This window comes from Ralstonia flatus, from assembly GCF_958439105.1.
GTDB lineage: Bacteria > Pseudomonadota > Gammaproteobacteria > Burkholderiales > Burkholderiaceae > Ralstonia > Ralstonia flatus.
The window spans coordinates 1-57092 of record NZ_CAUDLI010000006.1 but is presented as its reverse complement, the minus strand read 5'-3'; the positions used below and the strand labels follow the sequence as shown (position 1 = coordinate 57092).

45 protein-coding genes and 2 riboswitches (1 of these 47 running past the window's edge) are annotated in these 57092 nt (G+C 65.4%); of the genes, 28 read left to right on the top strand and 17 right to left on the bottom strand.

The window, feature by feature from the left end:
- Positions 1 to 841: the 5' portion of a LysR family transcriptional regulator CrgA gene (gene crgA, locus R2676_RS14920; protein ID WP_206273354.1), read on the bottom strand. Its footprint begins 68 nt before the window's first position; only the first 841 of its 909 coding nucleotides appear in the window; the start codon lies at positions 839 to 841; the stop codon falls past the left edge of the window.
- 107 nt (positions 842 to 948) lie between these two features.
- Here crgA and R2676_RS14915 point away from each other — a divergent pair, with 107 nt between their 5' ends.
- Together R2676_RS14915 and R2676_RS14910 are read left to right on the top strand one after the other, a co-directional pair.
- The gene (locus R2676_RS14915; protein WP_206273353.1) at positions 949 to 1554 is read left to right on the top strand and encodes a short chain dehydrogenase; all 606 of its coding nucleotides are present in this window, start codon (positions 949 to 951) and stop codon (positions 1552 to 1554) included.
- Between the two features lie 155 nt (positions 1555 to 1709).
- Positions 1710 to 2858, top strand: coding sequence for an ABC transporter substrate-binding protein (locus tag R2676_RS14910; RefSeq protein ID WP_206273352.1), 1149 nt, complete (start codon positions 1710 to 1712; stop codon positions 2856 to 2858).
- Positions 2859 to 2933: 75 nt separating this feature from the next.
- Here R2676_RS14910 and R2676_RS14905 read toward each other — a convergent pair whose 3' ends face one another.
- The gene (locus R2676_RS14905) at positions 2934 to 3947 is read right to left on the bottom strand and encodes an aldo/keto reductase (protein WP_206273351.1); all 1014 of its coding nucleotides are present in this window, start codon (positions 3945 to 3947) and stop codon (positions 2934 to 2936) included.
- 86 nt (positions 3948 to 4033) lie between these two features.
- Between R2676_RS14905 and R2676_RS14900 the strand changes: the two genes are divergently transcribed.
- The 14 genes from R2676_RS14900 (at position 4034) to R2676_RS14835 (ending at position 17502) form a co-directional block, all read left to right on the top strand.
- A complete protein-coding gene (locus R2676_RS14900) occupies positions 4034 to 4963 on the top strand; it encodes a LysR family transcriptional regulator (protein WP_206273350.1) in 930 nt (309 codons plus the stop codon).
- Between the two features lie 183 nt (positions 4964 to 5146).
- Positions 5147 to 7096, top strand: coding sequence for a tRNA uridine-5-carboxymethylaminomethyl(34) synthesis enzyme MnmG (gene mnmG / locus R2676_RS14895; protein ID WP_316887264.1), 1950 nt, complete (start codon positions 5147 to 5149; stop codon positions 7094 to 7096).
- The gene (rsmG, locus tag R2676_RS14890) at positions 7096 to 7764 is read left to right on the top strand and encodes a 16S rRNA (guanine(527)-N(7))-methyltransferase RsmG (RefSeq protein ID WP_206273482.1); all 669 of its coding nucleotides are present in this window, start codon (positions 7096 to 7098) and stop codon (positions 7762 to 7764) included. Before mnmG ends, rsmG begins: the two co-directional genes overlap by 1 nt.
- A gap of 37 nt (positions 7765 to 7801) precedes the next feature.
- Entirely contained in the window at positions 7802 to 8587 is a 786-nt protein-coding gene (locus R2676_RS14885; protein ID WP_015855941.1) for a ParA family protein, read from the top strand.
- A 17-nt stretch (positions 8588 to 8604) separates the two neighbouring features.
- Positions 8605 to 9516 (top strand): ParB/RepB/Spo0J family partition protein, encoded by a 912-nt coding sequence (locus tag R2676_RS14880; protein ID WP_027678844.1) that lies wholly within the window; start codon positions 8605 to 8607, stop codon positions 9514 to 9516.
- Between the two features lie 350 nt (positions 9517 to 9866).
- Positions 9867 to 10415, top strand: a complete 549-nt coding sequence (locus R2676_RS14875; protein WP_102064005.1) for an ATP synthase subunit I — start codon at positions 9867 to 9869, stop codon at positions 10413 to 10415.
- A gap of 230 nt (positions 10416 to 10645) precedes the next feature.
- The gene (atpB, locus tag R2676_RS14870) at positions 10646 to 11527 is read left to right on the top strand and encodes a F0F1 ATP synthase subunit A (RefSeq protein WP_027678846.1); all 882 of its coding nucleotides are present in this window, start codon (positions 10646 to 10648) and stop codon (positions 11525 to 11527) included.
- An 83-nt stretch (positions 11528 to 11610) separates the two neighbouring features.
- Positions 11611 to 11877: a F0F1 ATP synthase subunit C gene (gene atpE, locus R2676_RS14865; protein WP_003262709.1), complete on the top strand. Its 267-nt coding sequence runs from the start codon at positions 11611 to 11613 to the stop codon at positions 11875 to 11877.
- 106 nt (positions 11878 to 11983) lie between these two features.
- The gene (locus tag R2676_RS14860) at positions 11984 to 12454 is read left to right on the top strand and encodes a F0F1 ATP synthase subunit B (protein ID WP_009239554.1); all 471 of its coding nucleotides are present in this window, start codon (positions 11984 to 11986) and stop codon (positions 12452 to 12454) included.
- Between the two features lie 2 nt (positions 12455 to 12456).
- A complete protein-coding gene (locus R2676_RS14855) occupies positions 12457 to 12993 on the top strand; it encodes a F0F1 ATP synthase subunit delta (protein ID WP_027678847.1) in 537 nt (178 codons plus the stop codon).
- Positions 12994 to 13066: 73 nt separating this feature from the next.
- A complete protein-coding gene (gene atpA, locus R2676_RS14850) occupies positions 13067 to 14608 on the top strand; it encodes a F0F1 ATP synthase subunit alpha (protein ID WP_009239556.1) in 1542 nt (513 codons plus the stop codon).
- 64 nt (positions 14609 to 14672) lie between these two features.
- Entirely contained in the window at positions 14673 to 15548 is an 876-nt protein-coding gene (gene atpG / locus R2676_RS14845; protein WP_027678848.1) for a F0F1 ATP synthase subunit gamma, read from the top strand.
- 42 nt (positions 15549 to 15590) lie between these two features.
- Positions 15591 to 16994, top strand: a complete 1404-nt coding sequence (gene atpD, locus R2676_RS14840) for a F0F1 ATP synthase subunit beta (RefSeq protein WP_037028786.1) — start codon at positions 15591 to 15593, stop codon at positions 16992 to 16994.
- Between the two features lie 91 nt (positions 16995 to 17085).
- A complete protein-coding gene (locus tag R2676_RS14835; RefSeq protein ID WP_027678849.1) occupies positions 17086 to 17502 on the top strand; it encodes a F0F1 ATP synthase subunit epsilon in 417 nt (138 codons plus the stop codon).
- 99 nt (positions 17503 to 17601) lie between these two features.
- Here the strand turns inward: R2676_RS14835 and R2676_RS14830 are convergent, their stop codons facing one another.
- The gene (locus tag R2676_RS14830; protein WP_206273347.1) at positions 17602 to 19989 is read right to left on the bottom strand and encodes a DUF6600 domain-containing protein; all 2388 of its coding nucleotides are present in this window, start codon (positions 19987 to 19989) and stop codon (positions 17602 to 17604) included.
- A 569-nt stretch (positions 19990 to 20558) separates the two neighbouring features.
- On the opposite strand from R2676_RS14830, the gene R2676_RS14825 reads away from it, so the two are divergent.
- The 3 genes from R2676_RS14825 to R2676_RS14815 all read left to right on the top strand — a co-directional run bounded on the left by R2676_RS14825 (position 20559) and on the right by R2676_RS14815 (position 23247).
- Complete coding sequence (locus R2676_RS14825; RefSeq protein ID WP_206273346.1) at positions 20559 to 21701, top strand: RsiV family protein; 1143 nt, start codon at positions 20559 to 20561, stop codon at positions 21699 to 21701.
- A gap of 20 nt (positions 21702 to 21721) precedes the next feature.
- Positions 21722 to 22183: a CoA-binding protein gene (locus tag R2676_RS14820; protein WP_027678852.1), complete on the top strand. Its 462-nt coding sequence runs from the start codon at positions 21722 to 21724 to the stop codon at positions 22181 to 22183.
- Between the two features lie 116 nt (positions 22184 to 22299).
- On the top strand, positions 22300 to 23247 hold the full coding sequence (locus tag R2676_RS14815; RefSeq protein ID WP_206273345.1) for an alpha/beta hydrolase: 948 nt from the start codon (positions 22300 to 22302) through the stop codon (positions 23245 to 23247).
- Positions 23248 to 23260: 13 nt separating this feature from the next.
- Here R2676_RS14815 and R2676_RS14810 read toward each other — a convergent pair whose 3' ends face one another.
- The 3 genes from R2676_RS14810 to gstA all read right to left on the bottom strand — a co-directional run bounded on the left by R2676_RS14810 (position 23261) and on the right by gstA (position 25518).
- A complete protein-coding gene (locus R2676_RS14810; protein ID WP_027678854.1) occupies positions 23261 to 23464 on the bottom strand; it encodes a DUF3562 domain-containing protein in 204 nt (67 codons plus the stop codon).
- Positions 23465 to 23636: 172 nt separating this feature from the next.
- Positions 23637 to 24698 (bottom strand): phosphate ABC transporter substrate-binding protein PstS, encoded by a 1062-nt coding sequence (pstS, locus tag R2676_RS14805; protein ID WP_206273344.1) that lies wholly within the window; start codon positions 24696 to 24698, stop codon positions 23637 to 23639.
- 190 nt (positions 24699 to 24888) lie between these two features.
- Positions 24889 to 25518 (bottom strand): glutathione transferase GstA, encoded by a 630-nt coding sequence (gene gstA, locus R2676_RS14800; RefSeq protein ID WP_206273343.1) that lies wholly within the window; start codon positions 25516 to 25518, stop codon positions 24889 to 24891.
- Between the two features lie 99 nt (positions 25519 to 25617).
- Here gstA and R2676_RS14795 point away from each other — a divergent pair, with 99 nt between their 5' ends.
- On the top strand, positions 25618 to 26499 hold the full coding sequence (locus R2676_RS14795) for a LysR family transcriptional regulator (protein ID WP_206273342.1): 882 nt from the start codon (positions 25618 to 25620) through the stop codon (positions 26497 to 26499).
- Position 26500: 1 nt separating this feature from the next.
- On the opposite strand, the gene R2676_RS14790 is transcribed toward R2676_RS14795, so the two are convergent.
- Both R2676_RS14790 and R2676_RS14785 read right to left on the bottom strand, forming a co-directional pair.
- The gene (locus tag R2676_RS14790) at positions 26501 to 27430 is read right to left on the bottom strand and encodes a sterol desaturase family protein (protein ID WP_206273341.1); all 930 of its coding nucleotides are present in this window, start codon (positions 27428 to 27430) and stop codon (positions 26501 to 26503) included.
- A 108-nt stretch (positions 27431 to 27538) separates the two neighbouring features.
- Entirely contained in the window at positions 27539 to 27976 is a 438-nt protein-coding gene (locus tag R2676_RS14785) for a hypothetical protein (protein ID WP_206273340.1), read from the bottom strand.
- Between the two features lie 224 nt (positions 27977 to 28200).
- Between R2676_RS14785 and R2676_RS14780 the strand changes: the two genes are divergently transcribed.
- Positions 28201 to 30003, top strand: coding sequence for a methyl-accepting chemotaxis protein (locus tag R2676_RS14780; RefSeq protein ID WP_206273339.1), 1803 nt, complete (start codon positions 28201 to 28203; stop codon positions 30001 to 30003).
- Positions 30004 to 30038: 35 nt separating this feature from the next.
- Here the strand turns inward: R2676_RS14780 and R2676_RS14775 are convergent, their stop codons facing one another.
- Entirely contained in the window at positions 30039 to 30872 is an 834-nt protein-coding gene (locus R2676_RS14775; RefSeq protein ID WP_206273338.1) for a bestrophin-like domain, read from the bottom strand.
- Between the two features lie 313 nt (positions 30873 to 31185).
- On the opposite strand from R2676_RS14775, the gene hemE reads away from it, so the two are divergent.
- From hemE to R2676_RS14745, 6 genes are all read left to right on the top strand, one after another.
- A complete protein-coding gene (gene hemE / locus R2676_RS14770; RefSeq protein ID WP_206273337.1) occupies positions 31186 to 32289 on the top strand; it encodes a uroporphyrinogen decarboxylase in 1104 nt (367 codons plus the stop codon).
- A 581-nt stretch (positions 32290 to 32870) separates the two neighbouring features.
- Positions 32871 to 35168 carry a primosomal protein N' gene (locus R2676_RS14765; RefSeq protein ID WP_206273336.1) on the top strand — a complete coding sequence of 766 codons (2298 nt, stop codon included), beginning with the start codon at positions 32871 to 32873 and terminating at the stop codon, positions 35166 to 35168.
- A 276-nt stretch (positions 35169 to 35444) separates the two neighbouring features.
- Positions 35445 to 39425: a trifunctional transcriptional regulator/proline dehydrogenase/L-glutamate gamma-semialdehyde dehydrogenase gene (gene putA, locus R2676_RS14760; protein ID WP_206273335.1), complete on the top strand. Its 3981-nt coding sequence runs from the start codon at positions 35445 to 35447 to the stop codon at positions 39423 to 39425.
- 130 nt (positions 39426 to 39555) lie between these two features.
- The gene (locus R2676_RS14755; RefSeq protein ID WP_206273334.1) at positions 39556 to 40689 is read left to right on the top strand and encodes a branched-chain amino acid ABC transporter substrate-binding protein; all 1134 of its coding nucleotides are present in this window, start codon (positions 39556 to 39558) and stop codon (positions 40687 to 40689) included.
- Between the two features lie 198 nt (positions 40690 to 40887).
- On the top strand, positions 40888 to 42111 hold the full coding sequence (locus R2676_RS14750; RefSeq protein ID WP_206273333.1) for a cation:proton antiporter: 1224 nt from the start codon (positions 40888 to 40890) through the stop codon (positions 42109 to 42111).
- Positions 42112 to 42120: 9 nt separating this feature from the next.
- Positions 42121 to 43254 carry a YbdK family carboxylate-amine ligase gene (locus R2676_RS14745; RefSeq protein ID WP_206273332.1) on the top strand — a complete coding sequence of 378 codons (1134 nt, stop codon included), beginning with the start codon at positions 42121 to 42123 and terminating at the stop codon, positions 43252 to 43254.
- 21 nt (positions 43255 to 43275) lie between these two features.
- On the opposite strand, the gene R2676_RS14740 is transcribed toward R2676_RS14745, so the two are convergent.
- From R2676_RS14740 to R2676_RS14705, 8 genes are all read right to left on the bottom strand, one after another.
- A complete protein-coding gene (locus R2676_RS14740) occupies positions 43276 to 43791 on the bottom strand; it encodes a GNAT family N-acetyltransferase (RefSeq protein WP_206273331.1) in 516 nt (171 codons plus the stop codon).
- A 14-nt stretch (positions 43792 to 43805) separates the two neighbouring features.
- Positions 43806 to 45860, bottom strand: coding sequence for an OPT family oligopeptide transporter (locus tag R2676_RS14735; protein WP_206273330.1), 2055 nt, complete (start codon positions 45858 to 45860; stop codon positions 43806 to 43808).
- Between the two features lie 181 nt (positions 45861 to 46041).
- Complete coding sequence (locus R2676_RS14730; protein ID WP_206273329.1) at positions 46042 to 47418, bottom strand: L-serine ammonia-lyase; 1377 nt, start codon at positions 47416 to 47418, stop codon at positions 46042 to 46044.
- A 96-nt stretch (positions 47419 to 47514) separates the two neighbouring features.
- Positions 47515 to 48633, bottom strand: coding sequence for an alginate lyase family protein (locus R2676_RS14725; protein WP_206273328.1), 1119 nt, complete (start codon positions 48631 to 48633; stop codon positions 47515 to 47517).
- A gap of 162 nt (positions 48634 to 48795) precedes the next feature.
- Complete coding sequence (gcvP, locus tag R2676_RS14720) at positions 48796 to 51735, bottom strand: aminomethyl-transferring glycine dehydrogenase (RefSeq protein ID WP_206273327.1); 2940 nt, start codon at positions 51733 to 51735, stop codon at positions 48796 to 48798.
- A gap of 84 nt (positions 51736 to 51819) precedes the next feature.
- Complete coding sequence (gcvH, locus tag R2676_RS14715) at positions 51820 to 52200, bottom strand: glycine cleavage system protein GcvH (RefSeq protein ID WP_009239583.1); 381 nt, start codon at positions 52198 to 52200, stop codon at positions 51820 to 51822.
- Positions 52201 to 52247: 47 nt separating this feature from the next.
- Positions 52248 to 53375 (bottom strand): glycine cleavage system aminomethyltransferase GcvT, encoded by a 1128-nt coding sequence (gene gcvT / locus R2676_RS14710; protein WP_206273326.1) that lies wholly within the window; start codon positions 53373 to 53375, stop codon positions 52248 to 52250.
- Positions 53376 to 53504: 129 nt separating this feature from the next.
- A riboswitch (glycine riboswitch) is annotated at positions 53505 to 53632 on the bottom strand.
- Between the two features lie 12 nt (positions 53633 to 53644).
- A riboswitch (glycine riboswitch) is annotated at positions 53645 to 53742 on the bottom strand.
- A gap of 407 nt (positions 53743 to 54149) precedes the next feature.
- A complete protein-coding gene (locus R2676_RS14705) occupies positions 54150 to 54476 on the bottom strand; it encodes a hypothetical protein (protein WP_027678500.1) in 327 nt (108 codons plus the stop codon).
- Between the two features lie 273 nt (positions 54477 to 54749).
- Between R2676_RS14705 and R2676_RS14700 the strand changes: the two genes are divergently transcribed.
- Positions 54750 to 56882, top strand: a complete 2133-nt coding sequence (locus R2676_RS14700; protein WP_316857297.1) for a UvrD-helicase domain-containing protein — start codon at positions 54750 to 54752, stop codon at positions 56880 to 56882.
- Positions 56883 to 57092: the final 210 nt, after the last annotated feature.

The window sequence follows — 57092 nt, the reverse complement described above, 5'->3', positions numbered from 1 at the left end:
GCTTCGGCAGCGGCCGCCGATCCTGCCGATACACGAGATGAATCGGCCGCGGTTCGGGCGCATACGCCTGCAGCACGCGCACGAGTCGGCCGCTTGCCAGGTCTTCTGCGACGAGCACTTCGGGCTGCAGCAGCAGGCCGGCACCGGCAACCGCGGCCGCGCGCAAGCCATGGCCGTCGTTGCAGGTGAAGGCCGGGTCGTCGCGCCAGGGCGTGGCGCCGCTCCAGCCGGCAAGCTGCCACGCATTGCGGTTGTTCCAAACCATGTGCGAAAGGCAGCGATGCTGCGGCAGGTCGGCCGGCGTTTCCGGCCGGCCGTACCGCGCCAGGTACTCCGGCGACGCGCAGATGACCATGCGATACACGCACAGCGGCTTGGCAACCAGATCGGCATCGCCCAGCGGGCCGATGCGGATGGCGAGATCGAACCCTTCGTCGACGAGATCGACCATGCTGTTGCTGAGGTTCAACTCCACGCGCACCTGCGGATGTGCCTGCTGAAACGTCGCGGCCAGTGGCGCGATCACGCACGCGCCGAACGTGGTCGGCGCGCTCACGCGGAGCGTGCCCGAAGGCGACGCGCGTAGCCGTTCGACGGACGTTTCCGCCCAGCGCACCTGTTCCAGCACACGCTTGGCATCTTCGTAGAACACGCGCCCGGCGTCGGTCAGGCTTTGGCGGCGCGTGCTGCGCTGGAGCAGGCGCGCGCCCAGCTGCGTCTCCAGAGCGCTCACATATTTGCCGACCATCACCGCGGACATTTCAAGCCGCGCCGCGGCCTCGGTGAAGTTGCCGCCTTCGACCACGGCGACGAAGGTCTCCATGCTGCGCAGCTTGTCCATATTCCGAACCATTGATTTGGAATGCCCGAAGGTATCACGGCTTTATCGCATGAGGGGTTCGGCCAAGAATAGGCGCCATTCCAACCGGATTGACGAAGGAGCACAGCATGAAAATCGTCGTGATTGGCGCCAGCGGCACACTGGGCCGCGCCGTGGTGGCAGCACTGGAGCAGGGCGGGGCGCACGAAATCATCCGCGTCGGCCGCACGCAGGGCGAGCATCAAGTCGACATCACCAACGCAGACAGCGTGGCGGCGCTGTTCGACAGGCTCGGTCGCGTCGACGCCATCGTCTCCACTGCGGGCAATCTGTTCTTCGGGCCGCTGATCAAGATGACGGCCGCGGATTTCAACGTTGGCCTGCAGGACAAGCTGCTTGGCCAGGTGCGCCTGGCGCTGGTCGGTCAGCATTATCTGAACGACGGCGGCTCGATCACGCTGACGACCGGCATCGTGGGGCAGGAGCCGATCGCACAAGGCGCCAACGCCACTGCGGTGAACGCGGGGGTGGAGGGCTTTGTGCGCGCCGCCGCGTGCGAGCTGCCGCGCGGCATCCGCATCAACGCGGTGAGCCCGACGGTGCTGACCGAATCGATGGAAGCATATGGCCCGTTCTTCCCGGGCTTCGAGCCGGTCTCGGCAGCGCGCGCGGCGTTGGCGTATCGGCGCAGCGTGGAGGGCGTGCAGAGCGGCCGGGTGTACCGCGTGGGCTGAGTCCGCCCAGGTCGTGAACACGTTAAGTTTCGGGGTATCTCCCCCTTGCCCGCGTGGCGTGACTCCTTCTAGACTCGTTCATCCCCGACCCATCGGTCGGTCAATCGCAGATTCAGGGCGGGCGCAGACCCGCTCGACCTATCTCAGGAGACGGCATGAAGGTATCGCTCGCATCCCGCATTGCACTCGCCGCGACGGCGCTGTTGGCCGGTACGGCATTCGCCCAGGTGAAGGTCGGCATTACGGTGTCGGCCACCGGGCCGGCGGCGTCGCTGGGGATTCCCGAGAAGAACACCGTGGCGCTGCTGCCCAAGGAAATCGCCGGCAAGAAGGTCGAGTACATCGTGCTCGACGATGCGTCTGACACGACCACCGCCGTCAAGAACACACGCAAGCTCATCACCGAAGACAAGGTCGACCTGGTGATCGGTTCGACCGTCACGCCCAACTCCCTGGCGATGGTCGACGTGGTGGCCGAGAACGAAACGCCGATGATCACGCTGGCCGCCTCCGCGCGGATCGTCGAGCCGATGGACGCCAAGCGCGCGTGGGTCTTCAAGACGCCGCAGAACGATTCCCACATGGCGACGGCCATTGCCGAGCACATGGCAAACCATGGCGTAAAGACCGTCGCGCTGATCGGCTTTGCCGATGCCTATGGCGATTCGTGGGCGCAGGAGTTCGACAAGGTGGCGGGGCTGCGCAAGCTGAAGGTTGTCGCCAACGAGCGGTTTGCGCGCACCGATACGTCGGTGACGGGCCAGGTGCTGAAGATCATGGCGGCCAATCCGGATGCGGTGCTGATCGCAGGCTCGGGTACGCCGGCCGCGCTGCCCGAACGCGCGCTCAAGGAGCGTGGCTACAAGGGCAAGCTGTATCAGACGCACGGTGTGGCGAACGCCGACTTCCTGCGTGTGTGCGGCAAGGACTGCGAAGGCACGTTCCTGCCGGCGGGTCCGATCCTGGTGGCCGAGCAGCTGCCGGACAGCAACCCGGTGAAGAAGCCGGCGCTGGCGTACAAGACGGCATATGAGAAGACGTACGGCGGACAAGTCTCCACCTTCGGCGGCCACATGTGGGATGCCGGTTTGTTGCTCACCAATGCGATGCCGGAAGCGCTGAAAAAGGGCCAACCCGGCACGCCGGCGTTCCGCAAGGGATTGCGCGACGCGATGGAGACGACGACCAATCTGGCGATCTCGCACGGCGTGATGAATATGAACGCGAAGGACCACCTTGGTCTGGACCAGCGCTCGCGCGTCATGGTCGAAATCAAGGACGGCAAGTGGAAGCTGCAGAATTGACGACGTAGCCAACGTCATCGGCCCACGCAAAACGCACGGTTCGCGCCGTGCGTTTTGCTTTGTCTGGCGGAGGGCTCAAGCGTTGACGACGCTTTGCGGCACCGGCGAGGCCGTGGTTTCCGGCAGCGCAGCGTCGATTTCCGCGAGATCCGCATCCGTCAGTTTCAGGCTGGCCGCGCCGAGCAGGCCGTCAAGCTGATCCGGCCGTCGCACGCCGACGATCGCGCCCGTCACCACCGGGTTGCGCAGCGTCCACGCGATGGCGACTTCGGCAGGCGTGCGTCCATGCCGGGCGCCGACGCCACCCAGCACCTCCACCAGGGCCAGGTTGCGCGTCAGATTCGGCTCTTGAAATTCGGGGCTGCGCTGCGCGCGCCAGTCATCGGCCGGCAGCGCGGCGATGCGCTCGCGCGTCATGCGCCCCGACAGCAGTCCCGATTGCAGCGGCGAATAGACGATGTTGCCGATGCCATGCGCCGCCGTGTACGGCAGGATGGATTCCTCGATGCCGCGCATCAGCAGCGAGTAGGGCGGTTGCAGCGAGGCGATCGGCGCGACCGAGCGGGCGCGTTCCATTTGCGCCGCATCGAAATTCGACACGCCGATATGGCGGATCTTGCCGGCGCGGCGTGCCTCCGCCAGCGCGCCAATGGCGGCTTCGATCGATTGTTCCGGCGCCCCGGGCGGGAAGGCCGGCCAGTGGATCTGGTACAGGTCGATCGCCTCCACGTTCAGGCGGCGCAGGCTCTCGTCGATTTCACGTGAGAGCGATGCGGGGTCGAGCGAATGCGAAATCCGCCCCAGCGCGTCCCACACCAGCGAACCCTTGGTGAACACGTACGGGCGGCGGTCTGCGGGCAACGTGCGCAGCGCGCGGCCGACCACCGTTTCCGCGTGGCCCAGCCCATAGGCGGCAGCGGTGTCGATCCAGTTGATGCCGGCGTCTGCAGCGGCGGCGATGGCGGCAATGGAATCGCGATCGTCCTGCGCGCCCCAGCCATATTCCCAGTTGCCGCCGCCCGTGGCCCACGTGCCGAAGCCGAGTGGAGAGATGTGCAGGTCGGATTGACCGAGTTGTCGTGTCTGCATGGCGAAGTCCTTGTCAGGTCAGGGAGAGGAGTCGCCAGTCTAGGCAGCGCGGTCGCGCCGATTAAGTGGATAGAATCGGATGCACTATGAAGACAGAATTCACAATCGATCCGGACCTGCTGCCCGCGCTCGATGCGCTGCGCCGCGTGGCGGAGGCGGGGAGCTTCACGCAGGCGGCCGCAGCGCTGGATGTTTCGACGTCTGCGCTGTCGCAGACCATCCGGCGGTTGGAGTCCGCGCTCGGCGCGCAATTGTTGGCGCGGACCACGCGGCAGGTCAGTGCCACGGAAGCGGGCGAAGCCTTGCTCGCGGTCGTGCGGCCGAGCCTCGATGCGCTGTACGGCGCGATGGCCGAAGTGGGGGAGCGCGCCACAGAGCCGCGCGGCGCCTTGCGTGTGACGGCTTCACGTGTCGCGTATCAGGCGGTGCTGCAGCCGGTGCTGGGCGATTTCCTCGCGCGCTATCCGCGCATCGAACTGGAGGTTTCGGTGGACGACGGCTTGTCCGCCATCGTCGCCGACCGCTTTGATGTCGGCATTCGCTTCGGCGAGCGTGTCGAGCGCGACATGGTGGGCGTGCCGATCGGACCGGCGCGCCGCATCGCGGTGGTCGGCAGTCCAGCGTATCTGCAGGCACGTGGCACGCCCGAATCGCCGGACGCCCTGCGCGGCCATCGCTGCATCCGATACCGCTTTCCCAGCAGCGGCGCCTTGTACGACTGGGAGTTTGCCGCGCCCGGCGGTGGCACCAACCAGTCGGCGGATGTGGCCGGCAGCTTCATCGCCAATGACGTGCTGGCGATGGTCGAGGCGGCGAAGCAGGGCGTGGGCTTGGCGCACGTGCTGGAAGACCTCGTCGCCGACGATGTGGGGGCTGGCCGCTTGGTTCGGGTGCTTGATGACTGGTGCCCGCCGATGTATCGCTTCCATCTCTATTTCCCCCGCATGCCGCTAATGCCAGGCAAGCTGCGCGTCTTCATCGATTTTCTGCAGGCGCGCTCGGCCAGAGGTGAGTAACCGTCGGCGGAATGTGTTTCACGTGAAACACAAACGTCGCGACCAAGCGGTGCATGTCTCACGTGAAACACGGAAAGCAGGGGAATTTCGTCCCGATTGCCGCACGGCCGAACTGCGGTGTAGCCGCCCGACTTATAATTCCGCTTCTCCAAATTTTTGATGCCTCCATGCGAGGAGGAAGCCATGCTGTATCCAATTGAATTCGATGTGATCGTGGTGGGCGGCGGACACGCCGGCACCGAGGCCGCGCTGGCGGCAGCGCGCATGGGGTGTCAGACCCTGCTGCTGACGCACAACATCGAGACGCTGGGGCAGATGAGCTGCAATCCGTCCATCGGGGGCATCGGCAAAGGCCATCTGGTCAAGGAAGTGGACGCCTTGGGCGGGGCCATGGCCATCGCGACGGACGAGGGCGGCATCCAGTTCCGTATCCTCAATTCCAGCAAGGGCCCGGCCGTGCGGGCGACGCGTGCTCAGGCAGACCGCGTGCTGTATAAGGCAGCGATCCGCCATCGCCTCGAAAACCAGCCGAACTTGATGTTGTTCCAGCAGGCCGTGGAAGACCTGCTTGTTGAAGGGGATCGTGTCGTTGGGGCGGTGACGCAGGTCGGCGTGCGGTTCCGCGCACGCGCTGTCGTGCTGACGGCCGGGACGTTCCTGGATGGCAAGATCCACGTCGGGCTGAATAACTACACCGGCGGGCGCGCGGGCGACCCCGCCGCGGTATCGCTGTCGGCGCGTTTGAAGGAATTGAAGCTGTCGCAAGGGCGCCTCAAGACCGGTACGCCGCCGCGCATCGATGGCCGGTCCATCAATTTTTCGGTGCTCGAAGAGCAACCGGGCGATCTCGATCCGGTGCCGGTGTTCTCGTTCATGGGCCGCGCGGACATGCATCCGCGCCAAGTGCCATGCTGGGTGACGCACACCAACGAGCGCACGCACGACATCATCCGCGCCGGGCTGGACCGCTCCCCGATGTACACGGGCGTGATCGAAGGGGTGGGACCGCGCTACTGCCCCAGCATCGAAGACAAGATCCACCGCTTTGCCAGCAAGGACAGCCACCAGATCTTCCTGGAGCCGGAAGGCCTGACGACGAACGAGTTTTACCCGAACGGCGTGTCGACCAGCCTGCCGTTTGATGTGCAGCTGGACCTGATCCACTCGATGCGCGGGCTCGAAAACGCCCACATCCTGCGGCCCGGTTACGCCATCGAATATGACTATTTCGATCCGCGCGGCCTCAAGTCTTCGCTGGAATCGAAGGCGATTTCCGGTTTGTTCTTCGCCGGCCAGATCAACGGGACGACCGGTTATGAAGAGGCCGCGGCGCAAGGCCTGCTCGCAGGCATCAACGCCGGCCTGCAAGTGCAGGGCAAGGATGCCTGGACGCCTCGGCGCGACCAGGCTTATCTGGGCGTGCTGGTTGACGATCTCATCACCCGCGGCGTGACCGAGCCGTATCGTATGTTCACCAGCCGGGCTGAGTTCCGCCTCAGCCTGCGTGAAGACAACGCCGACATGCGCCTGACCGAAGTCGGCCGCGCGTTGGGCGTCGTCGACGATGCGCGCTGGGATGCGTTCAACCGGAAGCGCGACGCTGTTTCACGTGAAACAGAGCGTCTCAAGTCGACCTGGGTGAATCCGGCCACGCTTCCGTTGGAAGATGCCGAGCCGGTGCTGGGCAAGGGCATTGAGCGGGAGTACGCCTTGGCCGACTTGCTGCGCCGCCCGAACGTGACGTACGAAACGCTCATGGGTATGCAGGGCGGCAAGTACGCGCTCGAATCGCCCTTGGCTGAAGACCCGTTGCTGGCCGAGCAGATCCGCGAGCAGGTCGAGATCGGCATCAAATACCACGGATACATCGCCCGGCAAGCCGATGAAGTCGAGCGCCTCGGCGCCAACGAAAACACGCGCCTGCCGGCCGATTTTGACTATTCGCAGGTGCGTGGCCTGTCGATCGAGGTCCAGCAGAAGCTCGCCAAGCACAAGCCGGAAACCATTGGGCAGGCTTCGCGTATCTCCGGCATCACGCCCGCCGCCGTGTCACTGCTGCTTGTGCATTTGAAGAAGGGCGTGCTGCGTGGCCAAGTCGGCCCGCGCGCCAGTGCAGAAGGCGAGGCCGCTTGATGGCGAATGCACTGACAGACGCCCGGGCAGAGCTGGAGGCCGGCGCGCGTGCGCTTGGGTTGTCGCTGGATGAAGCGCAAGTCGACCGTTTACTGGCGTACCAAGGGCTGCTGGCCAAATGGAACCGCGTCTATAACCTGACCGCCATTCGTGATGCCGGCGACATGCTGACGCATCACCTGCTGGATTCGCTGTCGGCCGTATCGTGCATCGCCGAGCTGGCCCGCCGTGCGCAACCCGACGCACCGCGCGTGCTGGACGTCGGTTCGGGCGGCGGCCTGCCGGGCATTCCGCTGGCCATCGCCTATCCGGATGTCAGCGTCACGATGGTCGACATCGTGCAGAAAAAGACCGCCTTCCTGACGCAGTGCCGCGCCGAGCTTGGCCTGACCAACGCTCAGTCGCATTGGGGCCACGTGGAAAAGCTGACCGATGCCACCGGCTATGGCGTCATCACCTCGCGCGCCTTTGCCGAACTGGTCGATTTCGTAAATCTGGCTGGGCATCTGCTCGCCCCGGGCGGTCGCATGGTCGCCATGAAGGGCGTGCGCCCGGATGCCGAAATCGATCGTCTGCCCGCCGGCTGGGCCGTCGAAGCCATCGAGCGCCTGACCGTGCCGGGGCTGCCGGCCGAGCGTCACCTGGTCATCCTCGCGCCGTCGGCGTGAGCGAACGTTGTAGCGAGCCATTCACCGCAGAGGAGTCATGTCGAATATTTTCGTGATCGCCAACCAGAAGGGTGGGGTCGGCAAGACCACCACCACGGTGAATCTCGCGGCCGGGCTGGCCGCGCAAGGGCAGCGCGTGCTGCTGGTCGACCTCGACCCGCAGGGCAATGCCTCGATGGGCTCGGGCATCGATAAGCACACGCTGGAATTCAGCGTCTACCAGGTCCTTGTTGGGCTCGCGACGATTCCGCAGGCACGCCAGCGTTCGGAGGCAGGGCGCTACGACGTCCTGCCCGCCAACCGCGACCTGGCCGGCGCCGAAGTCGAACTCGTCGATCTGGAACATCGCGAAAACCGCCTCAAGCTTGCGCTCGCCGAGGTGGAAGCCGACTACGACTTCGTCCTCATCGACTGCCCGCCGTCGCTGTCGCTGCTGACGCTCAACGGCCTGTGCGCCGCGCATGGCGTGGTCGTGCCGATGCAGTGCGAGTACTTCGCGCTCGAAGGCCTCTCGGATCTCGTCAACACCATCAAGCAGGTGCACGCCAACCTGAACCGCGATCTCAAGGTGATCGGGCTGTTGCGCGTGATGTTCGACCCGCGCGTGACGCTGCAGCAGCAGGTGTCGGCGCAGCTCGAATCGCACTTCGGCGACAAGGTATTCAAGACGGTCATCCCGCGCAACGTGCGTCTGGCCGAGGCGCCGTCGTACGGCATGCCGGGCGTGGCGTTTGACGTGGCATCGAAGGGGGCGAAGGCCTATCTGGATTTCGGCGCCGAGATGATCGCGCGCGTGCGGCAGATGGCCGACATGCCGGCCTGAGCAGCAAGAGGAACAACATGAGCACGATGAAGAAAAAGGGACTGGGCCGCGGCCTCGAAGCGCTGCTCGGCAGCCCGGCCGAGATTGTCGAAGCCGCCAAGCAGGAGGGCGCGCCGACGGTCCTGAAGCTGGAGCAGATGCAGCCCGGCAAATATCAGCCGCGCACGCGCATGGACGAAGGCGCGCTGCAGGAGCTTGCCGCGAGCATCCGCGCCCAAGGCCTGATGCAGCCGATTCTGGTGCGCAAGGTCGAGTCCGACGGCGCGAAGCCGAAGTACGAAATCATCGCGGGTGAACGCCGCTTCCGCGCATCGCGCCTCGCCGGTCTGACCGAAGTGCCCGTCCTCGTGAAGGACGTGCCGGATGAATCGGCCGCCGCCATGGCGCTGATCGAAAACATCCAGCGCGAAGACCTCAACCCGCTGGAAGAAGCGCAGGGCATCGCGCGCCTGGTGCGGGAATTCCAGTTCACACACGAGCAGGCGGCGGAATCGGTCGGGCGTTCACGCAGCGCGGTCTCGAACCTGCTGCGCCTGTTGAATCTCGCCCAGCCCGTGCAGACCATGCTGATGGCCGGCGACCTCGACATGGGCCACGCCCGCGCGCTGCTCGCCGTCGACGGTGCGACGCAGATCACATTGGCGAACCAGATCGTCAACAAGCGCCTGTCGGTGCGCGAAACGGAAAAGCTGGTGGCGTCGACGCTCAAGCCGTTCGAGCTGAAATCCCTGAAGCAGAAGGGCGGGCACCAAGGCGGCCGCGACGTGGCGCGTCTCGAAGAAGAACTGGCCGACCAGCTCGGCTTGGGTGTGCAGATCAAGCTGGCGGCCAAGGGACGCGGTCAGCTGACCGTGCAGTTCAGCAGCCTTGATGAGTTTGACGGGCTGCTGGCGCGCCTGCGCCCCGACGCCGGCGAAGAGGCCGCCTGAGCTCGATCTGCGACAGTTTGACGCAGGCGCCGGAATCCCTGCCGCTGCGCCATTTGCGGGCGCCGACTCGCACGGAATTGGTGCGATTACCTCACACGTCATCGACGCTAGGCGCTACCGACACCATCATGGAATCAACCGGGCGCCGCTCCATCAGGCGGATTCGGTGCCCCGGCAGCAGCACCGCATTGCGCGCGCCGAACGGAACACGGCCGCGCGAAGTGCTGTCGAAGGCGCCCGCACGAGCGTTCGCTTGTGCGTTGACTGGCGAACGCCATGTCCCGTAAAATCGTGCGGTTTTAAATCCGCCTGACCCAAAGCGGTGCGGCATGATGAAAGCACATTCTTCCATGCAGCCAGCTGACCGGCAACGGCCCGATTCTTACGCTTCGTTGAAAGCCGCCCGGCCTCAGTCGGTGCAGGATCCGAAGCACGACAGTTGGGACGATGAGGAGCAGGCGGAGCCGCCGGTGCATGTGCTCTCGCATGACGAAGCGGTCGCCCTGTTTGGCGAGCAGGCTGTGCAGGCCTCGCGTATCACGCCCTTTTCCATCGTGCTCGGCCAGGTGGCCATCACACTGTTGTGTGCGCTCGGTTGGTATGTCGGCAGTTGGTTCGCGGGCACGGGCGCTGCGTCAGCTGCCGAGGCCGGATTGTCGGCGCTGCTGGGCGGCGGCGTATGCGTGGTGCCTTCGGCATGGTTCGCGATGCGGCTGTCGACGGCCAAGGGGTTCGAATCCATCGCCCGCCTCGTGGTGGGCGAAGCGATCAAGGTGCTTGGCACGGTCGCGCTGCTGGTGATCGTGGTGGTGGTGTTCAAGGGCCTGCATTGGCCGCCCTTGCTGATCACCCTGATCCTGGCGCTCAAGATGTATTGGGTCGGTCTCGCGCTGCGATAGCGCGTTGAGGCGGCTCCAGCCCACCGCGACATGGCGGGCACACTGGTGTGTTGGCATACGGCAAGGACCTGAGGCAGGAGAAGCCCGGTTCATTGCGCTGACACCCCGCAAGAATAAGGTGGCGCGTTTCAGCCGCGTGCAGTCCGCGATCTCCAGGAGACACCTGGCTGAATCGGGCGCGGGTCGGAACGGATCACGAAGAATGTTTCGCAATATTGGACTGAATCATCATGGCAACTGAAGTCGCAGAAGCCGCCGGCCACGCCGCCGAGCACGCTCTCACGCCTTCCGCGTATATCGCGGAGCATTTGCAGAATTTCAATAGCATCGGCGGCAAACAGGCCTCCGTCGTCGACTTCTCCGTCATCAACTGGGACACGATGTTCTGGTCCGTGTTGATGGGCCTGATCGGCATCATCTTCCTGGGCATCGCTGCACGTCGCGTTACCGCCGGCGTTCCGGGGCGCTTCCAGGCTTTCGTTGAACTCGTCGTCGAGATGGTCGATGACCAAGCCAAGGGCATCATCCACGGCGATCGTTCGTGGATCGCTCCGCTGGCGCTGATGGTCTTCGTGTGGGTCACGCTGATGAACGCGGTCGACTTGATCCCGGTGGACTGGGTCACGGGCGTCAACCACCTCCTCGGTACCTTCGGTGTGCACGTGCCGCACCACCGCGCGGTGGCCACGGCCGATCTGAACGGTACGTTCGGCATGTCGTTCGCCGTGCTGATCCTGATGATTTACTACAGCTTCAAGATCAAGGGCACGGGCGGCTTCGCGCACGAGCTGCTGTCGGCCCCGTTCGGCGCCAAGTGGTATCTCGCGCCGTTCAACCTGATCCTCAACATCATTGAATTCCTCGCCAAGGCTGTGTCGCTGGGCATGCGGTTGTTCGGCAACATGTACGCGGGCGAACTGGTGTTCCTGCTGATCGCGCTGCTTGGCTCGGTCTGGACGTTCGGTGCTGACACGTCGGCGCTGGGTTTCGTGGGTCACGTGGTGGCTGGCGCAGTGTGGGCGATCTTCCACATCCTGATCGTGCTGCTGCAAGCCTTCATCTTCATGATGCTGACGCTGGTGTATATCGGCCAGGCACATGAGCACCACTAAGTAGTTGCGGTTCAGGTTCTCCGGTTCCGTTTGATTTTTCCAAGTTCTCAAGTTCTTAGTCTTTCACGTAAAAGGGAGTCATCATGCAAGCATTTCTCGCCAACATCCAAGGTCTGACCGCCATCGGTATCGGCATCATCATCGGCCTGGGTGCTATCGGCGCCTGCCTCGGCATCGCACTGATGGGCGGCAAGTACATCGAAGCCTGCGCACGTCAGCCTGAACTGATGAACCCGCTGCAAACGAAGATGTTCCTGCTGGCTGGCCTGATCGACGCGGCATTCCTGATCGGTGTTGGTGTGGCCATGCTGTTCGCGTTCGCCAACCCGCTGCTGTCGGTCATCAAGTAATTCTTTTCGGTCTGCATGATGCCGGAGGCGGCCTGGGTGAACGCTCCGCGTGACCCTCGCCGCTTCGTGCATTGATCCGTAGTCTCAATACCGAAAGGAACACACCATGAACCTGAACGCCACACTCGTCGCGCAGATGGTCGTGTTCTTCATCCTGTGGTGGGTTGTTGCCAAATTCATTTGGCCGCCCCTGGTGAAGGCGCTCGACGAACGCGCGAAGAAAATCGCCGATGGCCTGGCCGCTGCCGATAAGGGCAAGGCTGAGCTGGAGCTGGCCAACAAGCGGGTCGAGCAGGCACTGACCGAAGCGCGCAATGAAGGCGCGCAACGCATCGCGGACGCTGAAAAGCGTGCCCAGATGAGCGCCGAAGAGATCAAGCAAAACGCCCAAGCCGAAGCCGCGCGCATCATCGCGCAAGCCAAGGCCGAAGCCGAGCAGCAAACCGTGCGCGCGCGTGAATCGCTGCGTGACCAGGTTGCCACGCTGGCCGTCAAGGGTGCCGAGCAGATCCTCAAGCGTGAAGTCAATGCGCAGGTCCACGCCGATCTGCTCAATCAACTCAAGGCTGAGCTGTAATCATGGCAGAACTCGCAACCGTTGCCCGTCCGTACGCAGAGGCGCTGTTCCGCGTGGCGAAGGCCGGCAATCTGGGTGCATGGTCTGAGCTTGTGTCGGAAATGGGGCAAATTGCCGCCGTGCCTGACATGAAGGCAATCGCCGATGATCCGAAGCTCTCCAAAGCCGATGTGGCGGGGATCTTCCTGTCGGCGCTGAAATCTCCGGTTTCGCATGAGGCGAAGGAACTGGTTGGCCTGCTGGTGGCCAACAAGCGCCTGTCGCTGCTGCCGGAAATTGCCGCGCAATTCCATGTGCTGCGGAACGCCAGCGAAGGCGCCGCCGACGTCGAGATCACCAGTGCGTTCCCGCTTGAGGGCGCGCCCCTGACCGAACTGGTCGCCACGCTTGAACGCAAGTTCGGCAAGAAGCTGCAGGCTCACGTGAGCGTCGATCCTTCGTTGATCGGCGGCGTGCGTGTGCAGATTGGCGACGAAGTGCTCGACACCTCGGTGCGCGCGCGCCTGACGCAGATGCAGTCTGCGCTGACCGCCGCGTAATGCTGTTTCGCGAGGCGCCGATGCAATCGACGATATCGCGCCCGCAGACAGATTGAAGAATTAGGAGCATTCGATGCAACTGAACCCCTCCGAGATCAGCGACCTGATCAAGACCCGTATCGAGGGCTTGAAGGCTGGCGCTGACGCAAAGAACACCGGCACGGTCATCTCCGTGACGGACGGTATCTGCCGCATTCATGGCCTGTCGGGCGTGATGCAAGGCGAAATGCTGGAATTCCCGGGCAACACGTTCGGCCTCGCGCTGAACCTCGAGCGCGACTCCGTCGGCGCTGTGGTGCTGGGTGAATACGAGCACATTTCCGAAGGCGACGAAGTCAAGTGCACGGGCCGCATTCTGGAAGTGCCGGTTGGCCCGGAACTGCTGGGCCGCGTGGTCAACGCACTGGGCCAGCCGATCGACGGCAAGGGCCCGATCAACGCCAAGAAGACGGACGTGATCGAAAAGGTCGCTCCGGGCGTGATCGCACGTCAATCGGTGAGCCAGCCGGTGCAGACCGGCCTGAAGTCGATCGACGCAATGGTGCCGATCGGCCGTGGCCAGCGTGAGCTGATCATCGGCGACCGCCAGACCGGCAAGACCGCTGTTGCAGTCGACGCCATCATCAACCAGAAGGGCAAGGGCATCTTCTGCGTGTACGTGGCAATCGGCCAGAAGGCTTCGACGATCGCCAACGTGGTGCGCAAGCTCGAAGAGCACGGCGCGCTGGAATACACGATCGTGGTGGCCGCTGCCGCTTCGGACTCCGCTGCCATGCAGTACCTGTCGGCCTACGCCGGCTGCACGATGGGCGAATACTTCCGCGACCGCGGCGAAGACGCCCTGATCGTGTATGACGATCTGACCAAGCAAGCTTGGGCGTACCGTCAGGTTTCGCTGCTGCTGCGCCGCCCGCCTGGCCGCGAAGCTTACCCGGGTGACGTGTTCTACCTGCACTCGCGTCTGCTGGAGCGCGCTGCACGTGTGAACGCCGATCACATCGAGAAGATCACCAACGGTGAAGTCAAGGGCAAGACCGGTTCGCTGACCGCACTGCCCGTGATCGAAACGCAGGCCGGCGACGTGTCCGCGTTCGTTCCGACCAACGTGATCTCGATTACCGACGGCCAGATCTTCCTGGAAACCGATCTGTTCAACGCCGGTGTGCGCCCCGCAATCAACGCCGGTATTTCGGTGTCGCGTGTGGGTGGTGCTGCTCAGACCAAGGTCATCAAGAAGCTGTCGGGCGGTATCCGTACCGACTTGGCTCAGTATCGTGAACTGGCTGCGTTCGCGCAGTTTGCTTCCGACCTGGACGAAGCGACCCGCAAGCAGCTCGAGCGCGGCCGCCGCGTGACCGAACTGCTCAAGCAGCCGCAATACCAGCCGCTGCAAGTGTGGCAGCTGGCCGCGTCGCTGTACGCAGCCAACAACGGCTTCCTCGACAACGTGGACGTGAAGGACATCCTGGCTTTCGAAAAGGGCCTGCACGACACGCTGAAGACGAAGTACGCCGATCTCATCAACCGCATCGAAGATACGAAGGATCTGTCGAAGGAAGATGAGGCCGCCCTGCGTGCCGCGATCGAGGATTTCAAGAAGTCCGCCGCGTTCTAACCGCGTCATTCCCGAAACTGGTCACGCGTAGCCTGCGTGACCAGGTTTGAACGGAGAGGAAGAAATGGCCGGAACAAAAGAAATCCGCACCAAGATCAAGAGCGTGCAAAACACGCGCAAGATCACCAAGGCGATGGAAATGGTCGCCGCATCGAAGATGCGCAAGGCGCAGGAACGGATGCGTGCTGCCCGCCCGTACGCCGAGAAGATCCGCAACGTGGCTGCGCACATGGCACTGGCCAATCCGGAGTACAAGCACCCGTTCATGGTGGCACGCGACATCAAGCGTGCCGGCCTGATCGTGGTGACGACGGACAAGGGCCTGTGCGGTGGCTTGAACACCAACGTGCTGCGTGCCGTCACTACCCAACTGCGCGATCTGCAGAACAAGGGCGTTGAGACGCAAACCACCGCCATCGGTACCAAGGGCATGCAGTTCCTGGGCCGCGTCGGTGCCAAGGTCGTCTCGAACGTCGTGCATCTGGGCGACACGCCGCATCTGGAAAAGCTGATCGGTGCGATCAAGGTGCAGCTGGACGCGTTCAACGCAGGCCAGATCGATGCCGTGTACCTAGCGTACACCCGCTTCATCAACACGATGAAGCAGGAGCCGGTGGTCGAGCAGCTGCTGCCGCTGACCGCCGACAAGCTCGCGCAGACCGACGCCGAGAAGCAGGCCTACTCGTGGGACTACATCTACGAGCCGGATGCGCAAACGGTGGTCGACGAGCTGCTGATCCGCTACGTCGAGGCGCTGGTGTACCAGGCGGTGGCCGAGAACATGGCGTCCGAGCAATCGGCCCGGATGGTGGCGATGAAGGCGGCTTCGGACAACGCGAAGAACGTGATCGGCGAACTGCAACTGGTCTACAACAAGACCCGTCAGGCAGCGATCACGAAGGAACTGTCCGAGATCGTCAGCGGCGCAGCTGCAGTCTGATAGCCACGGCAAAGAATCAAGTTATTGGAGATACAAATGAGTATCGCAAACGGAAATATCGTGCAGTGCATCGGCGCCGTGGTGGACATTCAGTTCCCGCGCGACGCGATGCCGAAGGTCTACGACGCGCTGGTGCTGGACGACAGCAACGACGCTTCGTTCGCCGAGAAGGGCCTGACCTTCGAAGTGCAACAACAGCTGGGCGACGGCGTGGTGCGTACCATTGCGCTGGGCTCGTCCGACGGTCTGCGTCGCGGCATGCGCGTGGCGACCACCGGTGCGCCGATCTCGGTGCCGGTTGGTCACGGCACGCTGGGCCGCATCATGGACGTGCTGGGTCGCCCGATCGACGAAGCTGGTCCGATCGCGTCCGACGAGAAGCGCGCCATTCACCAGAAGGCCCCGAAGTTCGACGAACTGTCGCCGTCGGTGGACCTGCTGGAAACCGGCATCAAGGTGATCGACCTGGTCTGCCCGTTCGCCAAGGGCGGTAAGGTGGGTCTGTTCGGTGGCGCCGGCGTCGGCAAGACCGTGAACATGATGGAGCTGATCAACAACATCGCCAAGCAGCACTCGGGCTTGTCGGTGTTTGCTGGCGTGGGCGAGCGTACCCGTGAGGGCAACGACTTCTACCACGAAATGAAGGACTCCAACGTGCTCGACAAGGTGGCCATGGTGTTCGGCCAGATGAACGAGCCGCCGGGCAACCGTCTGCGCGTGGCGCTGACCGGCCTGACGATGGCCGAGCGCTTCCGCGACGAAGGCCGTGACATCCTGTTCTTCGTCGACAACATCTACCGCTACACCCTGGCCGGTACCGAAGTGTCGGCACTGCTGGGCCGTATGCCTTCCGCCGTGGGCTATCAGCCGACGCTGGCTGAAGAAATGGGCAAGCTGCAGGAACGTATTACGTCGACCAAGACCGGCTCGATCACGTCGATCCAGGCCGTGTACGTGCCTGCCGATGACTTGACCGACCCGTCGCCGGCAACGACCTTCCTGCACCTGGACTCGACCGTTGTGCTGTCGCGTGACATCGCTGCACTGGGTATCTACCCCGCAGTGGATCCGCTCGACTCGACGTCGCGCCAGCTCGACCCGCAAGTGGTCGGCCAAGAGCACTACGAAGTCGCCGACCGCGTGAAGAAGACGCTGCAGCGCTACAAGGAACTGCGCGACATCATCGCGATTCTGGGCATGGACGAACTGTCGCCGGAAGACAAGCTGGCTGTGGGCCGCGCCCGTAAGATCCAGCGTTTCCTGTCGCAGCCGTTCCACGTTGCAGAAGTGTTCACGGGCTCGCCGGGCAAGTACGTGCCGCTGAAGGAAACCATCCGCGGCTTCAAGATGCTGGTGGACGGCGAGTGCGATCACCTGCCGGAACAGGCGTTCTACATGGTCGGCTCGATCGACGAAGCCTTCGAGAAGGCCAAGAAGCTCCAGTAAGAGCAACGTCTGGCACCGTGCGTAAGCCGGCGCCAGTACTGGCTTCCTGAAGCCCCTTCAGGGAGCCGCTTTTCTGAGCAAAGGAATCGAGATGGCAACCATTCATGTAGACGTCGTCAGCGCTGAGCACGAGATCTTCTCCGGCAATGCCAAGTTCGTGGCGCTGCCTGGTGAAGCCGGCGAGCTGGGCATTCTGCCCGGCCACACGCCGCTGATCACGCGCATCAAGCCGGGCGCCGTGCGCATCGAGAAGGAAGATGGCGGCGAAGAGTTCGTGTTCGTTGCCGGTGGCATTCTCGAAGTGCAGCCGAAGAAGGTGACCGTGCTGGCCGATACCGCAATCCGCGGTCACGACCTGGACGAAGCCAAGGCGAACGAAGCCAAGCGTGCGGCAGAAGAGGCGCTGCAGAACCAAAGCAGCGACCTGGATCTGGCCCGTGCGCAAAGTGAACTGGCCGTGGCCGCTGCGCAGTTGGCGGCGATCGCGCGCCTGCGTCGCAAGCGCTAAGGCAAGTATGTGCCGGCGGGTGTCATTGGCCGGCGCAGACGAAAAAAGCAGCCCCGAAGGGCTGCTTTTTTTTTGCCTATGAACGGGCGAGGCGCCTGCTCAGCGGTGCTCGCCTTCGCGCTTCTCTTCACCGCGATTGCCTTGCGGATGCGGTTGGCTTTCGTGGTGCTCCTGGCGAGGCGGCTGCGCCTGAGGTTGAGGCGGGCGCGCTTCAGGCGGACGCGGTTGGGGCTGCGGTTGAGGCGGGCGCATCTCAACGTGCGGTTGCGGCTGCGGTGCAGGACGCGGTGCTTCCATGTGCGGTTCCGGCCGGTGCTGCTCCGGCTCGCGGGGCACGCGCATCTGCGGCGGCTCGTTGTGCGGGCGCTCTTGCGGGGTCGCTGTCGGGTTGCCGTTGAAGCGATTCGGCTCCTGGCCACCGCGCTGTGGTTGAAGCTGAGGCTGAGGTTGCGGCGCTTGGGGCAGTTGGGGGCGCGGCTCAAAGGCGTGGCGTTCGTCACGCGGCGTACCGGGTGCGCCCTCACGCTGCGGTGGGCGTGTCGTCAGGCCGGCCGGGCCTTGCGGTGCCTGCGCGGTCTGCGGTTGGGCAGGGCGCTCCTGCGGTGCAGCGGCGCCTGGCTGCGGACGTGGGCGATTGATCGAGCCCGGTGCCATCAGCGCCTGCGGAGCCGGCCCCGGCTGGCCGCCGCGCTGTGGCTGCGCACCTTGCGGGTTCGGGGAGCCGATCAAACCTTGTGGCCCGTTCGCACCGTGCTGCTCCGGCGGTCGGCCAAGCTCGCCGCCGGCGCGTGCAGGTCCGCTCTGCACATTCTGCGCGGCGCGACTCAAACGGAGCCCTGCTGCCTGCGCAGCTACGGGAGCGGGCGGCATTCCGGCACTGGCTTGGCCTCGCACGGGCGCGATGCGGGGGCTCACGTTGCCGCCCGTCCAGGCCGGGCCAGCGCCCGGCAGCGCGCCGCCCTGTGAGCGGAACCGCTCTGCCAAGGCATCGTGCCCGGCCGCCGACACGGCGGGTGCGCGTACCGCGATCGCCTGACGCGCAAACACCTGCTGCGGCGGCAACTGATGCGGCCCGCCGTTGGCTGCAGCACCCACGAGGCTGGCGCGCACCGGGGCCAGCGCTGGTGTCGAAACAAACTGCGCATGCGCCATCTGCGCGCGCAATTGCTCCGGCCGCAGACGCGTCATCGCGGGGCCGACCGGCTGGCCGTTGACGAACGTCTTGGCAGGCACGGCCGTCAGCGCGGCGGGGTTGTTGGCGTTGACGTACGTCACCCGATTCACGTTTCGGGTGTTGGTCACGTTGGTGTTGTTGATGATCGTCTTGTTGACCGTGACGTTGTTCACCACCACCGTGCGGTTGATGTTCGTTACGTAGGTCGGGCTGGCCGCATACACAGGGCGATACGCTTCGCCCGGAGCGAGCGGGAACCACGCCACACCCGGCGAGCCGATCGAGATGTTGATCCCCCAGCTCACTCCGCCGCCGCCTCCACCGCCCACGAAACCGACCAGCGCCGGCGCATACACCGGCCGCGGTACCACCGGCCCCGGCACCCAGCACCACGTCGTGCCGACGTACGCCCAGCGGCCGTAGTGGAAGGGGGCGAACCCCCACGGTGCGTCATCGACCCACGTCCAGCCCCACGGCGCCACCCAGGCCCAATGGCCCGTGCGATACGGTGCCCAGCCGGCGGGCACGGCGCGCGGTACCCACACGGCGCCGTAGCCGTCCTCTTCACGCCACGTGCCGTTGTCGTCGAGGGCTTCGTAGCCGGTCATTTCGCGGCCGACGTAGCGGGCGGACACGGAAGCGTCTTCGCGGGCGTCGCGCGATTCGGCCCAGCGGTCGAAGGCGTCGCGGCCCGGGTTGTCGGTGCCGCCCACTTCGGCGAGGTCCGTGCCGCCAAAACGGATTTGCTGCCCGGCGCCCAGCGGCGTGGAGCGGTCATCGCCGTAGGCTGTGCCCTGACCACGCCAGACGGTCACGGTCGTGCTTGAGCCGTCGGGGGCGACGTCGATGCGGTATTCGCCCGGTGCCTGCGGCGTAAACGCCAGGTTCGGCGTATCGATCTCGATGGTCTGGTCGGGCGGCAGCGAGCGTACGCGAACCGACAGCGCGCCTTGTGTGAGCTTCACTTGCGTATTGCGGTCGTCCAGGTCGACGAGCGTGGCGCCGGTGTTTTGGCCCAGGCGCAGCGCCGTGGAGCCGACATGGAGTTCGCTGTGGCTGCCCTGGTCGGACCACAGGCGGTCGCCCGTGGTGAGCGGGCGGTTGAGCGAGGCGCCCGCCCAGTCGTCGGACCCCGCGGGCGCGAAGCTCACCGTGCCCGAAAAGTCCGACAGCCGCGCCACCCGCGAAGCCGGGTCGGCGGCCATTGCGGCTTGCGCACCGCAGACGAGCAATACGGCGGCAACGCCTACCGCGCGCAACACATGCGGCAGCCGCACACCGGAGACAGCGGAACGACGGGAAGCCTTGGACATGATGAGCCCTCGTTTTTATGGCGGCCTGCGCCGCGTGGATGTCTCCATTTAACGCGGCAGGGGCCGAGGGGTCGACTTGCCTTTGTAAGAGCGTGTTTCTCCGGGTGGGCAGTCGAGGGGAAGCCAGGCAGGCGCGCGAATTGCGCAGGCAAAAAAAAGCGCGCGGGCCGGGGAGCACCGCGCGGACGGGAAATCCCTTCGAGGGGTCAATTCGAAAGGAGGGGGTAACTTTGCACCGGGAGCGGTGTCGTCACGAGCGCGCTGGGCGGATGGGTCTTCCGGGGCCGGATCTGGCGCACAACATTTGGACACAAACGTTGAGGTGCGAAGGCATTGTGGGTGACGGGGTGGCCCTGAGGCGTAACAAAGTGTGTCGGATTGCAATCGAATGCAAGCGCTGTAAAGGCCGCTCTGTGTGAGCCCGAAATCGCTTCACAGACGTTTTCAGGGAACGCCTGCTGCACCTGCACAGTCCCACCGGTTTGCCGCTCAGGCAGACTGGGCTTGGAAAACGGCGAACCAACGGTGTGTGTCCTAGTCTGGGGTGTCGCGTTGATAAGGAGGGAGGCATGCACAGGCATGCGATGCACCATGTGTTGCAGAAGTCGGTGAGCGCGGGCGTTTTTGTTACCTTGATGGGGGCACTTGGCGGGGTCGGAGCCGCACAGGGCGGCACTGAAGCGGCCGCTGCTGCGCCTGCCACCTCTGCGAGTGCGCCGCCAGCCTCCGCACCTGTTGCTTCTGCACCAACTGCCCCTCTTGCAAAAACGAAAGAGCAGCACGAGCGACTGGCCGGAAGTTTCTGGCAGGGCACGGTGGGCAAGGGCCCGGACGGCCCCGGCTGGAACGTCTGGCTGAACGTGTACGACGCAGCTCCCAAAGAGCAAGACAAAGACAAAGACCCGGTGGCCGACACGCTCACCGGCGAAGCCTACGATGATCGCCCCCAGGGCCGCGCCTTCTGGACCATCGAAGGCCGCAACGCGCCCGATCGTCGCTTCGTGTGGCGCGAGCGCGCAGAAGCGCTCGATGCGGCTGGCCAGCCCGTCGTGCGCGAAGGCGGGACGCTCTCCGGTGCGCTCTCAAGCGACGGCGCTACCGCCACCGGTACGTGGAGCGACGGTGGCCGCAGTCAGCCTTTTACGCTCAAGCGGCTGGCGCGCTATCAGGAGACCACGGCCGCCTCCGGCCAGGCCAAACTGACCGAGCGCTATCCGGTGACGGGCGACGCGGCCACCGACGCGCTCATCCAATCGCTGCGCGTGCGCAAGTGTGACCAGTTCGACACCGAATGCGTCATCCGCATCAGCGCCGTCGGCCTTGGCGACACCATCAGCCTCTTGCGCATGGTGTGGGCTTACAGCGGCGGCGCGCATGGCAACTACAGCTTCACCGCCGGCAACTGGCGACGCGGCGCGCAGGGCTTTCAGCCGATTGCCCTGGCCGATGTGCTGAACCCTACATCCGCCTGCCTGCAGAGCTTCAATACGCAGATTGTCGATGCGCTCAAGCGCGAAGGCGCGCCCGATGCACCGCGCGGCGCGCTCAAGGAGAAGGACCTGCGTAACGCCGCGTTTCCGTTTACGCTGCAAGGAGACCGCATCGTCGTGCACTACGGGCCGTATGAAGTGGGGCCGTATTCGTCGGGCGCGTTCCGTGCTGCGGTGCGCATCGATGACCTCGGCGCCGCATGCAAGCGGCCCACAACCTGATTGCCACTGCATTGCCAACCATGTCCGCCAATCCTTCCTACGTCGATGAGCAAGCCACCATGCGCCGGCTGTTGTCGGCCAAGACCATTGCCGTGGTCGGGCTGTCGCCGCGTCCGACCCGGCCCAGCTATGACGTGGCGCGCTATCTGCAGCAGGCCGGTTATCGCATCGTGCCGGTCAACCCGCAGCACGCCGGCGAAGACGTGCTCGGCGAGCCCTGCTATGCCACGCTGACCGAAGCCGCAACGACGCTGGCCGCCGCGGGCCAACGCATCGACCTCGTCGATATCTTCCGCCGCTCGGAACAGGTGCTGCCTGTTGTGCAGGAAGCCGTGACACTGGGCGTGGGCGGCATCTGGGTGCAGCTCGGCATCGTGAATGACGAGGCGATGGCCGTCGCGCGCAACGCCGGCATTCCGGCCGTGCAAGACCGCTGCACAAAGATCGAGCACTGGCGACTCGGCATCGCCGAGCAAAAATAAATCGCGGCCCCTCAAGGCCCTGTGACAAACGCGGCCGCGCGGCGTCCCGACGTGTCAAAGGCTTCAAGCCAGCGCGACGCGCTACACTCCGGCGGTCATCGCATCCCGCTTACATCATGGCCGTCGATCCGCAAATCCTGCAGTTCTACCAACGCCTTGCCGAACAGTTCGGCGCCTTGCCGCCGCCTGAAGACGCAGCCGCGCAACGCGCGCGCTTCGAAGCGATTGCCGCTGTGTCCGATCGCCCCGATCCCGACGGCGTTGAAGTTTCAGACCTGAGCCTGCCGCTTGCCGGGCGCACGCTCGACGCCATCGTCTTTCGTCCGAAGGGTGTGGCAACGCCGCGTTTGCTGGTGTGGTTTCACGGCGGCGGATGGGTCGTCGGCGCGCCGCGCACAACGCATCGCATGCTCGCCGCATTGGTGGCGCAAGACACGGGCTGCGCCGTGGTGAGTGTCGATTACCGCCTCGCGCCTGAGCATCCATTTCCCGTGCCGGCCGACGATGCCCGCGACGCGCTGGCGTACCTGGCCGAGCAGCGCGTGCACCTCGGCTTCGATCCAGGCTTCCTGGCGGTTGGCGGCGACAGCGCGGGCGGCCATCTCGCGGTGCAGGCTGCGCAGGGCATGCGTCCTGGCCTCGTCAATGCGCAGTTCCTGCTGTACCCCGTCACCACGCCCGCTTTCGGCAGCGAGAGCTACAACGCGTTTGCACAAGGCCCTGGCCTCACGCGCGATGAAATGCGCTGGTACTGGGAAAAATACATCGGTGCCGACGCCCTCGCCAAGCCGCTCGCCGAGCAGGACCCACGCATCTTCCTGATGGCACGCGCGCCGGCCTACACGCCGCCCGACACCGTCGTCATCGTGGCAGCGCACGACGTGCTGCGCGACGACGGCCTGCAATACGCCGACTACCTCGTGCAGCACGGCGCGCAGGTCATCACCATCGAGGCGTCGGGCATGACGCACGCCTTTGCGCGTATGCAGTTCGAAGCCGAGCGCGCACGTGAATGGATGCGCCGCGCGGCGCATGCATTCGTCGGGATGATCAGCGAGGAATAAGCGGGGGGCAGGGCTAACGCGTCGGCGTGCGGCGCGGGCGGAACGCGGCAAGCACGCGGCGCGTGACAAACAGCGAGAGGTAATCCTGCACGCGGGCGTCGGCCGCCAATGTGCGCATTGTCTGCATGTACTGCTCGCGGACGAGATCGGCCGGTGCGCCGGTGTCCTGTGCAATCTGGCGGATCTGCTCGTCCTGGTCTGCGATGGCGGTACCCATGTTTGCTTCCCGTCGTGGCTTTGGCAGTGACGCGCGGGGCTGACTTGCGCGGCGAGTGACCACTATAGGAAACGCGCCGGAACAATCCAGCCTTGTTGCAAAGCTTTCAGCAGACCACCTGCGCGGCATCAAAACAGTGCTGTTGCCCGTGCAGACACTGCACCGGCAAAGGTCATTTGCCCCAGTTTGCAGGCATGCTCTGCAGGCCGATGGCGGCGCCCGATGTATCCGTCACGCGCGCCAGTTCACGATACGCAATCGCCTGCACGCGCTCGGGCAGCGGCACGAACTTCGCGCGCGCGGCCAGCTCGTCGCCGTGGAAGTAACCCCACGTCAGAAACTTCAGCGCAGCCAGCGTGCGCGGGCCCGACGCGCTGACTGCCGGCACGACGATGAAGGTGCCCATGGTGATGGGCCACGTCTCCGCGCCCGGCAGGTTGACGAGCGGCGCCGTGAAATCGCCCTTGCGGTTCCACGCGCTTTGCGTCACGGCCTCGCGGAAGCCGCTCACCTGCGCGCTGACAAAGCGCCCGGCAACATTGCGCAGCTGCACGCCGCTCAGATCGTTGTCGAGGATGTAGTTGTAGTCGACATAGCCGATGGCGCCCGGCGTGGCCTGCACCGCCTTGACCACGTCGCCGCTGCCCTTTGCGGCGGTGAAGCCTGCCGGCCAGTTGATCGTCGACTTGGTGCCGTACGCGCTTTTCCAGTCGGCGCTCACGGCGCTCAGGTAGTCGGTGAAGTGGTACGTCGTGCCCGAACCATCGGCGCGCACGACGGGATGGATCTTCAGCTTGGGCAGCGTCACGCCGGGGTTCAGCGCGCGCAGCTCCGGCGCATCCCAGTTCTCGACCTTGCCGAGGAAGATCTGCGCCAGCAGTTCGCCCGTCAATTTGAGCTGACCGCGCGGCACCCCCGGCACGTTCACGAACGGCACCGCACCCGTCACCACCGACGGCACGCAGACGAGGCCGGCCTTGGCGGCCTCCGCGCTGGAGAGCGGCACGTCGGACGCACCGAAATCCACGGCGCCTGCGCGAATGCGCTTGAGGCCTTCCCCCGAGCCCACCGCGTCGTAGCTCAGCGTCACGCCCGACGATGCGGCATATCCCGCCGCCCAGACGCGATAGACCGGCGCAGCGGCGGTCGAACCCGCGCCGTGCACTTCCGCGCGCGCGAGAACCGGCATGCCCGCAACCGCAACGGCCAGGGCGAAAACAACGTGCTTGAACATGGGAGACCTGCGGACAGCAGAAGACGCAAAGCGTGGGATTGTAGCGACGCCCGTGTGACAACGCGCCGTGCCCCGCAGATAGAGCCTATTTACAACATGGGGATATGTTGTAAGACGTTCCGCAAACGTTGGGCGGAGTAGGGGGTGGGATCGGCAGTTTTGTTTAGGCGTCGCCGATCCCGGCTACCCGTCAGGCGACGGCGCTGGCCGCGTCAGCCTTGATCAAGCCTTCGGCCGTCAACGCTTCCACCACGTGCGGCCGTGCAGCCACGCGGGCCATATACGCCTGCACGTTTGGATACGCGCCCATCGGCAGCGACAGGAAGTTCGTCCAGTTCAGCACGGCAAAGGCATACGCGTCGGCCACGCTGTAGCTGTCGGCTAGGTACGGCTGTTTGGCGAGGCGCGCGTCGAGTTCGGCAAAGCGCTTGGCCAGCTTGTCCTTGGCGCCCTGGCGGGTGGCTTCGGGCGTGTCCTTGTACCAGAGCGGTCCGAAGCCTTTGTGCAGCTCCGTGCTGACAAAGGTGAGCCACTCGATCACGGCCAGGCGGTGCGCGCTGCCCGGCTTGCCGATCAACGCCTGCGTCGGGTCGAGGTCGGCCACGTATTGCAGCAGCGCGGCCGCTTCGGTGTGGCGCGAACCGTCGGCCAGCTCCAGCAGCGGCACGTAACCGCGTGGCGAGATCGTGTAGAAATCCGTGCCATCAGCGGTGAGGTGCTTGGCCAGGTCGACAGCGGTGAGGTCAAACTGCGCACCGACTTCGCGCAGGGCGATATGGACGGCCAGCGAGCAGGCACCGGCGGAGTAATAGAGCTTCATGGTCTGGGTCTCGTGAACAGGTTGGAAAGCCGCCAACGGCGGCGGTGACGACACTGTAGGATTGCGCCGGTGCCAATGAAATAGGCGGAGCAGCAAATCATGCTTGCACAAACGCAATACCGATTGAGCGCGGCAGACCTGGAGATCGTGCTGGCGATGGTGCGCACCGGCACGCTGGCGGCGGCCGGCGAACGGCTTGGCGTGGATGCGTCCACGGTGTTCCGCTCGTTGCAGCGCATCGAGCGCGGGCTGGGCGTCACGCTGTTTGCGCGCTCGCGCACGGGCTATCTGGCGGGCGACCTCGCGCACGCGCTGGCGGAGCAAGCCGAGCAGGTGGAGTCGGCGCTGGAGGCCGCGCGATCGGCGGTACATGCGGTGCCGGATCAGGTGTCAGGCACCGTGCGCATCACCACCACGGACACGATCCTCGTCGGCATGGTCGCGCCCGCGTTGAAGTTGCTGCAGGCAGAGCATCCGAACCTGAGCTATGACCTGCGCGTGGGCAACGAGCTGGCCAGCCTGACCCGGCGCGATGCCGACATTGCCGTGCGGGCCACGCGTCGTCCGCCGCAGCATCTGGTGGGCAAACACATCGGATCGATTCGCGTGGGGCTATACGCCGGGCGCGCGAGCGGCATCACCTACGCCGATGTCGAAGCGGGCCGCACGCCGTGGCTTGCCATTGACGATGCCATTCCGGATCACCCGTCGGTCAGCTGGCGCAAACGGCATTTCCCCAAGGTCATGCCCACGTACTTCGTCAACAGCCTGCAGATTGCGGCCGAGATGGTGGGGATGGGCCTGGGCGTCGGCATCCTGCCCCTGGTGATGGCGCAGGCGCGCAGCGATCTGGTGTCGCTGCGCGATCTGCAAGACGCCAATCAATCGGAGCTGTGGCTGCTGACGCATCCGGAATCGCGCCATTTGCGGCGGATTGCCGTGGTGTATGGCCACTTGGCGCAGACGCTGCGTCTGCCGTAGTTCAGTTCGCAGCAACGGCCGGGGCGACGGCGGGCTCGTCAGGAATGAGCGCGGCGCGGCGACGCAGATCCTCCGTCGTTTCGCCATGGCCGGTGGGCCGCCAGCCTGGCGGGCGGAACAGGTAGCCAAACACTTCGCCGGCCGAGCGGGCGGTCTTGAGGTCTTGCCAGAGCGCGCGCCAGTGCGCGAATTCGATCACCAGCAGGTTGTACGTGCGCATCGGGTGCACGAGGCCGTAGCGGCAGGGCACGTCTTTGCGTTCGGGGATGTAGGTGCCGAACAGCCGGTCGAACACGATCAGCACGCCGCCGTAGTTGCCGTCCAGGTATTCGAGGTTGGACGCGTGATGCACGCGGTGCGCCGAGGGCGTATTCAGCACCCATTCCAGGGGCCCCAGGCGGGGAATCCATGTGGCGTGGATCCAGAACTGGTACAGCAGATTGAGCGACAGCAGCATCAGGACGATGCGCGGCGGCATGCCCAGCAGCGGCGCCAGCGCAAAGAAGGCGAGGGTGCCGGTCAACCGGCCCGTCCAGCCGAAGCGGTAGGCGGCCGAGAGGTTCAAGTCATTCGGCGAGTGATGGATGGCGTGCGTGCACCAGAACCAGCGTACGCGGTGCGCGGCGCGGTGGTACCAGTAGTAGCAGAACTCCTGGCCGAGAAAGCACGCGGCCCAGCCCGTCCAGTGGTCCATCGGCAGCGTCCAGAGGCGATGCTGGTAGACCCATTCCAGCCCCTGCGTCCAGAACGCCAGCGGCAGCAGCCAGCGTAGTGGGTACTCGCGTACCAGGAAATCGACCACAGACACGCCGGCGGCCTTCCAATCGTAGTTGGCCCAGCCGTTCCGCAGCGACAAAACGATCGCCTCGGCCAGTGACGACACCAGCACCAGCACGACGGCAATCTTCAGGATGGTGAACAGCACGGCCATGGCGCTGGGCTCCCGGCTCCGGTGGGAATACCAGCGACGGTACTGCAAACGGTGCCGGGGCGGCAATTCGGGCCGATGCCGGGGTGTCTTACAACCCATTCGACGCGTTCAACGCGCCCAGGTGTTGTTGCGGTTGTGCAGAAAGATGTGCACCCCACCGCTTTTGTCCTGCGCCACGCCGGCGCTGCCCCACGGATAGTCCGTCAGGCCGCCCGGGTCCTTGCCCAATTTGCTGGCGATCCAACGGCGGTGGCGTTGTTCAACCACGCCGATGACGTCGTACGAAACCGGCTGCGCCAGCTCGACGAATACGCTGACGAGCGCATCGGCTTCAAACCGCAGGCTGACGGTGACGGGCGTGGTGTCGTCCAGCGCGGCCACCGTTGCGAACTGGCAGGGGACCTCTTTGCCCTCGACGCTGACCGGCCGCACCGGCCCGACGGCAAACCGCGCGGGCAGATCGTCGGGGCGTGTCTGCGGGGTGATGCGGATGTCAGCGAACCGAATGTCGCCGGTGGCCGGGTCGATGTGGAGCGCGTCGTGCATGGGGTTGGGTTTTCAAGGGGTGAATTGCCTGGGCAATGATGAGAAACGCTTTCCGTTATAGCAGCCATCCGTTCGTGGGGACGGGGTTTTGGCGCCTCAAGTTCGTCTGCGCACTGCCGTAGCAGCTTGGGTGGCCCCCGACAGCCAGCAGTCGGTTCTGGAGGGCGCTGCGGCAAATACCGTTCGCAGTCAGATTCATGGAAAACGTTTGGCCTAGAAGAAACATGATCTCCTCTCTCCGCACCCGAATTCTGCTCATCTCATCGGCCACCGTGATTGGTGCCCTCGCGCTGTCCGGCGCGGCCACGTACTCCATCGTGCGTTCGAACACGATGGAATCGATCGACCAGAACCTCGCAGCCATTGCCAGCGGCAACACGCTCGCCATCGACAAATGGGTCGCGGCGAAGGCGCAGGCCGTCAAGGCGACCGCCGGCGTGATCGAGCATGGCGATCCGCAAGGCTTCGGCAAGCACATGGGCGACGCCAACGGCTTCCCCATCATCACGATCGGCTGGACCGACAAGAGCTTCATCTCCACCAGCGCCACCACGCCCAAGGATTACGACCCGACCGGCCGCCCCTGGTACAAGCAAGCCATTGCCGCAGGCCAGCTGCTCGTCACCAAGCCCTACGGCGACGTGTCGACCGGCGTGCCGTACGTTTCGTTTGCGGCGCCGCTCGTCAAGAACGGCGAAACCACCGGCGCGTTGTCCGGCGCCGTGCCGCTGGACGGCGTGCGCGAGGTGGTCGCGGCGGTCCACCCGACACCGTCGAGCCTCGCCTTCGTGGTCGCCAAGGACGGCCAGGTGATTGCCCATCCGGATGCGAAATTGATGCTCAAGCCGGCCACCGACGTGGCGGCCTCGCTCACCGCCGACACGCTCAGCAACCTGGCCAAGGCGACGTCGCCGCTGGAGGTTGAGCTGGCCGGTGCGCCGAAACTGCTCAAGGCGCAAGCCGTGCAGGGCACCGATTGGTATCTCGTGATTGCGCTGGACAAGGCTGAAGCCACCGCCGGTTTGCGCAACGTCGTCAAGGCGCTGGCCGTGGCCATGGTGCTGCTGACGCTGGCCGCCGTGGGCATCGCCGCGTTCTTCACGTCGCAGTCGTTCCGCCGCCTGTCGGAGGTGCGCGATGCGATGGACACCATCGGCTCTGGCGGCGGCGACCTGACGCACCGTCTGCCCGTGGTCGGCAACGATGAAGTCGCGCAGATCAGCGCGTCGTTCAACACCTTCATCGACAAGATCGGCGAAGTGCTGCTGGAAGTGCGCGCCAGTGTCGACAGCATGAAATCCGCCACCGGCGAGATCGAAGCGGGCAACCGTGATCTCTCCAACCGCACCGAGGTTTCGGCCAGCAACCTGCAGGAAACGTCTGCCGCGCTGACGGAGCTGACCACCAGCGTGAAGAACTCCGCCGACGCGGCCGTGCAGGCCACGCGCCTGGCGAGCGACGCAAGCGATGCCGCCATGCGCGGCGGCGAAGTGGTCTCCAGCGCCGTCAGCACGATGGACGAGATCGCCAAGTCGTCGGCGCGCATTACCGAGATCATCGGCGTGATCGACAGCATTGCGTTCCAGACCAACATCCTCGCGCTGAACGCTGCAGTGGAAGCCGCCCGCGCCGGTGAGAACGGCCGCGGCTTTGCCGTGGTGGCCGGCGAGGTGCGCACGCTGGCGCAACGCAGCGCCACGGCCGCCCGCGAGATCAAGGACCTCATCCAGGCATCGGAAGCCAGCGTGAAGACCGGCGCGCAACGCGTGCAGGCCGCGGGCGCCACGATGCAGGAAATCGTGCAGGGCATCGAGCGTGTCGCGCGCATCATCGGCGAGATCGACGGCGCAATGCACGAGCAGAGCACCGGGATCAGCCAGATCGATCGCAGCGTCGCCGAGATGGACCAGGCCACGCAGCAGAACGCCGCGCTGGTGGAACAGTCGACCGCCGCATCGTCGATGCTCAACGAACAGGCGCACGGTTTGGCACGCACGGTCGGGCTGTTCAAGCTGCGCAACGCCTGAGTGCCTGCCGTGCGGGGGGCGGGCTGAGGAAGGGCTCAGTCCACCAGCGCTGAGAGCGTCGATGCGCTGATGGTCACGCTGCCGGCAAAGGGCCGGTCGTGTAGCACCAGCAGGAAGAAGATCATCCCAAAACCCGCGGTGAACAGCGTCAGCGCAATGCGGCGCTCGCGGGCGGCGGTGCGATGCAGCTCAGCGATTACGAACGCGTTGGTGAACAGCAGCCATGCCATCGCCGCCAGCTTGATCCCGCTGAGTTGACGCTTCGCCAGCTGCAGCCGTGTAGCACGCGCGTTTTCGATGGTATCCAGTCGCTTGGCAAGCTCGTCGAGTTCGTGGGCGATATGCTGCGGCGCGTCCATCCGGCGGACGTCCATCGACGAGGTGGGCGGTGCCAGTGCACTCTCCGGGCGGGCTGTCCACAGCGCCTCGCGCAACTGCATAAACGCGCGGCCTGTCGCGGGGCTGGCGCGACGTTGTGCCATAGCGGGCCATTCGTCTTCGACGGCGCTGTGCACGTACGCCAGCAATGCGACCCGGATGGGGACGGCAAGGTGGCTGGGCAGTGCATCGAGAATGCGCAGTGCCTCGGCAGCGGCAATGCCTTCGCGTTCCACGGCAGCTTCGGCGCGTGCGTTCTGGGTCCAGATGTCGCTGGAGATGAAGCCGATGATTACCGCCGTCGGCACCAGCAAGCCGGTCAGGAGCGTGCCGATGATGTTGGCGCCGGGCCGGATCGGCCACAAGCGCGCCAGTGCGGCAGACCCGACCGACGCCGCGGCCGACACGAGCCCCAGCGAAATAAAGCAAACGGCCAGCAGGGCCGGTGTGGAAAGGGTGAACAGCCAGCTGTAGTAATCGAAATGCTGCATGGTGCGTGGCAGATCCGCCCGGGACGATGGGGCGGGATGCTCCCACGCAAGGCAGCCGCGTTCAATTGGCGCGCGGCCTTGGCGCGTCAAATGGTAATGACGTCGCGCAGACTGATCGCTGCGTCTCAGGCGACGGGCGGCGCCATCGCCTGAGCCGGCTCTCCGGGCGTCCCTGCCCCAGACCACCGCGCGCCGGCGGCGCGAACGCGAGGATTAGATCCTGCGCAAAACGTCGTGAGGACAGCGCGGATGCGCGAGCCAGCCTCTGGGGGCCCATCCCTTACAATGGCGCCCTCCCAAAGAGTCCATCGCCATGTCCGCACCGCTCGCCAACGACACCTTCCTGCGCGCCCTGCGCCGCCAGCCGACCGACTACACGCCGCTGTGGCTGATGCGCCAGGCGGGCCGCTATCTGCCCGAGTACAACGCCACGCGCGCGCGGGCCGGCAGCTTCCTCGGCCTGGCCAAGTCGCCGGCGTATGCGACCGAGGTGACGTTGCAGCCGCTGGATCGCTACCCGTTGGACGCGGCAATCCTGTTTTCCGACATCCTGACCGTGCCCGACGCCATGGGCCTGGGGCTGTCGTTCGCGCAAGGCGAGGGGCCGCGCTTTGCCAAGCCGGTGCGCACGGAAGCCGATGTGGCGGCGCTGTCCGTGCCGGACATGTCGTCGCTGCAATACGTGTTTGACGCCGTGGCGGAAATCCGCCGAGCGCTCGTCCAGGACGGCCGCCAGCGCGTGCCGCTTATCGGCTTCTCGGGCAGCCCGTGGACGCTCGCCTGCTACATGGTGGAAGGCGGCGGTTCGGACGACTTCCGCACCGTCAAGTCGATGCTCTACGCGCGCCCGGAGCTGATGCACCGCATCCTGGAGATCAACGCGCAGGCCGTGATCGACTATCTGAACGCGCAGATCGATGCCGGTGCCCAGGCTGTGCAGATCTTCGATACGTGGGGCGGGGCGCTGGCCGACGGCATCTACCATGAGTTCTCGCTGGCCTACATGGCGCGCGTGGTGCAAGGCATTCGCGCCGGCGCCGACGGCCAGCGTGTGCCGGTCATCCTCTTCACCAAGGGCGGTGGCCTGTGGCTCGAAGCCATGGCCGACACCGGTGCCGACGCGCTGGGTGTGGACTGGACCGTGAACCTGCAGCGCGCCCGCCAGCGAACGGCGGGCCGCGTTGCTCTGCAAGGCAACCTGGACCCGACCGTGCTGTTTGCCGAGCCGGAAGCGATTCGCGCGCAAGCGCGCCGCGTGCTGGAAGACTACGCAGCCGGCGGCGGCAGCGATGGCCACATCTTCAACCTTGGCCACGGCATCTCGCAGTTCACGCCACCCGAAGCCGTATCGGTGCTGGTCGACGAAGTGCACAGCTTCAGCCGCGCGTTGCGGTCGAAAGCGAAGTCACACGATTGAGATCAATGCTGCGGTGCGATAGCGTTTGAATCGTGCCGCAGTAGTGCGTGAAGTCGGGGGCACGAGTGGAATGTTCGCCGCTTTGGTGCAGTCGGGGTGAGTGACTACTCGCGTGCCGCTGGCCCCATCTCGCCCGAGGAGGGTGTCAAGCGATTTATTTCGCGCTTTCTGGTGCGTAAGCCGGCTGTCAAGACTTGACTTATGCACAAAGCTGTCGCGGCGGGTTCTTTCCGCGGCGCAACAGGGAGCGCCCTGTGCAGCCAACGCATAAGTGTTTGATTTTTCTGAAAGAAAGCCGCGTGCGCGTAAATCGTGCAAGCTAGAAAAACGGCGCATCTGCCGGCCTTCGCGGGCGCAGCGGCCGACTTTTCAACAAAGTTATCCACAGGCCGTGTGGATAGACCGGAAAACGGTCGCCGATCAGGGCGCCAAGGCATAAACCTCAAGTACTACTTGAACATTGAACCGACCATGGCGATGGCTGCGAAGGCAAGGTGAGATGGGCAAGACGCATTTCCCAGGTGCAGAAAGCGCCGCTGCATCGCAACAATCTCTTTGCAATTCAACCGTTTGCGCCAAGCATGACCACCGCCCTCGTCGACGCCGCGTTCTCTGATGCCAAGGTGTCGGCTGCCATTGCGCGTGTGGTGATCGATACACCGCTCGATGCCGTGTTCGATTACCGGTGCGGGCAACCCTTGCTGCCTGGGCAACTCGTGGTGGTGCCGTTCGGCAACCGGCGCGTGGTGGCGTTGGTGGTCGAAACTGCCGCAACCACCGATGTCCCGCAGGAAAAGCTGCGCGATGTGGAGCGGGTGCTGGACTGGGTGCCGCCGCTCGACGCCGAATGGCGGGCGCTCGCCGAATTTGCTGCCGGTTACTACCACCGTGCGCTCGGTGAGGTGACGTTGCCCGCGCTGCCGCCGTTGTGGCGCACGCCGGGCAGCTGGGACAACCTCGCCCGGCAGGCCAACGAAACCGTCTACTTGATGTTTGAACCGGCGCGGGCCGCGTTGCTGGACAGCATTCCGAAACGTGCGTCCGGCGCCATGCGCCTGGCCGAAGCGCTGACCGGCGACGGCGAGCTGTCCACCAGCGCTGCCGTTGAACTGCACGGGCAGGCCGTCGCCAAGCTGCGGGACTGGACGACCGTCGGCTGGCTGCGCGCAGAACTGCGGCCGAAGGCGCTGCTGCCGCAACCGCTCGAACTGCCGGCGCCTTCCATTGCGCCCGCCCTGAACGGCGAACAGGCCGCCGCCGTGGCGGCCATTGCCCAGGCCGGGGCGGCCGGCACATTCAGCCCGTTCCTGCTGTATGGCGTGACCGGCAGCGGCAAGACCGAGGTCTACCTGCACGCCATCGCCGACGCCCTGGCGCGCGACCCCGCCGCGCAGGTCCTGATGCTGGTGCCCGAGATCAACCTGACGCCGCAGCTGGAGGCACGCATTGCGGCGCGTTTTCCCGGCGTGCCCATGGCAGCGCTGCACAGCGGTCTGGCCGAACAGCCGCGCGCGCTGAACTGGCTGGCCGCGCATCGCGGTGAAGCGCGCATCGTGCTCGGCACGCGGCTGGCAATGCTGGCGTCGCTGCCCAACCTCGCGCTCATCCTCGTCGACGAGGAGCACGACACGTCGTACAAACAGCAGGAGGGTCTGCGCTATTCGGCGCGCGACCTGGCGCTATGGCGTGCCAAGCAGCGCAACATTCCCGTGGTGCTGGGCTCCGCCACGCCGTCGCTGGAAACCTGGTGGCGCGCCGAGCAGACCGCCACCACACGCCTGACGCTCTCGCAACGCGCGCAGGCCGAAGCGGTGTTGCCGCGCGTGTCGCTCATCGACCTCAACCTGGAACGCCGCGCGGGGCGCCAGATTCGCGATGGATTGTCCAAACCGCTTGTCGACGCGATTGCCGATCGCTTGGCGCGCGGCGAACAAAGCCTGCTGTTCCTCAACCGCCGCGGCTACGCGCCTGTGCTGTCCTGCGACGCGTGCGGCTGGCTGTCGGGCTGTCCGCGCTGCTCGGCGTACCTGGTGCTGCACAAGCCGGAGCGGCGCCTGCGCTGCCACCACTGCGGGTACGAATCGCGCATCCCGCATCACTGCCCAGACTGCGGCAACGTCGACATCGCGCCGCTCGGGCGCGGCACCCAGCGCATCGAAGAGACGCTCGGCGAGCTGTTTCCGCAGGCCCGCGTCGCCCGCATCGACGCCGATTCCACCCGCCGCAAGGGCAGCGCCGAAGCGCTGTTCGACACCGTGCACGAAGGCAGCGTCGACATCCTGATCGGCACGCAGATGGTCGCCAAGGGGCATGACTTCCAGCGCGTAACGCTGGTGGGCGTGGTCGCGCCCGATTCCTCGCTGTTCTCGCACGATTTCCGCGCGGGGGAGCATCTCTTTGCCTCGCTGATGCAGGTGGCGGGCCGCGCGGGCCGGGCGGGCTTGGCCGGCGAGGTGCTGATTCAGACCCGGTATCCCGACGCACCGGCGCTGCAGGCGCTGGTTCGGCACGACTACGACGGTTTTGCGCGCCAGCTGCTGCGGGAGCGCAAACAGGCCGGGCTGCCGCCGTTTGCCTATCAGGCGTTGTTGACCGCAGAGCACAAGGAGGTCGCACGCGCGCTGGAGTTTTTGGGCGCCGCGCGTTCGGCTGGTGAAGCCTTGGCCGCTGAATTGGGCGCGCCGGTGTTTTTGCATGATCCGGTGCCGATGACGATGGTGCGCCTGGCCAACCGCGAGCGGGCGCAACTGCTGGTGGAAAGCGGCTCGCGCGTGGCGTTGCAGAAGCTACTGGCCGCGTGGACGGACGGTTTTGCGCAGATCGGCAAAACGGTCAAGGGCGTGCGGTGGCAGCTGGAGATTGATCCGCTGCGGATTTGATCCTTTGAGGATCTGAGCATTTAAGGGTTGGGGGTTCACCTCCCTTTCATCCCCGGCAGGGGATGAAACAAGGGATGCACCAAAAGCCAAAAAACCCACCCACCAAAACAATAAAAGTCGCCCCAAAGCCCCCATCACCCTCTGCGGTTGCACCCCAATCTACCCATTTCGAACCAAGGGGTTTTACTAGGTTGCACCTTCGGGATCGCCAGGCGTATGATCCGCCCAATTTGCCGGCCACAAGCCAGGCAATGGCAGCTCTGGATAGGAACCCACATGGCTACAACCACCCTCGGGGTCAAGCTGGACGATGCTTCGCGTGAACGCCTCAAGCGCGTTGCGCAGTCCATTGACCGCACGCCGCATTGGCTGATCAAGCAGGCGATCTTCACGTATCTGGATCAAGTGGAGCGGGGGCAGCTGCCAACTGATGCAAACGGCCCGGCGGCGGATGGCCTCCCGTCCGCCGCCGCAGCCGTCTCGGACGTGCACGAGGGTGACGAGCCCACAGTGCAACCGTTCCTCGAATTTGCGCAAAGCGTGCAACCGCAGTCGGTCCTGCGCGCTGCCATCACCGCCGCCTACCGCCGGCCGGAAACCGACGCCATTCCGATGCTGCTGGAGCAGGCCCGCCTGCCGGGCGCGCTGGCCTCGGAAGCCAAGCAGCTCGCACGTGACCTCGCCGGCAAGCTCCGCACGCAAAAGGTCGGCACCGGCCGCGAAGGCTTGGTGCAGGGCCTGATCCAAGAATTCTCGCTGTCGAGCCAGGAAGGCGTGGCGCTGATGTGCCTGGCCGAGGCGCTGCTGCGCATTCCCGACAAGGCCACGCGCGACGCGCTCATCCGCGACAAGATCAGCAACGGCAACTGGCATTCGCACCTGGGCCAGAGCCCGTCGCTGTTCGTGAACGCCGCCACCTGGGGCCTGCTGCTGACCGGCAAGCTGGTCGCCACGCACAACGAAGCCGGGCTGTCGAAGGCGCTCACGCGCATCATCGGCAAGAGCGGCGAGCCGCTGATCCGCAAGGGCGTGGACATGGCGATGCGCCTGATGGGCGAGCAGTTCGTCACCGGCGAAACCATTTCCGAAGCGCTGGCCAATGCGCGCAAGTTCGAGGCCGAAGGCTTCCGCTATTCCTACGACATGCTCGGCGAGGCCGCGATGACGGAGGAAGACGCCCAGCGCTACCTCGCGTCGTACGAGCAGGCCATCCGCGCGATCGGGCAGGCCTCGGGCGGGCGCGGCATCTACGAAGGGCCGGGCATCTCGATCAAGCTGTCGGCGCTGCACCCGCGCTACAGCCGCGCGCAATACGACCGCACGATCAACGAGCTGTATCCGCGCGTGAAGGGCCTGGCGATGCTGGCCCGCGAATACGACATCGGCATCAACATCGATGCCGAAGAAGCCGACCGCCTGGAGCTGTCGCTCGACCTGCTGGAACGCCTGTGCTTCGCGCCTGAGCTGGCCGGCTGGAACGGCATCGGCTTCGTGGTGCAGGGCTACCAGAAGCGTTGCCCGTTCGTGCTCGACTACATCATTGACCTGGCCCGTCGCAGCAAGCACCGCCTGATGATCCGCCTCGTGAAGGGCGCGTACTGGGACAGCGAGGTCAAGCGCGCCCAGGTCGACGGCCTGGAGGGCTACCCGGTCTACACGCGCAAGGTCTACACCGACGTGTCGTACCTGGCCTGCGCGCGCAAGCTGCTGGCCGCGCCCGAGGCGATCTTCCCGCAGTTCGCCACGCACAACGCGCACACGCTGGCGGCCATTTATCACATGGCCGGCCAGAACTATTACCCCGGCCAATACGAATTCCAGTGCCTGCACGGCATGGGCGAGCCGCTGTACGAGCAGGTCGTCGGCAACAAGCCGGGCAAGCTGAACCGCCCGTGCCGCATCTACGCGCCGGTCGGTACGCACGAAACGCTGCTGGCTTACCTCGTGCGCCGTCTGCTGGAAAACGGCGCCAACACCTCGTTCGTGAACCGCATTGCGGACGAGTCGATTCCTCTGGACGACCTCGTCGCCGACCCGGTGGCGGTGGTGGAAAAGATGCACGCCGATGAAGGGACGCTCGGCCTGCCGCATCCGAAGATTCCGCTGCCGCGCGCCCTTTACGGTGACGTTCGCGCAAACTCGTCGGGCATCGACCTGGCGAACGAGCAGCGCCTGGCGTCGTTGTCGTCCGCCCTTCTTGCCGGCACCAGCACGGTCTGGACCGCCGAGCCGACCATCGGTGACGCGCCGTATGTGGGGGGGCCATCGCAACTTCGGCAGCCGGTGCGCAATCCGGCGGACCTGCGCGACATCGTCGGCCATGTGACGGAAGCGACCGAAGCCGACGTGGATGCCGCGCTGTCGGCCGCCACCGCCGCCGCCCCGATCTGGCAAGCCACGCCGCCGGAAGCGCGTGCCGCGCTGCTCGATCGTGCCGCCGACCTGATGGAAGGCGAGATGCAGCACCTGATGGGTCTGATCATCCGCGAGGCCGGCAAGACGCTGTCCAACGCCATCGCCGAGGTGCGCGAAGCCGTCGACTTCCTGCGCTATTACGCGGCACAGGTGCGCGGCGGGTTCTCCAACGACACGCACCGTCCGCTGGGCCCGGTGGTCTGCATCAGCCCGTGGAACTTCCCGCTGGCGATCTTCACCGGCCAGGTCAGCGCCGCGCTGGCTGCGGGCAACCCGGTGCTGGCCAAGCCCGCAGAACAGACCCCGCTGATTGCGGCGCAAGCCGTGCGCATCCTGCGCGAAGCCGGCGTGCCGGCCGGTGCCGTGCAACTGCTGCCGGGCCGCGGCGAGACTGTCGGCGCGGCGCTAGTGAAGGACGGGCGCACCAAGGGCGTGATGTTCACCGGCTCGACCGAAGTGGCGCGCATCCTGCAGCGCACGCTGGCCGGCCGCCTGGATGCCAACGGCGCGCCGATCCCGCTGATTGCCGAGACCGGCGGTCAGAACGCGATGATTGTCGATTCGTCGGCGCTGGCCGAGCAGGTGGTGGCCGATGTGCTGTCGTCTGCGTTTGATTCGGCGGGGCAGCGTTGCTCGGCGCTGCGTGTGCTGTGCCTGCAGGATGACGTCGCCGACCGCGTGCTGGCGATGCTCAAGGGCGGCATGGCCGAACTGGCGATGGGCAATCCGGATCGACTCGCCACCGACGTGGGCCCGGTGATCGACGCCGAAGCGCGCGACAACATCGTCGGCCACATCGAAGCGATGCGCGCCAAGGGCCGCCGCGTGCATCAGGCACCGGTGCCGGCCGCATGCGCGCACGGCACGTTCGTGCCGCCGACGGTGATCGAACTCGACAGCCTGTCGGACCTGACGCGTGAGATCTTCGGCCCCGTGCTGCACGTGGTGCGCTGGAAGCGGTCGGCCGACAACACCGGTTTGACGAAGCTGATCGAGCAGATCAACGGTACGGGCTACGGCCTGACGCTGGGCATCCACACGCGTATCGACGAAACCATCGCGCACGTGGTCGACCGCGCGCACGTCGGCAACCTGTATGTGAACCGCAATATCGTCGGCGCGGTGGTGGGCGTGCAGCCCTTTGGCGGCGAAGGCCTGTCGGGCACGGGTCCCAAGGCCGGCGGCCCGCTGTATCTGCTGCGTTTGCTGTCGACCTGCCCGCAGGACGCCATGCGCACCGCGCTGCAACTCACCGCAGGTGCCGGTACGGAAGTCGATACCGACGCGCGCCGCGCGCTGCTGGCGCCGTTCGACGCGCTGACGGACTGGGCGCGCAAGCAGTCGGCAGAACTGGCGGCGCTGTGCGAGCGCCTGGCTGCGGCCTCGGCCACGGGCGCTACCGCCACGCTGCCCGGCCCGACCGGCGAGCGCAACACCTACACGCTGTTGCCGCGTGAAGCGGTGCTGTGCGTGGCGGCCGATCCGGCAGATTGGCTACGCCAACTGGCAGCCGTGCTGGCGGTCGGCAGCATGGCCGTTGTGCAGGAAAACCCTGCCATCGAAGCGGTACTTCGGGGCTTGCCGGCGGCAGTACAATCGCGCGTCCGCGTGGTCGGGTCGACCGACGAAGCGGCGTTTGATGCGGTGCTGCATCACGGCGATTCGGACCATCTGCGCGCCATCTGCGAAGGACTGGCACGACGTGCCGGCCCGATCGTGGGGGTGCAAGGCCTGCCGCATGGCGGGGAAGGGCTGGCGCTGGAGCGCCTGCTGATCGAGCGTTCGCTGTCGGTCAATACGGCCGCCGCGGGTGGCAACGCCAGCCTGATGACCATCGGCTGACGGGGAGCACGAGCAGGATTCGCGGTTCCATTCGCACGACGGGTGCGGATGGGATGCGAAGCGGGAGGAGGGCGGCGGTGATCCCGCCGCGCTATTGATCCAAATTGCGTTTGAACTAGGAGACGCACAAATGAAATTGAAGCAACTGTGGGTGGCCGCCGCGCTGTGTGCGCTGGGTAGCGCCGCATCGGCCCAGGAAGTCATCAAGCTGGGCTTTGCTGCCCCGATGTCGGGTCCGCAAGCGCAATACGGCACGGACATGAAGAACGGCGCGACGCTGGCCGTTGAAGAGTTCAACGCCACCAAGCCGAAGATCGCCGGCAAGGACGTCAAGTTCCAGCTGATGGCGGAAGACGACCAGGCTGACCCGAAGACCGGTACGGCAGTCGCCCAGAAACTCGTGGACAGCGGCATCAAGGGCATGCTCGGCCACTTCAATTCGGGTACCAGCATCCCGGCGTCGCGCGTGTACAACCAGGCCGGCATCGCGCAGATCGCCATGGCAACCGCGCCGGAATACACCAAGCAAGGCTACAAGACGACGTTCCGCATGATGACTTCCGACACCCAGCAGGGTTCGGTGGTCGGCACGTTCGCCGTCAAGAAGCTGGGCTACAAGAACATCGCCATCGTGGATGACCGCACGGCCTACGGCCAAGGTCTGGCCGACGAGTTCGAGAAGGCTGCCAAGGCTGCCGGCGCTACCATCGTGCGTCGCGAATTCACCAACGACAAGGCCAGCGACTTCAAGGCCATCCTCACGCAGATCAAGAGCAAGAACCCGGACGCCGTGTTCTACGGTGGCGCCGAAGGTCAATCGGCCCCGCTGCTCAAGCAAATGCGCGAGCTGGGCATGAAGTCCACGCTGATGTCGGGCGAAATGTCCAAGACCGACGACTTCATCAAGCTGGCCGGCCCGCAAGCGGCTGAAGGCATGGTGGCATCGCTGGCCGGTCTGCCGCTGGAACAGATGCCGGGCGGCGCTGGCTACAAGGCCCGCTATGAGAAGCGTTTCGGCACGCCGGTGCAGACGTACTCGCCGTACGCCTACGACGGCGCGATGGCCCTGATGAAGGCGATGGTGGCTGCCGGCTCGTCCGACCCGGCCAAGTACCTGCCGATCCTGGCTGCTACCAACACGCAAGGCGTGACCGCCAAGCACTACGCCTATGACGACAAGGGCGACCTGAAGGACGGCGGCATCACCGTCTACAAGGTCACCGGCGGCAAGTGGACGCCGCTGGAGAGCGTCGGCGGCAAGTAATCCGACCGGCTCTCAGCCATTTGCAGTATGAAAACCGCCCTCCGGGGCGGTTTTTCTTTGCCTGCGGCCGGCGGCTCCAAACGCAGAGTTGTTGTCTTCTGCGTCGAAAATCACCGATCGTTTATTAAATATCGTGTAACGCGACTCTAACGCGTGTCAGTGCTTGGCTGACTTTCCCGGATGAGGGCTTCGGGTACCATGTCGGCCATGGCAGGACTTCACGATCTCTTCCCTTCGTGGCCGCCCGCTCCTGGCGGCCTTTTCTGGATCGGGCTGGCGCTGGTTGGCGCGGCGTTGTGCGGCGAGTTTGCGCGCGCGGCGCTCAAGCTGCCGCGCATCGTCGGCTATGCGGTAGCGGGGCTGGTGGCCGGCGTGCTCGGCCGCCCGCTCATCGACACCGACATGCTCGAGCAGACCCACATCCTGATCGAGATGGCGCTGGCGTTGGCGCTGTTCGAGCTGGGGCACCGGCTGTCGTTCGAATGGCTGCGTGCCAATCGTTGGCTGTTGCTCACCAGCGGCTTCGAAAGCCTGCTGACCTGGGGCCTGGTCACCTGGGTGCTGCAGCTGTTTGGCGTGGCGACGCCCGTGGCGGTGGCCGCAGGCGCCATCGCGGTGGCCACGTCTCCGACGGTGCTCCTGCAACTCAAGAACGAACTGCGTGCAGAAGGCCAGGTGACGGAGCGACTGCTCTCCCTGGGCGCGCTCAACAGCATCTACGCCAGCGTGCTGGTGCCGCTGACCGCCGGCTGGCTGCATAGCGAATACGGCCATTGGGCGGCTGCGCTGATCCACCCGCTGTACCTGCTGGCAGGCTCCGTGCTCCTGGCCTGGGTGGTCGGCAAGGTGGGCCATGCGCTGTATCACCGCATGGCGGGTGACGATCACTACGCGTTTCTGGTGCTCGTGGGCCTGGTGCTGTTTGCCCTGGCGATGGCCAAGCTGCTGAAGCTGTCGGTGCCGCTCACGCTGCTGCTGGCGGGCGTCGTGTTCAAGCACCAGGACGATCACCCGCGCGTCTGGCCGTCGCACTTCGGCAGCGCGGGCAGCATCCTGATCGTGGTGATGATCGTGTCGCTCGGCCTGCCGCTCAAGGCATCGGATTGGGCGATCGGCGGTGTGGCGGCGGTGGCGCTGGTGCTGTCGCGCTTCATTGCCAAGCTGGCGGCCACCACGGCGCTGGGCTCGTTTTCGGGGCTGTCGATGCGGCAGAGCATTGCGCTCGGCCTGGCGCTCGGCCCCATGTCGGGATTGTCATGGTTGCTGATGCACGATACGGCGGCGCTGTATCCGCAGACAGGCGGGCCGCTGGCGGCCATCATCCTGTGCACGCTGGCGATCCAGCAGATTGCTGCGCCGATCCTGACTGCGCGGTCGCTGCGCTGGGCGGGTGAGGTGCGGCAAGACAACGAACACCGCTAAGAGGCTTCCATGTCCCTCGAACCGTTCTCGAAATCCGAAGCACTCACGTTTGGCGTCGAGCTGGAACTGCAGCTCGTCAATCGTCACGACTACGACCTCGCCTCGGCGTCGCCCGACCTGCTGCGCATGCTCAAGGGCAAGGAATACCCCGGCGACATCAAGCCCGAGATCACCGATTCGATGATCGAGATCTCCACCGGCATCTGCCACAGCCACGACGAGGCGCTCTGGCAGTTGCGCGAAATGCGCGACCGCATGGCCGAAGCCGCCACGGCGTTGAATATCGGCATCTGCGGCGGCGGCACGCATCCGTTCCAGCAATGGAGCCAGCGCCAGATTTCGCAATCGCCGCGCTATCAGTACATCTCGGATCTGTACGGTTACCTCGCCAAGCAGTTCACGGTCTTCGGCCAGCACGTGCATCTGGGCTGCCCGAATCCCGACGATGCGCTGTATCTGCTGCACGCCATGTCGCGCTACGTACCGCACTTCATTGCGCTGGCAGCGTCGTCGCCATTCGTGCAGGGCGTGGATACGGGGTTTGCATCCGCGCGCATGAATTCGGTCAGCGCCTTCCCGATGTCGGGCCGCGCGCCGTTCGTGCTGACGTGGGACGCCTTCATCGCGTACTTCGACAAGATGCACGCCACCGGCGTGATCGAGAGCATGAAGGACTTCTATTGGGACATCCGCCCCAAGCCCGAATTCGGCACGATCGAAGTCCGCGTGATGGACACCCCGCTGACCGTCGAACGCGCCGCCGCCGTCGCCGCCTATATCCAGGCGCTGGGCCGCTGGCTGCTGCTCGATCGCCCATTCATGCCCGAGGAAGACGATTACCTCGTCTACACCTTCAACCGCTTCCAGGCATGCCGCTTCGGGCTGGCCGGTGAATACGTCGACCCGGCCACCGGCAATCGCGGTGCGCTGGCCGATCACATCCTGAAGACGAGCAAGGTGCTGTCGGCACACGCCGAAGCGCTGTCGTCCGAAGGCGCGCTCGACATGGTGCGTGAGGTGGTGGAGGGGCGCGATGCGGATGCCGAATGGATCCGCGCGGCGCAACGTGAAACCCGCAACCTGCACGAGACCGTGCGACGCGGTTGCGGGCGCTGGACGCAGGCGGCAACGCAGCCCGCCTGACGCATCGAGATCGCGGAACGGTCAGTCGCTGCGGACCGTTCCGGGCGCTTCCAGCCAGCGCTGCATGAACACAAGGTCGAGCCACTGGCCGTGCTTGATGGCGGCCTCGGGCATGCGGCCCACTTCCTTGAAGCCGAGCTTTTCGTGCAGCCGGATCGAGCCTGCATTGGCACCGTCGATGGCGCCCACCATGAGGTGTTTGCCCAGCGCAGCGGCACGCTCGCACAGCGCCTCGACCAGCAGGCTGCCCAGCCCCTTGCCGCGCCAGTCGCGGTGAATGTGCACCGAGTGCTCGACGGTGGTGCGAAAGCCCGGGTACGGCCGGAAATCGCCAAACGATGCAACGCCTGCAACTTGCCCGTCATCGTCGGCCACCAGCACCGGATACCCCTGCGTGGCACGCAAGGCCAGCCACGCGGTGCGGTCTTCCAGCGTAACCGGTGTTTCGGTGTAGATCGCATTGGAGTTGGCGATCACGTCGTTGTAGATGGCGAGGATGGCCGGCAGGTCAGCCTGCGTTGCGTCGCGGAGCAGCATGATGCGGGATGGGGTCAGTGAGTCGGTCGCACCGCCAGCACGCGGCGCGCGAAGGCCCAGCATACCAAGGCGAACACGATCAGCCCAAGCCATTGCGCCGTGCCTTCAAACGACGCACCGACGATCGCCAGCGGCGCATCCTTGCCCGTGCCGCCGATGATGGCCGCCATCAATACGCCCACCAGGCTTTCGCCGACGATCAGGCCCGACGCCAGCAGCACGCCGTGGCGGTTCGGCACCTCGGCATAGCGCTCGTACGGTACGCCTGCGGCCCGCGCGCGCTTGGCAAGCAGCTTCTCGATGATCCACGCCAGCACCGCGCCGGTCACCAGCACCGTGCTCACCGTCGGCGGCAGGTAGATGCCGATGCCGACCGCCAGCACGGGCAACCGCGCGACACCGCCACGCTGCTTGAGCGCCCAGTCGACGGCGATGAGCAGCACGCCGATGACGATGCCCGCAATCACCATGTTCCATTCCAGCTGGTGCGTGAAGATGCCGGTGGCGATGGCGGTCATGAGCGTCGCCTGCGGTGCGGACAGCGCCTGCGCGGCGTCCATGCCGGCACGCGGCAGCGCACCCGGGAAGCCATACGCGTTATACAGCAGCTCCAGCACCGGCGAGATGACCGCCGCGCCCGCCACGCAACCGATCAGCAGCGCCACCTGCTGGCGCCACGGCGTGGCCCCGACCAGCCAGCCGGTCTTCAGATCTTGCAGGTTGTCATTCGAGATGGTCGCCACGGCCACCACGGCCGACGTGGTGAAGATCGCCAGCGCAATGCCGAGCTTGCTCGCTTCGGGCGAACCCACGATGCCGTTGTCCGCGCCGATGGCCAACAGCAGCAGCGACACCAACGTGATGGCGATGATGCCGATGCCCGAAATCGGGCTCGACGACGAACCGATCAGCCCGGCCATGTAGCCGCACGCCGCCGCCACCAGAAAGCCGAACACCACGGCAAAGATCACCGCGCAGGTGATCAGCGTCCAGCGCGAGCCGGCCGACAGCATGGTCGGCGCCAGGAATGCGGCAAACGTGATCACCAGCACCACGACCATGGCCAGCGTCACCAGGAGGATCCAGCGCGGCGCCATGTCCTGCTCGGTGCGTAGCGCGCTATCGGTTTTCGGGCGCAGGCTGCCGAACGAGCGCTTCGCGCCTTGCACCACCGGGCCAATCAGCGTGCCCAGCGTCCACACGGCCGCCACCGCAATCACGCCGGCGCCGATAAAGCGCACCTGCGTGCGCCACACATCCGTGCCGAACGCAGAGAGCGCCTTGCCGGCCGGCATCGGCGTGATCGAGGTCAGATACGGCACGGCGATGCCCCAGGCGATCACCAGGCCCACCAGCATGGCCAGCCCGGCCACCAGGCCGATCAGATAGCCCGCGCCCAGCAGCGCCGTCGAAAAGCCCAGCGGCAAGCGCACCACTGCGGCACCGGCGGCGAACCACCAGCTCGCGCCTTCGCCCAGCAAGCGCAGGCCGCTGGTAGCAAACGCCACGATGGCCGCGACGATGCCGCCCGCTGCCAGATCGCGCATGCCGGTGGCGGCGGGCACCGCGTCGTCATCGACGGCGTTTTCACCGTCCGCCGACTGGCCGCTGCCCACGCGCAGGATTTCTGCCGCCGCCACGCCTTCGGGATAAGGCAGGTCGCTCTGCACGACCATCGCATGACGCAGCGGGATCGTGAACACCACGCCCAGCATGCCGCCCGCCATGCACACTCCAAACGTTTGCCAGAACGGGAAGCCCTGCCAGTGCCCGATCATCACCAGGCCGGGCAGGATGAAGATGATGGAAGACAGCGTCCCGGCCGCAGACGCCTGCGTCTGCACCATGTTGTTTTCGAGGATGTTCGTGCCGCCGAGCATGCGCAGCACGGCCATCGAAATGACCGCTGCCGGAATCGCCGAAGAAAACGTCAGGCCGACCTTCAGGCCGAGGTACACGTTTGAAGCGGTAAAGATCACGGTGATGATCGCGCCAAGGATCATGCCGCGTAGCGTCAGCTCTGGCAGGGTCGCTGCCGGAATGTGCTTGGGAGGATGGAGGGATTGCATCCTGCGGGTCTCCAAAGAGGGTTCTTGTGGCGCGGATTATAGAAGTGGACGGGGGCGAGGGCTTGTGCGTTTTTTTTTGATGTGTGCTCTAGATTTGTTGTTTGTGGTCCATCCCTTGTTTCAGCCCCGGCAGCGAACGAAAGGGAGATGGACCACCAACGCAAAAACCACAGACCAAATATCAACACTCCACAATATTCACCGCCAACCCACCCCGCGCCGTCTCCTTGTACTTCGTCTTCATATCCGCGCCCGTCTCGCGCATCGTCTTGATGACGGAGTCGAGCGAAACATAATGCGTGCCATCCCCCCGCAACGCCATGCGCGCCGCATTCACCGCCTTCACCGACGCCATCGCATTGCGCTCAATACACGGAATCTGCACCAGCCCGCCAACCGGGTCGCACGTCAGCCCCAGGTTGTGCTCCATGCCGATCTCCGCTGCGTTTTCGACCTGCGCAGGCGTGCCGCCCAGCACCGCCGCCAGCGCTCCGGCAGCCATCGAACACGCCACGCCGACTTCCCCCTGGCAGCCAACTTCCGCGCCCGAGATCGATGCGTTCATCTTGTAAAGCATGCCGATCGCGCCGGCGGTGAGCAGGAAATCCACGATGCCGTTGTCGTTCGCGCCGGGCACGAAGCGGTCGTAGTAATGCATCACGGCCGGGATGATGCCGGCTGCGCCATTGGTCGGCGCCGTGACGACGCGCCCGCCCGCGGCGTTTTCTTCGTTCACGGCAATCGCATACAGGTTCACCCAGTCGATCACCGACAGCGGGTCGGACAGCGTGCGCTCGGCCTGCACCGTGAGGCGTGAATACAGCTCCGCCGCGCGACGGCGTACGTGGAACGGGCCCGGCAGTTCGCCCTCGGTGCGGCAGCCGCGCGCCACGCACGCCTGCATCACGTGCCAGATGTTGAGCAAGCCGGCGCGCACTTCGGCTTCGGTGCGCCATGTCAATTCGTTGTCGAGCATCAGGCGGGCGATGGACTTGCCCGTCGATTCGCACATCGCCAGCAGCTCCTTGCCGCTGCGGAACGGATGCGGCAACTGGTCGTGCGCGGCCAGCACTTGTGTATTCGGCGCACCGGCCGTGACGACAAAGCCGCCGCCCACCGACAGGTAGCGCGCCTCGCGCAGCCGCTCGCCGGCTGCATCGAAGGCGTGGAACTTCATGCCGTTCGGGTGCTCGGCCATCGCCTCGCGGCGATAGAACGCGATGTGCTCCTTCTCGGTAAAGCGCACCGCGTGACGGCCCAGCAGCGACAGCGACTGCGAGGCGCGCAGCGCCGCCAGCTTGTCTTCGATGGTGTCGGGGTCGATGGTGTCCGGCGCCTCGCCCATCAGGCCGAGGATGACGCCGCGATCGGTGCCGTGGCCCTTGCCGGTGGCGCCGAGCGAGCCATACAGCTCGACGCGCACGCTGGCGACTTGCGGCATCAGGCCGTCGGCTTCGAGGCCCGAGGCGAACATCAGCGCGGCGCGCATCGGCCCGACGGTGTGTGAGCTGGACGGGCCGATGCCGATCTTGAAGAGGTCGAAAACAGAAACAGCCATGGGGTTAGGCTCCGGGGGCGTTAAAGGGGGCAAGCGGCTTGTGGCCACGTGCGCCAGGTTGTTGTGTGCGGCGCTGTCAGTACAACGCTTCGGCGGTCAACGGGCTGCGCACAGCGCCAGCCAGTCGGGCGCGGTGGCGGCGAGCCGTTCGGCCAGCGTGCGGTATTTCGGATCCAGCCGCGCCGCCTGCCAATACAGGGTGCCGGCGCTTTTTGGCTCCCACATGCCGGAGAAGCCGGGCAGGCCCGCATCGGCTCGCTTCTTGTCGAAGGCAACGTGCGAGTGGACATATTCCTCGTGCGTGCGGCTGCCGTCGGCATACGGCACGAGCCAATCGATGGCGGCAGCGAGCGAGGCGCCGTTGGCTGCGCGCTCATGTAGCCACTGCTGGCCGAAAGGCTGCACGGCAATCGCGGCCATCGTGAGCGGCTCGAGGTCGTAGACGACGTAGTGAAGTGCGTCGCGGTCCTCAAAGTCTTCCACCGACCCGTCCGGACGCACGTTATTGGCGAGCTGTTGCAGGAACAGGCGATGCACCTGCGCGACCAGCGCCTGATCGTCCAGCGCGGCGGCCGACATTGCCATCAGCTTGATGCGATGGCTTTGCCAGTTGTTCACCCACGTGTGGGACAGCGGCTGGCGCGCAGCCTCTGTGCGCGCAATATAGCCTTCGGCCAGCGTACGCAGGAAGCGTTGCGTCTCTTCACGCGTGCTTGGCGTGAGGCCTTCGCGCGCAAGCGTGTAGGCCTGAATCAGCGCATCGAACTTCGTCTCGTCGATCGGGTTGTAGCTGGGGACATACGTGCCAACCCAGGCATGCAGGAAGGTGTCGACCTGTTCGGCGAAGCGCTTGTCGCCGGTGAGTCGCCAGGCCATTGCAGCGTCGCGCATGACCGGGAAGTCCCGCGCGGCCGCAACCGATTCGTCGTAGATGCCCTGGTGCGGCAGCGTGCCTTCGGTATGCAGACGCGGCAGCGGGTGCGGTGTCTGCACGAGGTGCTGGGTGGCACGGCCGATCAGCTTGACAGCCGCAGGTTCGCCGGACAGCGCTGGCGACACGCTGCACCAATCGCGCGCCGGGCCGGCCGTATGGTGCGTGCCGGCATACGCCGATGCCGCAGCGCCCGCTTGTATCGGCGAGCACGCGCCGCATACCGCGATAGCGGCAGCACACGCAAGCAGACGGAAGAGCGGGGCAGGTTGAAGCATCGGCATGGCGGTGTCTCGTCGATCGGGTGAACTGTCGTCACCATAAGGGCCGAGGCACGCTAAAAGCAGCGGTTGTGAGAGCAGGTTACAGGGATTGCGCCACGTTACATGTGACACGGCGGCGGAGCATGCCGCCCCGCCGCCGCGTTCATCTCACTTCGACCGGGGTCAGTCTTGCGCGTACTCGCTCATCGGCACGCAGGCGCAGAACAGGTTGCGGTCACCGTAGACGTTGTCGGCGCGGCCAACCGGCGGCCAGTACTTGCGTGCGCGCAGCGATGCCACCGGGTAGGCGGCCTGCTCACGCGTGTACTTGTGCGACCAGTCATCGGCCATCACGACGGCTGCGGTGTGCGGCGCATGCTTGAGCGGGTTGTCTTCGCGGTCGAATTCGCCCGAGATCACCTTGTCGACTTCGCCGCGGATGGCGATCATCGCGTCGATGAAGCGGTCGAGTTCCACCTTCGGCTCGCTTTCGGTCGGCTCGATCATCAGCGTGCCCGGCACCGGGAAGCTCATCGTCGGTGCGTGGAAGCCGAAGTCCATCAGGCGCTTGGCGATGTCTTCGTTGCTGATGCCCGATTCCTTCTGCAGCGGACGGATGTCGAGAATGCACTCGTGCGCCACCAGGCCGTGCGCGCCCGTGTACAGCACCGGGTAGTACGGCGCGAGACGCTTGGCCACGTAGTTGGCCGACAGGATTGCCGTCTCGGTGGCGGCGGTCAGGCCCGCGGCGCCCATCATCGCGATGTACATCCACGAGATCGGCAGGATCGACGCCGAGCCGAACGCCGACGCCGACACATTGCCGATGTTCTGGCTGGCATCTTCACCCGACGCCGCGCGCCCCGGGAGGAACGGCGCGAGGTGCGCACCCACGGCCACCGGACCGACGCCCGGGCCGCCGCCGCCGTGCGGAATGCAGAACGTCTTGTGCAGGTTCAGGTGCGAGACGTCGCCGCCGAAGTGGCCCGGCGCGGCGGTGCCGACCATGGCGTTCATGTTGGCGCCGTCCACGTAGACCTGGCCGCCGTGGCTGTGCACGATTTCGCAGACGCGCTTCACGCCTTCCTCGAACACGCCGTGCGTGGACGGGTAGGTGATCATGATCGCCGCGAGGTTCTTGCTGTGCTCGGCGGCCTTCTTTTCCAGATCGGCCAGATCGACGTTGCCGCGCTCATCGCACGCCACGACGACCACCTGCATGCCGGCCATCTGCGCCGATGCGGGGTTCGTACCGTGCGCCGACGACGGGATCAGGCACACGTTGCGGTGCGCTTCGCCACGGCTGGCGTGGTAGGCGTGGATGATCAGCAGACCGGCGTATTCGCCCTGCGAGCCGGCATTCGGCTGCAGGCTCACGGCGGCGTAGCCGGTGGCGGCGCAGAGCATCTGCTCGAGCTGGTCGATCATCTCGCGGTAGCCGACGGTCTGGTCGGCCGGTGCGAACGGATGGATGTTCGAAAACTCGGGCCACGTCACCGGCAGCATTTCTGCGGTGGCGTTGAGCTTCATCGTGCACGAGCCCAGCGGGATCATCGTGCGGTCGAGCGCGAGATCCTTGTCGGCGAGACTGCGCAGGTAGCGCAGCATTTCGTGCTCGGAGTGGTGCGCGTTGAACACCGGCTGCGTCAGGTACGCGCTCTGGCGGATGAGCGAGGCCGGATACGCATCGGCGACGCCCGCTTCGGTCTGGTCGAAGTCCGGTGCGGCGGCGTGCGCGGCATGCGCGAAGATGTCCCACAGCGTAACGACATCGGCGCGCGTGACGGTCTCGTCCAGCGAGATGCCCAGTCGCGCGTCGTCGATCTGGCGCAGGTTGATGCCGTGCGCCTGCGCAGCGATGTGCAGGTTGGCGGTGCGCGGGCCGGTGGCGACGGTCAGCGTGTCGAAGAACGCGTCGGCTTCGAGCGTGTAGCCGATCGCGCGCAGGCCGGCGGCCAGCGTGGCGGTCAGGCGGTGCACCCGCTGGGCGATGCGCTTCAGGCCTTGCGGGCCGTGATAGACGGCGTACATCGACGCCATCACGCCCAGCAGCACCTGCGCGGTACAGATGTTCGAGGTGGCCTTCTCGCGGCGGATGTGCTGCTCGCGCGTTTGCAGTGCGAGGCGGTAGGCCGGGTTGCCTTGCGCATCGATCGTCACGCCGACCAGTCGGCCGGGCATCGAGCGCTTGAACGCATCGCGCACGGCCATGTAGCCGGCGTGCGGGCCGCCGAAACCGAACGGCACACCAAAGCGCTGCGTGTTGCCGATCACGACGTCGGCGCCCCATTCGCCCGGCGCGGCCAGCAGCGTGAGCGCCAGCAGGTCGGCGGCGGCCACGACCAGACCGCCGGCGGCGTGCACGGCATCGGTCAGCGCCTGGTACGTCGCCAGATCGCCCAGCAGCGCACCGTTGGCGCCCGGGTATTGCAGCAGCACACCGAACGCGTCGTGCTTGGCAGCGTCGGCGGCAGGGCCGGTCACCACCTGCACGCCGATCGGCTCGGCGCGCGTGCGCACGACTTCCAGCGTTTGCGGCAGCACGTCGTCGGCCACGAAGAACACGGTCGACTTCGACTTGCCAATGCGCTGCAGCAGCGTCATGGCTTCAGCCGCGGCGGTCGCTTCGTCCAGCATCGACGCATTGGCGATGTCCATCGCCGTGAGGTCGATCACCATCTGCTGGAAATTCAGCATCGCTTCCAGGCGACCCTGCGAAATTTCCGGCTGATACGGCGTGTAGGCCGTGTACCAGGCGGGGTTTTCGAGGATGTTGCGCAGGATGACGCCCGGCGTGTGCGTGCCGTAGTAGCCCTGGCCGATCAGGCTCTTGACCACGCGGTTCTGCCCGGCGATGCCGCGCAGCTTGGCGAGCGCCGCTTCTTCGGTCAGCGGCTGCGTGAATTCGCCCAGCGGCATGCCGTCCTGGCGGCGGATGGCCGGCGGGATCACGGCGTCGATCAGCGCGGCGCGGCTGGTGTAGCCCAGCGTGCCGAGCATGGCGGTCTGCTCGTCGGCAGACGGGCCGATGTGGCGGTGCGCGAAGGCGTCGCGCGCCTCCAGGTCAGCCAACGTCGGGCGTTCGGCGGCAAGCGCCGAGGAAGCGGGGTGCGGAGCGTTCATGGCAAGGGCTCGAAATTCAGGCGATGCAAGCAATGGCCGATGCGCGGCGCAGGTCAGGGCGCACGCACCGGCCGGAGGACCGGCTTAGCCGATCTTGGCTTCGTAATCAGCAGCCGACATCAGGGCGTTCACGTCGTCGGCGTTGGTCGGCTTGATCTTGAACAGCCACGCCTCGTAGGCGCCTGCGTTCACGGATTCCGGCGCGCCGGCGGCATCTGCGTTGTTGGCGACGATCTCGCCGGCCACCGGGGCGAAGATGTCGGAAGCGGCCTTGACCGATTCCACCACGGCAATCGCTTCGTCCTTGGCGACGGCGCGGCCGGCTTCCGGCAGCTCCAGGAAGACGATGTCGCCGAGCTGTTCCTGCGCGAAGTCGGTAATGCCGATGGTCAGCGTGCCGTCGGCTTCAACGCGGATCCACTCGTCGTGTTCGGTGTATTTCAGATCGGCGGGGACGTTGCTCATGAAAGGTTTCTCCGGAAGATGGGTATTTGGGAATGCAGATTCGGTGTTCAGCTGACCAGCGCCTTGCCATTGCGCACGAACGGCAGTTTAACCACAGTCGCGGTCAACTTGCGGTCGCGAATTTCGACCTGTACGTCGGTGCCGATGGCCACGTCCTTGGGCAGGCGCGCCAGTGCGATGGACAGCGACAGGCTCGGGCTGAACGTGCCGCTGGTGATCTCGCCGTCACCGGCGGGGGTGATGACCTTCTGGTGGGCGCGCAGCACGCCGCCCTTGTCGCGCAGGATCAGGCCGACGAACTGTTCGCGCTGGCCGCCGGCTTGCAGCGCAGCCTTGCCGGTGAAGTCGCGTTCGCTTTGCAGATCGACCGTCCAGGCGAGGCCGGCGTCGAGCGGCGAAACGTGCTCGTCCATGTCCTGGCCGTAGAGGTTCATGCCGGCTTCCAGGCGCAGCGTGTCGCGCGCGCCGAGGCCTGCCGGACGCACGCCGGCCTGCAGCAGGCGCTCCCAGACGCCCGCAATCTGCGCGGCCGGCACCACCAGTTCGAAACCGTCTTCACCGGTGTAGCCGGTGCGGGCCACCATGATCTCGCCCACGTTTTCCACGGTGACGAAGCCGGCGTTGAACGGCTTGAGCGCGTCGCCCACGGCCTGCGTGCCGGGCAGCGCGGCGTAGGTCTTGGCACGCGCGTTCGGGCCCTGCACGGCCAGGATGCCCAGCGGCTCGGCGCCTGCGTTGTTGTCGGAGCGGCGCGGCGTGATGGTCACGTCGGTGCCGGCGGCGGCGTTCTGCGCGACGATCCACTCCAGGTCCGTCGGGGCGGTGCCGGCGTTGACCACCAGGCGGAACCAGTCTTCGCGGAAGAAGTAGACGATCAGATCGTCGATCACGCCGCCCTTCGGGTTGAGCATGCAGCTGTAGAGCGCCTTGCCCGGGGTTTGCAGCTTGTCGACGTTGTTGGCGAGCAGCCCACGCAGGAAATCGCGCACGCGCGCGCCGGTGAGGTCGACCACGCACATATGCGAGACGTCGAAGACGCCTGCGTCCTGGCGCACGGCGTGGTGCTCTTCGATTTGGGAGCCGTAGTTGACGGGCATGTCCCAGCCGCCAAAGTCGACCATGCGGGCGCCCAGCGAGCGGTGGATGGCATTGAGCGGCGTGTGTTGGAGCGTCATGGAATCTCTCGGCTGAGTGCGCCGCCGTGGCCTGGGCGCGGCGCATGGATCGGGAACCAGAAAAGCAAAAAGGCCATCCGCGCAGCCTGATGCCTCATGGTGACGCCATGAAGATCAACAAGCTGCGCAGATGGCCCCTCTGTCCTTGGTACCTGAGAGATTGCGAAGCGGTGCGCATAGCGGTGCGCGCCGTTCGTGAGCCCCTTCGGTGGGCGCCCGCAGTGGTCGTGCGGCGCCAGCTCTCCAGAGTGCGGTCGGACGCATGTCCGCCGATCCGCCCGGTCCTGGATGCCTGAGAGTTTTCGGGTGCTACCCCTTCGGCGGCGCCTTGCCGTGTACGGCGGGCACGCTCTCCCGGATGGATGGGCGGAATTTACGGAAGGGGGATGGGATTGTCAATTGGGGTGGACTTGGCGGTTTCGGGTTGAGGGGGGAGGGCTGGATTTTTTGTGCTTGTGGTCCATCCCTTGTTTTATCCCCTGCCGGGGCTGACTCACTTTCTTTGGTCTTGCCCAAAGAAGGTAAGCAAAGAAATGCGCGCCCGAGATGGCGAAAGACTCCTTCAATTTCCGTAACCGGGTGGAGACGGGGAAAACTCGCTGCGCTCAGACAGTTCCCCGTCTTTTTTTTCCGCCCGCTTACGAAAATTGAAGGCGCCATCTAGGGCAGGAACGTCAAAGGCCAAAGACCAAAGACAACGGCCACACCGTCGGGCGCTGGCGGGAGCGCCTTGTGGTGTGGCCGGAGTGCGGGTGTGGCTGGTCTTGCTTTGACTTACTTGCCGATTTGGCGGCTGACCTGGTTTTCCTGCTGGTTCAGCGTGCGCTGTTCCTGTTTGGTGATGTGCCCACCGTTTTGGGCGGCCATGTCGCGCTCTTCCTGGCGAATCTGGCGGTCTTCCTTGTGCAGCTGGCGCGCCTGGCTCTTGGTGATTTCGCCTTCCTTCACTTCGTTGTGGATGCGCTTGTTCTGGTTGGCGAGGCGGTGATTGACCTCGGCGCGGCGCGGGTGGTCCTTTTGCCATTGCGTCTGGGCGAAGGCGCCGGTGGTGGCAGACAGGGCGACGGCGCTGATGGCCAGGGCTTTGACGATGCGGTTCATGGTGCGTTCTCCGGTGGGCGGCCGACCGATTCAGCCGCTGTCCTGCCCATAACGGCGTGCCGCGCGGGGTCGCTTACGCCGTTCGTGTAACGGTGCGTAAGCGGTGTAACGCCCCTGCGAAAAGCGAGGGGCGCAAACGCGTGCGGTGCGGTATTGGGCACCTCCGCAGGCGGCCCGGCAACAGGCCTTTCGTCGGCTCAATCGATGCAAAGGCGCCGTGCTACCATCGCCCTCCGCTGTCGTTCCCGCCTGCTTTTTCTTCCGCCTGTTCCCATGTCTTCCGGTCTCGCCCACGGGCTCAATGCTGCCCAATCCGAAGGTGTGCATTACCTCGACGGCCCGTGCCTGGTGCTGGCCGGTGCGGGCTCGGGCAAGACGCGCGTGATCACGCAGAAGATCGCGCACCTGATCCTCGACAAGGGCTTCGAGCCCAAGCACATCGCCGCGGTTACGTTTACCAACAAGGCGGCCAAGGAAATGCAGGAGCGCGTGGCCAAGCTGATGGACGGCAAGACGCGCGAAGACGGCAAGCGCATTCCCATCAAGCAGTTGACGGTCTGTACGTTTCACTCGCTGGGCGTGCAGATCCTGCGGGCGGAAGCCGAGCATGTCGGCCTCAAGCCACGTTTCTCGATCATGGATTCCGACGATTGCTTCGGGATGATCCAGGAGCAGCTGGCCACCACCGACAAGCAGTTGATCCGCCGCGTGCAGAGCACGATCTCGCTGTGGAAGAACGGTCTCGTCGATCCGGACACCGCGATTGCCGAGGCGCTCGCCAACAACAACGTCGACGACCATCAGGCCGCGCTCGTCTACCGCAACTACGTGGCGACGCTGCATGCGTATCAGGCGGTGGATTTTGACGACCTGATCCGGATTCCCGCCGAGCTGTTCGCGCGCAATGAAGACGTGCGCCTGAAGTGGCAGAACCGCCTGCGCTACTTCCTCGTCGATGAATACCAGGACACCAACGCCTGCCAGTATCAGCTGCTGAAGCTGCTGGCGGGCGGCTCGCACCTGCGTGCGCCGGCCTTCACGGCCGTGGGCGACGACGACCAGGCCATCTACGGCTGGCGCGGCGCCACGCTCGACAACCTCAAGCTGCTGCAGACCGATTTTCCGAACCTGAAGGTGATCAAGCTGGAGCAGAACTACCGCTCCACGGTGCGCATCCTGAACGCCGCCAACGCGGTCATCGCGCAGAACCCGAAGCTGTTCGAGAAGACGCTGTGGAGCGAGCACGGCATGGGCGACCCCATCAACGTGACCAGCGCCAATGACGAGGAGCACGAAGCCGAGAGCGTCGTCTTCAAGCTGTCCGCGCACAAGTTCGAGCGTCGTGCGCAATTTCGCGATTACGCGATCCTGTATCGCGGCAACTTCCAGGCGCGCCTGTTCGAGCAGATCCTGCGGCGCGAGCGCATTCCGTATGTGCTCTCGGGCGGGCAGAGCTTTTTCGACAAGGCCGAGATCAAGGATCTGTGTGCCTATCTGCGGCTGATTGCCAATGCGGATGACGACCCCGCGTTCATCCGCGCCATTACCACGCCCAAGCGCGGCGTGGGCAACGCGACGCTGGAAGTGCTGGGCGCATTCGCGGGGCAGGCCAAGGTGTCGCTGTTCGAGGCGGCAATGATGGGCGGCATCGAAGCGCAACTCGCGCCGCGGCAGCTGGAGCCGCTGCGGGTGTTCTGCGAATTCATCGTGCGGCTCTCGGACCGCGCCGCCAAGGAGCCCGCCGCCACGCTGCTCGACGAGATGATGGAAGGCATCCACTACGAGGCCTACCTGTACGACACCTACGACGAGCGCCAGGCGCAGAACAAGTGGACCAACGTGCTGGAGTTTCTCGACTGGCTCAAGCGCAAGGGCACCAAGCCGGAGAAGGATGACGACGAAGGTGACGACAAAGAGGCCACCGGTTTCGACAACGCCGATGGCCTGCTGGACGCCGGTAAAAACCTGCTGGAACTCACGCAGACCATCGCGCTGATCAGCATGCTCGAAGGCAAGGAAGAGGACCCGGATGCGGTGCGCCTGTCGACGCTGCACGCCAGCAAGGGGCTCGAATATCCGCACGTGTTTCTGGTGGGCGTGGAGGAAGGCATCCTGCCGCACTGCCGCGAAGACGACGATCTGACGGACGAGAAGATCGAAGAAGAGCGGCGGTTGATGTATGTGGGCATCACGCGGGCGCAGCGCAGCCTGCATATCAGCTGGTGCAAAAAGCGCAAGCGCGCGCGGGAGACGGTGGTGTGCGAGCCGTCGCGCTATATCGCGGAGATGAAGCTTGGGGAGGATGCTGGGCCGACGCCGGAGGACACCATGCCGGCGATGTCGCCGAAGGATCGGTTGGGGGCGTTGAAGGGGTTGTTGGCGGCTAAGAAGCCGGTGGTTTCCTGATTGGTTTTTGGCTTTTGGGTTTTGCCTTGGTGGTCCATCTGTGTTTCGTACCCTGCCGGGCACGACTCACTTTTCTTTGTCTTGCCAAAGAAAAGTAAGGGCGGTTTCAAGCTCCAAGTGCAACAGCGGGGTCAATGACGATTCCGTGCTTGGCGCAGTTCTCAATAAAGGCTTCTGCGGGAGTGCGCCAGCCGAGTGTTTTACGCGGTC

What these genes read in the sequence shown, in the direction of transcription:
- R2676_RS14915 (WP_206273353.1), top strand. Translation starts at nt 949, where the DNA reads ATGAAAATCGTCGTGATTGGCGCCAGCGGCACACTGGGCCGCGCCGTG.
- R2676_RS14910 (WP_206273352.1), top strand. Translation starts at nt 1,710, where the DNA reads ATGAAGGTATCGCTCGCATCCCGCATTGCACTCGCCGCGACGGCGCTG.
- R2676_RS14905 (WP_206273351.1), bottom strand. Translation starts at nt 3,947, where the DNA reads ATGCAGACACGACAACTCGGTCAATCCGACCTGCACATCTCTCCACTC.
- R2676_RS14900 (WP_206273350.1), top strand. Translation starts at nt 4,034, where the DNA reads ATGAAGACAGAATTCACAATCGATCCGGACCTGCTGCCCGCGCTCGAT.
- mnmG (WP_316887264.1), top strand. Translation starts at nt 5,147, where the DNA reads ATGCTGTATCCAATTGAATTCGATGTGATCGTGGTGGGCGGCGGACAC.
- rsmG (WP_206273482.1), top strand. Translation starts at nt 7,096, where the DNA reads ATGGCGAATGCACTGACAGACGCCCGGGCAGAGCTGGAGGCCGGCGCG.
- R2676_RS14885 (WP_015855941.1), top strand. Translation starts at nt 7,802, where the DNA reads ATGTCGAATATTTTCGTGATCGCCAACCAGAAGGGTGGGGTCGGCAAG.
- R2676_RS14880 (WP_027678844.1), top strand. Translation starts at nt 8,605, where the DNA reads ATGAGCACGATGAAGAAAAAGGGACTGGGCCGCGGCCTCGAAGCGCTG.
- R2676_RS14875 (WP_102064005.1), top strand. Translation starts at nt 9,867, where the DNA reads ATGCAGCCAGCTGACCGGCAACGGCCCGATTCTTACGCTTCGTTGAAA.
- atpB (WP_027678846.1), top strand. Translation starts at nt 10,646, where the DNA reads ATGGCAACTGAAGTCGCAGAAGCCGCCGGCCACGCCGCCGAGCACGCT.
- atpE (WP_003262709.1), top strand. Translation starts at nt 11,611, where the DNA reads ATGCAAGCATTTCTCGCCAACATCCAAGGTCTGACCGCCATCGGTATC.
- R2676_RS14860 (WP_009239554.1), top strand. Translation starts at nt 11,984, where the DNA reads ATGAACCTGAACGCCACACTCGTCGCGCAGATGGTCGTGTTCTTCATC.
- R2676_RS14855 (WP_027678847.1), top strand. Translation starts at nt 12,457, where the DNA reads ATGGCAGAACTCGCAACCGTTGCCCGTCCGTACGCAGAGGCGCTGTTC.
- atpA (WP_009239556.1), top strand. Translation starts at nt 13,067, where the DNA reads ATGCAACTGAACCCCTCCGAGATCAGCGACCTGATCAAGACCCGTATC.
- atpG (WP_027678848.1), top strand. Translation starts at nt 14,673, where the DNA reads ATGGCCGGAACAAAAGAAATCCGCACCAAGATCAAGAGCGTGCAAAAC.
- R2676_RS14835 (WP_027678849.1), top strand. Translation starts at nt 17,086, where the DNA reads ATGGCAACCATTCATGTAGACGTCGTCAGCGCTGAGCACGAGATCTTC.
- R2676_RS14830 (WP_206273347.1), bottom strand. Translation starts at nt 19,989, where the DNA reads ATGTCCAAGGCTTCCCGTCGTTCCGCTGTCTCCGGTGTGCGGCTGCCG.
- R2676_RS14825 (WP_206273346.1), top strand. Translation starts at nt 20,559, where the DNA reads ATGCACAGGCATGCGATGCACCATGTGTTGCAGAAGTCGGTGAGCGCG.
- R2676_RS14820 (WP_027678852.1), top strand. Translation starts at nt 21,722, where the DNA reads ATGTCCGCCAATCCTTCCTACGTCGATGAGCAAGCCACCATGCGCCGG.
- R2676_RS14815 (WP_206273345.1), top strand. Translation starts at nt 22,300, where the DNA reads ATGGCCGTCGATCCGCAAATCCTGCAGTTCTACCAACGCCTTGCCGAA.
- R2676_RS14810 (WP_027678854.1), bottom strand. Translation starts at nt 23,464, where the DNA reads ATGGGTACCGCCATCGCAGACCAGGACGAGCAGATCCGCCAGATTGCA.
- pstS (WP_206273344.1), bottom strand. Translation starts at nt 24,698, where the DNA reads ATGTTCAAGCACGTTGTTTTCGCCCTGGCCGTTGCGGTTGCGGGCATG.
- gstA (WP_206273343.1), bottom strand. Translation starts at nt 25,518, where the DNA reads ATGAAGCTCTATTACTCCGCCGGTGCCTGCTCGCTGGCCGTCCATATC.
- R2676_RS14795 (WP_206273342.1), top strand. Translation starts at nt 25,618, where the DNA reads ATGCTTGCACAAACGCAATACCGATTGAGCGCGGCAGACCTGGAGATC.
- R2676_RS14790 (WP_206273341.1), bottom strand. Translation starts at nt 27,430, where the DNA reads ATGGCCGTGCTGTTCACCATCCTGAAGATTGCCGTCGTGCTGGTGCTG.
- R2676_RS14785 (WP_206273340.1), bottom strand. Translation starts at nt 27,976, where the DNA reads ATGCACGACGCGCTCCACATCGACCCGGCCACCGGCGACATTCGGTTC.
- R2676_RS14780 (WP_206273339.1), top strand. Translation starts at nt 28,201, where the DNA reads ATGATCTCCTCTCTCCGCACCCGAATTCTGCTCATCTCATCGGCCACC.
- R2676_RS14775 (WP_206273338.1), bottom strand. Translation starts at nt 30,872, where the DNA reads ATGCAGCATTTCGATTACTACAGCTGGCTGTTCACCCTTTCCACACCG.
- hemE (WP_206273337.1), top strand. Translation starts at nt 31,186, where the DNA reads ATGTCCGCACCGCTCGCCAACGACACCTTCCTGCGCGCCCTGCGCCGC.
- R2676_RS14765 (WP_206273336.1), top strand. Translation starts at nt 32,871, where the DNA reads ATGACCACCGCCCTCGTCGACGCCGCGTTCTCTGATGCCAAGGTGTCG.
- putA (WP_206273335.1), top strand. Translation starts at nt 35,445, where the DNA reads ATGGCTACAACCACCCTCGGGGTCAAGCTGGACGATGCTTCGCGTGAA.
- R2676_RS14755 (WP_206273334.1), top strand. Translation starts at nt 39,556, where the DNA reads ATGAAATTGAAGCAACTGTGGGTGGCCGCCGCGCTGTGTGCGCTGGGT.
- R2676_RS14750 (WP_206273333.1), top strand. Translation starts at nt 40,888, where the DNA reads ATGTCGGCCATGGCAGGACTTCACGATCTCTTCCCTTCGTGGCCGCCC.
- R2676_RS14745 (WP_206273332.1), top strand. Translation starts at nt 42,121, where the DNA reads ATGTCCCTCGAACCGTTCTCGAAATCCGAAGCACTCACGTTTGGCGTC.
- R2676_RS14740 (WP_206273331.1), bottom strand. Translation starts at nt 43,791, where the DNA reads ATGCTGCTCCGCGACGCAACGCAGGCTGACCTGCCGGCCATCCTCGCC.
- R2676_RS14735 (WP_206273330.1), bottom strand. Translation starts at nt 45,860, where the DNA reads ATGCAATCCCTCCATCCTCCCAAGCACATTCCGGCAGCGACCCTGCCA.
- R2676_RS14730 (WP_206273329.1), bottom strand. Translation starts at nt 47,418, where the DNA reads ATGGCTGTTTCTGTTTTCGACCTCTTCAAGATCGGCATCGGCCCGTCC.
- R2676_RS14725 (WP_206273328.1), bottom strand. Translation starts at nt 48,633, where the DNA reads ATGCCGATGCTTCAACCTGCCCCGCTCTTCCGTCTGCTTGCGTGTGCT.
- gcvP (WP_206273327.1), bottom strand. Translation starts at nt 51,735, where the DNA reads ATGAACGCTCCGCACCCCGCTTCCTCGGCGCTTGCCGCCGAACGCCCG.
- gcvH (WP_009239583.1), bottom strand. Translation starts at nt 52,200, where the DNA reads ATGAGCAACGTCCCCGCCGATCTGAAATACACCGAACACGACGAGTGG.
- gcvT (WP_206273326.1), bottom strand. Translation starts at nt 53,375, where the DNA reads ATGACGCTCCAACACACGCCGCTCAATGCCATCCACCGCTCGCTGGGC.
- R2676_RS14705 (WP_027678500.1), bottom strand. Translation starts at nt 54,476, where the DNA reads ATGAACCGCATCGTCAAAGCCCTGGCCATCAGCGCCGTCGCCCTGTCT.
- R2676_RS14700 (WP_316857297.1), top strand. Translation starts at nt 54,750, where the DNA reads ATGTCTTCCGGTCTCGCCCACGGGCTCAATGCTGCCCAATCCGAAGGT.